The sequence below is a fragment of the Pseudomonas sp. YL2 genome (assembly GCF_023063025.1).
Lineage (GTDB): Bacteria > Pseudomonadota > Gammaproteobacteria > Pseudomonadales > Pseudomonadaceae > Aquipseudomonas > Aquipseudomonas putida_A.
The window spans coordinates 123,803-174,233 of sequence record NZ_JAJSLU010000013.1; the positions used below are offsets into that span (position 1 = coordinate 123,803).

Below are 50,431 nucleotides of genomic sequence, written 5' to 3' on the forward strand. Positions count from 1 at the left end.
TGCGGCGCCCCGGCACGAACCGAATGGGCGACGACCACTTTCCTGCTCGACATCGGGGTCATGCGTCCCCCTTCAAGCCACTTGATGAATGTAATGAGAGAAGTGCAGAGATCAAGCCAATCGCCTGGGGCCAGGAATACCCTATGAATCAATCGCTTGGACCTAGGGTGGTGGCATCAGGCCTGTTTCAATCTGCACGACTGCCAGCGAATCCGCGGCAATTTGCACGAAACGGGTCGCCAGCTACTGCTGACTGACTTCCTTCCAGATGGTATCGAACATGACACAACGTTTGAGCATAGCCTGACGCCCGGTTTGAATCGCAAGCCGCTTGGCCTCAGGAGTCTGGTGAGTCAGTCGCTGCAGAATTCCCAACATGGTAATCGCATGATCCTCATCCTCTTCGATATGCAGGCGAAAGAACTCCAGGCCTTCCTCACTGACATTCAGTCCCTCCAGTGCCAGCAGAATCGGTTTGTAAATCAGCGGCACAATGGCTTCGGCTCCCAGGCAGAGTGCTGCGAGGCCCTCGACAGGATTTTCACTGCGGCAAAGCTGCATGATGCATTGGGTGAAATCCACGGTCTGAGGTAAAGGCGATTCAGCCAAGGGATGGGTGCCCAAGATCCGCAGCGACCTTTGAAACAGCTCGGAATGCGTGAGCTTGTTGTCACCATCTATGCCCATTTCCTCTTGCATGTTTTCCAATAGCAATTTTATGTCGCCAAGGGACTCGAGGCGATTGAGGATCGCGCACAGAAAGCGGGTAAAGTTTCGCGAGTAGTAATGATGCTGGATCAGAAAGTAACGCATCCCCTTCAGGGAAACATGACCGTTTTGCATTGCGAGCAACAGTTCATGATTAACCAATCCATCTAACGCATCAGCGTCCAGCCATTCGTCCCATAATGTGCCTCCGGTTATGAATTTAATGACCTTCACCCTATCGCCGCCATTCAACTCTTTGTTTTCATCCAACTTTAAATTCCTTTTAATTCTTTATCAGCCATCCAACTGATCGAAACTTTCCAGTTATTCCGAAACCCCGAAAAACTTACAAAACCGTATTCATTGTGCGTCGCTGTAAATGACCGGGCGCTCAAACCTGGCCAGAAAGTAAGCACATAGAGAGGCGAAAATGATGCACAGACCGCCTGACGCAAGAATCACAGCGCTGCTTGAGAAATGCAGTAACAGCCATCCACTCAGCAGGCTCGCCGGCGGAATCGCGAGGTAAGCAATGAGCCGTGTAACTCCTACCGTTCGCCCAAGAATGGTTTGCGGAACCACTTGCTGGCGATAGGTGAAAAAAGCGATGACCACCACGGATTGGCAACCGGTAGAAAGCGCCCATAGTGCCGAAAGTGACCACGGATCGTTGGCCATCGCCCCCATCAGCGTGAACACCCCGGCCAGCAAACAGCTTCGACGGATAAGAATGCCGGCCGGATATCTCTTCACCAGAAACGCCCCCATAGCTGATCCGCCGACGGCACCTGCACCAATGAGCCCGTAGTAATAGCCGACATCACTCAATGGCACGGCCAGTAGCGTGGTGTAGACATAAACAAGGCTGGCACCGATCAATGCAAAACCGAAATTGCAGAAAAAGAACAGCATGACAAACGAACACAGTTCTCGCTGCTGGATGACATACAGCAGTCCGGCTTTGATTTCCGTGAATACCCGCGTGGTGGCAGGCGCAGGCTTACCCTGCTCTTTCAGCAAGAAGCAAAGCGGCAGGGATAGCGCAAATCCGACAATGCTGCCAATCAGCAACTGCTCCTTGGTACTGAAGGCCAGCAAGGCTGCAACGCTGATTGGTGCAACGATGCGAATGATGTTGTCACTGGCATTGACGATCGCATTGAACCGGTGGAGTTTGGGCCCTTCGATCAGTGCGGGCGCAATACTCTGGAAGACCGGGTGGTGAGTGGCACCGACGCTTGCCAACAGAAAGCTCAGCAGTAACAGAGTAATACTCAAGTTGCTCCCGGACAGCGTACTCACGGCAGCATATATGAGGCAGCCGGTGACGATGTTGATCAGATCACCACCGATCAGAAAACGCCGTTTGCTGTAGCGATCACTCCACACACCGGCGAAGGGCGTGACCAGTATGTAGGGCGCCATCGCGGCGAAAAAAGCCAGCGACGTCCAGACTGGGGAGCCGGTCTGCTCATAAACATAAAGCGGGATCAGAAACGCGATGGCCCATGAACAGATGGACGTGATGGCATAGGAAGCCAGGAGTTTGAACATCTAGACAGTCTCCGCCTGCCGCGTCCGTTGCGCGTCCGCGAGATGTCCACACACCGTGCAGTCCGGATTCTGTTGCCAGACTTCGGCGACGCTGACGTCCAGGTCGTCGAATGTGAATTCCTTGAGCTTGTTGGTCAATTGTGGCGGTTGGCAGCCGGTGATGATCTTGACCGTTTCGCTGACCATCATCCCGGCGGTGACAGCCACCAAAGTCACAAGAGCCGGGCCGGGATGCTCATAAGTGATGTCGTGCTGCTTGGCCATGGTCGAAACGCTGTTCACCAGGCTGCTCTTGTTACGCGCCGACGTCAGCCAGCAAGCACCGCAGCCCGAGGAGCCAGGCACCACCGAATAAAACACCGAGCGGCGTACATCAAGCCCGCCTGAAATGAAGGGCACGCCCTGTTCAACGCAGGCCTCATTCAGCCAGTCGGCCATGTAGTTCGCGGGTTTATCAGCGACACAAATCACAATATCGTGGCCGCGTACGATGCCGGCGACGTCTTGCGCCGACTGGAGGCGGGTTTCGTGAGCAGTAATGTCGAGGTGACTGTTGAATTCAAGCAACCTGCGCCTGGCCGTTGCAACCTTCGGCATGCCAACGTCGGTTTCCTTGTAAAGGATCTGCCGGTTCAAATTGCTCAACTCGATCGTGTCAAAATCGAGGATCGTCAGGTGGTGGACACCCAGCGCCACCAAGTCGAACAGGATATGGGTGCCCAGACCGCCGCAGCCCAGTACGCAGACCCTGGCCGCGCGCAGTTTTTCCTGATGGCTGAACTTGTTCTCGCCCACAGCCGCCATCGACCCGAAAAAGTCGATATTGCGGGAAAATCTGATGCGATCATGATCCGAAAGAGAAGTAGTCTGAAAGGCATCCGGACTCTCGACCAGCCGGTATTTGATCAGATCTTGCGCGACGCTTCGGATTTCGTCCTGATCCACCGCGGGATAACGGACTGCCACTTGGGTAATCAACTCCTCATAGGGTGTACGGCCATCAAGTGCCTTGACGAACTCCCAGACAGCGCCGTGGGTGTCGGGGATTTTTGCGTATTGACCGTTAAAACGCAGGACTACCTGACCATCAAGTTTGAACGGAATAATCGTCGGCTTAAGACTAAGTTTCATATTCGAGCCTCAATCGCTATTAAAACAACTTGATAAAGAACCAGGGCCATTAAGGCCCTGTTTCTTACTGACCAGATCAGCCGATCTGAGAATCGCCAGCCGAAGATGCTTTTTCGAAAGTCATAATGATTTCCTCAAAAGTTGAAGGGCCGGTGGTGAAGCTGTTTCCACCGGGGTGAAGGTGTGCACACCCCAAAACTAGAATAAGTTTTCAGTGGTTGCGAACCGACCTTGTTTCTTAATATTACTCACAAAGAACAACTTCCTACGCTCTTACGAAGGGCCGCTATTATTTCTTACGGAAACATGCAAAAACAATGTAGGAATTATCTTCAATATTTAAACAATAAAAAATCACAGCGAGAGAATTGAGAAACAAACTCGCCTTCCAGACAATAAACATCAGTGATAAATCAGAAACACACTCTCCACCCGGGACAACGCTTGCGACCCACCACCTCATCAGCGATGTCGACATGCCGAAAAAATCTCACGCGTGAGCCATTGATGGCATTTTGAATTGGTTGTAGTGTGGCTCACGCGTGAGATGTTCATAACGGAGTCATTGCCATGAAAAGCCGCTCCCCCACCGTTGCATCAGAGAGCCCACAGGGAGAGCGCTCGAAACCGTCCGCGAAAAAGCCGTCGAGCTTCTACATGAAGCAGATGCGCGCGGGCCTGGCTGCCGCCGGTTATGTGAAACACGAAACTTGGGTACTTCCGGAAAACCGAAGCTTGCTCAAGCAGATGGAGCAACAGCTACGCCAACCGATTCTGGCTGGCTCATTCATGTCGGAGAATTACATGAGCGCAGGCAACAACTGGAACATCGATAGCCTCTTCAACGCCCTCAAGGCACTGGACGAGGTGGCTTCGCAGGAGATCACGCTGTCTCTGATCCAGAGCTCCGAACCCAGCATCAGGCTGGAAATGAACGAATTCGGCGGTCTGCCGATTCACATTGCCGTGGCCGGTCAGCAGATCATCGTCGACACCGTGCTGGTGGACATCGATTCGATCACTGACGTGCGCGCCTTCAACGACGCCGTGCTGCGCAGCCGGGAAATGTTCCCGCTGTCGTCGATCGGCATCGAGTCGATGCCCAACGGTCAGACCGTCTACAACATGTTTGGCGCCCTCAGCGCCGACTCGAGCCTGACCAACGTCGTCACCGAGGTGAAAACCCTGGTCGACAACGTGCAGCGCGCGAGCGAAGCCTTCGAGCACTTCTTCAAGTAATCAACAGGGAATATCCAATGACTCAGTCCATCTGGAGCAAGTTGTTCACCGCGCTGCGCGGCGGCGCCAATGAAGTCGGCGAAGCGATCGTCGACCAACAGGCCCTGCGCATCCTCGACCAGGAAATCCGCGACGCCGATACCGCGCTGTCGAATGCCCGCCGTGAGCTGGTCACCATCATGGCCAAGCACAAGCTGGCCGCTGATCGCGTGAGCGAGTACGACGCCAAGATCAAGGATCTGGAAGCCAAGGCTGTCTCCGCGCTGAACGCCGGTCGCGAAGACCTGGCCATGGAAGTGGCCGAAGCGATTTCGACCCTGACCAACGACTTGGCCGCCGAGAAAGCCCAGAGCGACGAATTCGGCACCTACGCCGAAAACATGCGCAAGGACATCAGCAAGGCCGAGTCGCGGATCAAGAGCCTGCGCCAGCAAGTGGACATGGCCAAGGCCCGTGAAAGCGTGCAAAAGGCGCAGGTCAGCGCGTCCATCGCCAGCGGCGGTGCCAACGGCAAGCTGGAAACCGCCGTCGGCACGCTGAACCGTCTGCAGGCCAAGCAGCAGCAACGCGCTGCCGAGCTGAGTGCCGCCGATGAACTGGCTGACGCTTCGACCGGCAATGACCTGGAACGCAAACTGCGCGACGCCGGCATCACGCCAAACGAAGGCAGCGCCAATGCGATTCTCGAGCGTCTGAAGCAGAAGTCCGCTCAGTAAGCGTTTGCACAAAAACCTGGGGGAGCGGGCTTGCTCGCGAAAGCGATTTGTCAGTCATTACTTTAGCTGCCTGACACTCCGCCTTCGCGAGCAAGCCCGCTCCCACATGGTTTACGGCGTGTCGTTCGTCGCCCGGCCCGGTACACTGGCGGCGTTTTTTACGACGAACACCTCCACCCGCCTCAAGGAATGTACCCATGGGATGGTTCAAAGACTTGCTGGGCACCAGCAACTGGCAGACCGCTGCGCCAACGCCAACCGTTGCCAGTGGCCTACTCGGGATGGCACAAGGCAAAGGCGTGCGATTCGATTCGACCCTGGCCTTGCTGCTTGATGGCAGCACCTCGGTACAGGTTCCGGCTGCAGAGGCAATCTGGAGCGCCGGCTGGATCGACCTCGGCCAATCCAACAAGCTGCATCGCTACTATCTCAACAACGAAGACTTCTGGCTGCAGATCCACGTCACCGGTGACGACCAGATCGAGTCGGTCACCCTGTTCAACTACCTCAGCTACGTGACCGTCAACAGTGACGCCGAGCTGCAGCGCCTGGCCGGCCCCGCAAGCCCGATCGGCCTGCCGATCTACACCCACGACGGCGTCCAGTACAGCCGCGAATGGGGCACCGAACAAGGCCAGACCGAACTCGTACCGATGACCGAACATGTGGTCAACCCGGACGAGAGCTACACCATCGAACACCACTCTATGCTTTACGCGCGCGAGACCGGCCTGACCGATCGCCGCGAATTGCTGCTGTTCTCCGTCGAACAGGACGAGGAAGGCACCGTCAGCCTGAGCACCTCGCTGGGCATTTCGCTGTACACGACTGATTTGAGCACCATTTAAATAAGGAAGTTTTCCATGCTGGAAGTGCTGGCCGTTTCCCTGAACAAGACCGCACTGGTCGGTTTCGTCGTCTACCTGATCGGCGCCGTGCTGCTGTTCATGCTGTTCCAGTTCGTCTACACCCGTATCACGCCACACAAAGAGTTCGAGCTGATTCGCTCCGGCAACATCGCTGCCGCCATCGCTCTGGCGGGCGCGATCATCGGCTTCGCGATTCCGGCCAGCAATGTGATCGCGTTTTCGGTCAACGTCCTCGATTTTGTGCTGTGGGCGGTGATTGCTGCCGTGGTGCAATTGTTGGCATTCCTCGCCACAAGCCTGGTGCTCAAGGGCACGTCGCAGCGTATCGCCAACGGTGAAATCGCTTCGGGCATCTATGTGGCCGCAGTGGCCATCAGCGTCGGCATGCTCAACGCCGCGTGCATGACCCCGTCCAACTGATCGGCAGGAAGCCTTCGATGAAACGCAGCAAGTACGTTCAACTGTCCCTCGCCGCTTCGGTGGCGCTGGCGATTTCCGGCGAGGTTACCGCGCAGGAGCAGCAACGCTTCCAATCTGTCGAGGAGTGCGTCGGCGCCGAGGTGGCCGCCGATGTCTGCTCCAACGCCTATGTCGCGGCATTGACCGAACACCGACGCATTGCCCCGGCCTACGATGACAAGGCCAAGTGCGACGCCGACTTTGCCGCCGACTGGTGCCAGAAAAACTCCGATGGCCGCTTCGTGCCGAAGCTCGGCGGTTTCAAGGTGCCGCAGAACGGCGAGGCGCCACAGGACCTGAATGCGCTTGCCAATGCGCAGATGCCTGCCGGTGAAGCCTCCGCCGCGCAGAACGCACAAAGTACATCTCACTCGTCCGGCGGCGGCAACGGTTGGCTGACGGGCTGGCTGATCGGCAATGCGATGAGCAACAACGCCAATCGCACAGTCTATCGCGATCGCGATACGCGCCAGACCTACAACACCTCGACGCAGTACCGCAAAATCGAATCGGCACCGGCTACCCGCACCGACACCCGCTACGACAGCACCCGGAGCAAACCGGTCAACGTCGCTTCGTCGACGTCCCGCGGCGGCTTCGGCAGCCAGTCTTCCGCGCGCAGCGGTTGGGGCGGCTGGGGCAGTTCGAGCAGCTGACCATGAAGAAGATCCACTGCGCCGAGCGCCCCGACTGGAAACAGACTGCCGAAAGCCTCGGCTTTCTGTTCCACACCATCGACGACGAGCCGTACTGGGACGAAAGCGCCTACTACCAGTTCACGCTCGCGCAGATTGAAAACGATCTGGAGGATCCGACCACCGAACTGCACGAGATGTGCATGGACCTGGTCGACCGCGTGGTGCACAGCGAAGAGCTGCTGGATCGCCTGAGCATCCCGGCGCCGTACTACGACATGATCCGCACGTCCTGGCTGGAAGGTCATCCGCATCTGTATGGGCGTATGGACTTTTCCTACAACGGCAACGGCCCGGCCAAGCTGTTGGAGCTCAACTACGACACGCCGACCAGCCTCTATGAGGCGGCGGCGTTTCAGTGGGGTTGGCTGGAGCAGTGCATCGAGCGCGGGATGCTGCCGCGCCATGCCGACCAGTTCAACAGCATCGATACCAAGCTGCACCAGGCGTTTGCCGAGTTGCAGCTCAAGCGGCCGTTCTACTTTGCGTCGATGAAAGACTCGGTCGAAGACAAGGGGACCACCGACTACTTGCGCCTGATCGCGGAAAAGGTCGGCATCGAATCCCGGCACATCGACATCGAAGACATCGGCCTGACCGCCGAGGGTCGCTTCGTCGACCTTGAGGATCGCTGGATCCCGCACCTGTTCAAGCTACATGCCTGGGAATTTATTTTCCACGAGCCATTCGGTGCAGCAATCTCCGAAAGCGATACGCAGTTCTTCGAACCGGCGTGGAAGTCGATCCTGTCGAACAAAGGCGCGCTGCCTTTGCTGTGGGAGCTGCACAAGGGGCATCCGAATCTGCTGGCGGCGCATCTTGATCCGAATCCGGCCAGTGCAGTGCCCAAGGGTTGGGTGCGCAAACCGTACTTCTCCCGCGAAGGCGCGAATATCGAGCTGCAAACGGCAGAAGGTCTGATCGTCAAAGAAGACGGCCCCTACACCGATGCGCCATTCATCCTGCAGGAATTTGCGCCATTGCCGAAGTTCGACGACAGCTACACGCTGATCGGCTCGTGGGTGATTGGTGATCAGGCGGCGGGGATCGGCGTGCGCGAAGACAACAGTCTGATCACCAAGGATTCAAGCCGGTTTCTGCCGCACCTGATCCTCGACTGAAACACACACCCGCATTTGTGGGAGCGGGCTTGCTCGCGAAAGCGGACTGCCATTCAACAAATGCTTTGACTGACCCGAAGCCTTCGCGAGCAAGCCCGCTCCCACAGGAGATCAGTGGTAATCGCGGACCTTGCGCCACAAAAAAGGCCCGTCGTGTTGGACGACGGGCCTTTTTATTCAGCGCGGAAGCAGCAGCGAATCAGAACGGGATATCGTCATCGAGGCTGGCGAAATCCGGAGCCGGTTGCGGTGCAGCCTGCTGTGGAGCCGGGGCTGGACGCTGTTGCGGAGCCGACTGCTGCGGACGCGGAGCCTGTTGGCGTGGCGCCTGCTGCTGGTAGTTGTTGCCACCGCCTTGTTGGTCGCCCTGTTGTGGACGGCCGCCGAGCAGTTGCATGGTGCCTTGCATGTCGACCACGATTTCTGTGGTGTAACGCTTGATACCGTCTTTTTCCCACTCGCGGGTCTGCAGCTTGCCTTCGATGTACACCTGCGAACCTTTACGCAGGTACTCGCCGGCGATTTCCGCAACCTTGCCGAACATCGAAACACGGTGCCATTCGGTCTTCTCGACCTTTTGACCGGTTTGCTTGTCGGTCCACTGTTCGCTGGTTGCCAGACTCAGGTTGGTCACGGCGTTACCGTTAGGCAGGTAGCGAACTTCGGGATCCTGGCCGCAAGTGCCGACCAATATGACTTTGTTAACCCCACGGGCCATAACGTTCTCCTAGGCTTCGCAAGCAGCCCCGGCCGGGTTGTTCACCAGGCGTTCGAGGGTGTCGCGATCCACTAATTCTTTGTCCAGTTTGATGTAAACAGCCGCTTCATCAGCAACTATCACTGCATCTGTTACCCCTACGAGGGCCTTGAGGCGCTCGACCAGACCCGCTTCGCGGATCGCCTCGGGCGACAACGGCAAGCGCAGGCTCGTCACGTAGGGAGGTTCGCGCATGGTAACAGCAAAGGCCAGCCAGATGGCAGCCAGACCCGCACATCCAAGGAACACAACCGACAGACCGCCATGCTGAAACAGCCAGCCGCCAAGTATCCCGCCGAGCGCCGAACCGAGGAACTGGCTGGTGGAATACACGCCCATGGCCGTGCCCTTCCCGCCTGCCGGTGAAACCTTGCTGATCAGCGACGGCAACGAAGCTTCCAGCAGATTGAACGCGGTGAAGAACACCACCGTACCGATCACCAGAGCCCGCAAACTGTCACCGAACTGCCAGAAGAATAGCTCAGTGAGCATCAGCGTCAGGACGGCGCCGAGCAAAATTCGTTTCATTTTGCGTTTCTTCTCGCCGTAGATGATGAACGGGATCATGGCGAAGAAAGAGATCAGTAGCGCAGTCAGATAAACCCACCAGTGCTGCTCCTTGGGCAGCCCGGCCTTTTCCACCAGCGCCAGCGGCAGGGCGACGAAGCTCGACATCAGCATCGCGTGCAACACAAAAATGCCCAAGTCCAGGCGCAGCAGATCCGGATGTTTGAGCGTCGGCATCAAGGCCTGACGCGCCACTCCGGATTCACGATGGCTCAGCGGCCCGGTGGATTTCGGCACCATGAACATCACGATGACGATGCCGAACAGGGCCATGCCGCCAGTGGCGAGGAACAGACCGGACAGGCCGAACGCGCGGGTCAGCAACGGCCCGACCACCATGGCCACGGCGAACGACAGACCGATGGTCATACCGATCATGGCCATGGCTTTGGTACGGTGTTGTTCACGGGTCAGGTCGGAAAGCAGTGCCATGACCGCAGCGGAAATCGCCCCGGCGCCCTGCAGGATGCGTCCGGCAATCACGCCCCAGATCGAATCGGCCTGAGCCGCCAGCACACTGCCAAGGGCGAAGACCACCAGCCCGAGGAAAATCACCGGCCGCCGGCCGATACGGTCGGAAATGATCCCGAACGGAATCTGGAAAATCGCCTGGGTCAGGCCGTAAGCGCCAATCGCCAGCCCGATCAGGGCCGGGGTCGCTCCCGCCAGGTCCATGCCGTAGGTCGCCAGTACCGGCAACACCATGAACATGCCAAGCATACGGAAGGCGAACACCAGGGCCAGACCGCTCGCTGCGCGGGTCTCGCTGCCACTCATGCGTTCGCTGTGGGGATCGTGCATGGAAAAACCTCGTGTGAACCGGCGGCGATTCTACCAGTCCCATCGAAAGACGGGGTATATCGCGACGCTATGACGCGTATAGATGAAACTCTCTTCATGCAAGGTAAAAAACCCTTCGTTTGATAGTGTGCATCCATCCAGTATTTGCCCGTATACTCCTACGTTTTCGACGCCCGCCGAGCGAGGCCACTTTGGACAAGATCCTGATACGTGGGGCCCGTACCCACAACCTGAAGAACATCGACCTGACCCTGCCACGGGACAAACTGATCGTCATCACCGGCCTGTCCGGATCCGGCAAGTCGTCCCTGGCCTTCGACACGCTGTACGCCGAAGGTCAGCGCCGCTATGTCGAATCCCTGTCGGCCTACGCCCGACAGTTCCTGTCGATGATGGAAAAACCCGACGTCGACACCATTGAAGGTTTGTCGCCGGCGATCTCCATCGAACAGAAGTCGACCTCGCACAACCCGCGTTCCACGGTCGGCACCATCACCGAAATCTATGATTACCTGCGCCTGCTGTATGCACGCGTCGGTACGCCGCGCTGCCCGGATCACGATATTCCACTGGAGGCGCAGACCGTCAGCCAGATGGTCGATCTGGTGCTGGCACAACCGGAAGGCAGCAAACTGATGTTGCTGGCGCCGGTTATTCGCGAACGCAAAGGTGAACACCTTTCGGTTTTCGAAGAGCTGCGTGCCCAAGGCTTCGTCCGCGCCCGGGTCAACGGCCGCATTTGCGAACTCGATGAACTGCCGAAACTGGATAAACAGAAGAAGCACTCGATCGATGTGATCGTCGACCGTTTCAAGGTCCGCGCCGACCTGCAGCAGCGTCTGGCCGAGTCGTTCGAAACCGCACTGAAGCTGGCGGACGGCATTGCCCTGGTGGCGCCGATGGACGACGAGCCGGGTGAAGAGATGATCTTCTCCGCGCGCTTCGCCTGCCCGATCTGCGGCCACGCGATCAGCGAACTGGAACCGAAGCTGTTCTCCTTCAACAACCCGGCCGGCGCCTGCCCGACCTGCGATGGGCTGGGCGTGAAGCAGTTCTTCGACATCAAGCGCCTGGTCAATGGTGAACTGACCCTGGCCGAGGGCGCGATCCGTGGCTGGGACCGGCGTAACGTCTATTACTTCCAGATGCTCGGCTCACTGGCCTCGCACTACAAGTTCAGTCTTGAGAAGCCGTTCAACGAGCTGACCGCCGAACAGCAGAAGCAAATCCTGCATGGCAGCGGCTCACAGAATGTCGACTTCAAATACCTCAACGACCGCGGCGACATCGTCAAACGTTCGCACCCGTTCGAAGGCATCGTGCCGAACCTTGAACGTCGCTACCGCGAAACCGAATCGGCCAGCGTGCGTGAAGAGCTGGCCAAGTTCCTCAGCACCCAGGCTTGCCCGGATTGCCGCGGCACCCGTCTGCGTCGTGAAGCGCGGCACGTCTGGGTGGGCGAGAAAACCCTGCCGGCGGTGACCAACCTGCCGATCGGCGATGCCTGCGAGTACTTCGGCGAGCTGAAGATGACCGGCCGTCGCGGCGAAATCGCCGACAAGATCCTTAAGGAAATCCGCGAGCGTCTGCAGTTCCTGGTCAACGTCGGCCTCGACTATCTATCGCTGGATCGCAGCGCCGACACCCTGTCCGGTGGCGAGGCGCAACGCATTCGTCTGGCGAGCCAGATCGGCGCCGGTCTGGTCGGGGTGCTGTATATCCTCGACGAACCGTCCATCGGCCTGCATCAGCGCGATAACGACCGGTTGCTCGGCACCCTCAAGCACCTGCGCGACATCGGCAACACGGTGATCGTGGTCGAACACGACGAAGACGCGATTCGTCTGGCCGACTATGTGGTGGATATCGGGCCGGGCGCCGGGGTGCACGGCGGGCAGATCGTGGCTGAAGGTACGCCGGCCGAAGTCATGGCGCACCCGGATTCCCTGACCGGTAAATACCTGTCGGGGCGGGTGAAGATCGAAGTGCCGGCCAAACGCACGCCGCGTAACAAGAAGCTGACGCTGTCGCTCAAGGGCGCGCGCGGCAACAACCTGCGCAACGTCGATCTGGAAATCCCGATCGGTCTGCTGACCTGCGTGACCGGCGTTTCCGGCTCGGGCAAATCGACGTTGATCAACAACACGCTGTTCCCGTTGAGCGCTACTGCACTCAATGGTGCGACCACGCTGGAAGCGGCCGCGCACGACAGCATCAAAGGCCTGGAACATCTCGACAAAGTCGTCGATATCGACCAGAGCCCGATCGGCCGTACGCCACGTTCCAACCCGGCGACCTACACCGGGCTGTTCACACCGATCCGCGAACTGTTTGCCGGCGTGCCTGAGTCGCGCTCCCGTGGTTACGGCCCGGGGCGCTTCTCGTTCAACGTCAAGGGCGGGCGCTGTGAGGCGTGTCAGGGCGACGGTCTGATCAAAGTGGAAATGCACTTCCTGCCGGACATCTACGTGCCGTGCGATGTGTGCAAGAGCAAGCGCTACAACCGCGAAACCCTTGAGATCAAATACAAGGGCAAGAGCATCCACGAAACCCTCGAGATGACCATCGAGGAAGCCCGGGAGTTCTTCGACGCGGTACCGGCGCTTGCACGCAAGCTACAGACGTTGATGGATGTGGGCCTGTCGTACATCAAGCTCGGGCAGTCGGCAACCACGCTGTCCGGTGGTGAAGCGCAGCGGGTCAAGCTGTCACGCGAGCTGTCCAAGCGCGACACCGGCAAAACTCTGTATATCCTCGATGAGCCGACCACCGGCCTGCACTTTGCGGATATCCAGCAATTGCTCGACGTGCTGCATCGCTTGCGCGACCACGGCAATACCGTAGTGGTGATCGAGCACAATCTGGACGTGATCAAGACCGCCGACTGGCTGGTGGATCTGGGGCCAGAGGGCGGCTCCAAGGGTGGTCAGATCATCGCCACCGGTACGCCGGAGGAAGTGGCCGAGATGAAGCAGTCTCACACCGGTCATTACCTCAAGCCATTGCTGATTCGCGATCGGGCCTGATCTCCGGGCATGAAAAAGCCCCTGTCACTTCAACCGTGACAGGGGCTTTTTTGTATCTGGCAATCAGGTGTGGGATTGCAGGTAATTCTCGAGACCGATGAGTTTGATCAGTCCCAACTGCTTTTCCAGCCAGTAGGTGTGATCTTCTTCAGTGTCGTTGAGCTGAACACGCAGGATTTCGCGACTGACATAATCCTTGTGCTGCTCGCACAACTCAATGCCTTTGCACAGAGCGGCGCGGACTTTGTACTCGAGACGCAGATCGGCTTCGAGCATCTCCGGGACGGTGGTGCCGACGTCGAGATCGTCCGGGCGCATGCGCGGTGTACCTTCGAGCATCAGGATCCGGCGCATCAGTGCGTCGGCGTGACCGGCCTCTTCTTCCATCTCGTGGTTGATTCGTTCGTAGAGCTTGGTGAAACCCCAGTCCTCATACATCCGCGAGTGAACAAAATATTGGTCACGTGCGGCCAGTTCGCCGGTCAGCAACGTGTTGAGGTAATCGATTACGTCTGGGTGGCCTTGCATCGCCCTACATCTCCCTGCTTGAAAGTTTGTAGTTTGAACCAAGCTGACCGGAAGGTCACCCCGTTTCGCGCAATAAAAGCGAAGATATTCTGAGAAAACCAGCCTAAATAACGCAAAAACCGCCCCAATGAGGGCGGTTCTGCTTCTCGTTTAGACTTCGTTAAGCTGTACGTCGAGCAGCTTTGCGATTGCTTCTCCATACGCCGGATCGGCCTTATAGAAATGCTGCAACTGACGATCAACCACATCAGGTGAAACACCGCTCATGGCGCCGGCGATATTGCTGACCAGCAAGGCTTTCTGCTCGTCGCTCATCAGACGGAACAGCGCACCGGCGTGGCTGTAGTAATCGGTGTCTTCGCGATGATCGTAACGGTCAGCAGCACCGCTCAATGCCAGTGCAGGCTCGGCGTAGTGCGGAGCTTGCTTCGGTGATTCAATGTAGCTGTTCGGTTCGTAGTTAGGTGCTGCACCACCATTGCTGCCGAAGGCCATCGAGCCGTCGCGCTGGTAGGTATTCACCGGGCTGCGCGGCGCATTCACCGGTAATTGTTGGTGGTTTGTGCCCACGCGATAGCGATGTGCATCGGCGTAGGCGAATACGCGGCCTTGCAGCATGCGATCCGGCGACAGACCGACACCTGGCACCATGTTGCTCGGACCGAATGCGGCTTGCTCGACCTCGGCAAAGTAGTTCAGCGGGTTGCGGTTCAGCTCCAGTTCGCCGACTTCGATCAGCGGAAACTCCTTTTGCGACCAGGTCTTGGTCACGTCGAACGGGTTCTCGTAGTGCGCTGCAGCCTGAGCCTCGGTCATGATCTGAATGCATACGCGCCATTTCGGGAAATCGCCACGCTCGATGGCTTCGAACAGATCACGCTGAGCGTAATCCGGATCGGTACCCGCCAGGCGCGCAGCATCGGCCGGTGCCAGGTTCTTGATGCCCTGCTTGGTTTTGTAGTGCCACTTCACCCAGTGACGCTCACCTTTGGCATTGATCAGGCTGTAGGTGTGGCTGCCGAAGCCGTGCATATGGCGATAGCCGTCGGGAATGCCACGATCCGAGAACAGAATGGTCACTTGATGCAGTGCTTCCGGCGAATGCGACCAGAAGTCCCACATCATCTGGGCGCTTTTCAGGTTGCTCTGCGGCAGACGTTTCTGCGTGTGGATAAAGTCGGGAAACTTCAGTGGATCACGAATGAAGAAAACAGGGGTGTTGTTGCCAACGATGTCCCAGTTGCCCTCTTCGGTGTAGAACTTGAGGGCGAACCCACGTGGATCACGTTCAGTGTCAGCCGAGCCACGTTCGCCGCCTACAGTGGAGAAGCGCAAGAACGTTGGCGTTTGCTTGCCCACGGCCTCAAACAGTCTGGCGCTGGTGTATTCGGTGATATCACGGGTTACGGTGAACGTACCGTAAGCACCCGAGCCCTTGGCGTGCACGCGGCGCTCAGGAATGTTTTCACGGTTGAAATGGGCAAGCTTCTCGATCAGATGAAAATCGTCGAGCAGCAGCGGGCCACGGGGGCCGGCGGAGCGAGAATTCTGGTTATCGGCGACAGGTGCGCCACTGGCGGTCGTAAGCGTTTTGATCTGGCTCATACGGTCTTCTTCCTCTGTCAGTCTTGAAACTGCCGGCTAATCGGCTTGCTGGGAAGTATTGATCATCGATGAGACACCTACAAATTCATTAACTTGCAGTCATCGATAGATAATTACTAATTATGTTTCCCTGCACATAGTGGCAACACAACAATGTCAGAAGCTTGTACGAACAGCGCATTTCTTGCGGGCACAAAAAACCGGGCACTAGGCCCGGTTTTTCGTTTCAGACTGACGTCTTACTCGGCGGATACAGCTTCGCCAGCAGTAGCACGATCAACCAACTCGACGTACGCCATAGGCGCGTTGTCGCCAGCGCGGAAGCCGCACTTGAGGATGCGCAGGTAGCCACCCTCACGGGTAGCGTAACGCTTGCCCAGGTCGTTGAAGAGCTTACCAACGATAGCTTTCGAACGAGTACGGTCGAAAGCCAGACGGCGGTTAGCCAGGCTGTCTGTCTTGGCCAGAGTGATCAGCGGCTCGGCAACGCGGCGCAGTTCTTTGGCTTTTGGCAGAGTAGTCTTGATCAGCTCGTGCTCGAACAACGACACCGCCATGTTCTGGAACATGGCCTTGCGGTGCGAGCTGGTGCGGCTCAGGTGACGCCCACTTTTACGATGACGCATGGTTCATTCCTTACCAAACACTACGTTCGGTGATTACGACGATCAGGCAGTCGCCTTGTCGTCCTTCTTAAGACTTGCAGGCGGCCAGTTGTCGAGGCGCATGCCGAGGGACAGACCGCGGGAGGCCAGAACGTCCTTGATTTCAGTCAAGGATTTCTTGCCCAGGTTCGGAGTCTTCAACAGCTCTACTTCGGTACGCTGAATCAGGTCGCCGATGTAGTAGATGTTTTCCGCCTTAAGGCAGTTAGCCGAACGTACAGTCAGTTCCAGATCGTCAACCGGGCGAAGCAGGATCGGATCGATCTCGTCTTCCTGCTCGACAACCACTGGCTCACTGTCACCTTTGAGGTCGACGAACGCAGCCAACTGCTGTTGCAGGATGGTTGCAGCGCGGCGGATAGCCTCTTCAGGATCCAGAGTACCGTTGGTTTCCAGATCAATAACCAGCTTGTCCAGGTTGGTACGCTGCTCGACACGGGCGTTTTCCACCACGTATGCGATACGGCGAACCGGGCTGAACGAAGAGTCGAGCTGCAAGCGACCAATGCTGCGGCTTTCGTCTTCATCGCTCTGACGCGAGTCGGCTGGCTCATAACCACGACCACGAGCTACGGTGAGCTTCATGTTCAGGGCGCCGTTAGACGCCAGGTTAGCGATTACGTGATCGGGGTTAACGATCTCGACATCATGATCCAGCTGAATATCGGCAGCGGTAACCACCCCCGAACCCTTCTTCGACAAGGTCAGCGTAACTTCGTCACGACCGTGCAGCTTGATGGCCAGACCTTTAAGGTTCAACAGGATTTCAATTACGTCTTCCTGTACACCTTCGATGGCGCTGTACTCGTGGAGCACACCGTCAATCTCGGCCTCGACTACTGCGCAGCCGGGCATTGAGGACAACAGGATGCGGCGCAGCGCGTTGCCCAGGGTGTGGCCAAAACCACGCTCGAGAGGCTCGAGAGTGATCTTGGCGCGGGTTGGACTGACAACCTGCACATCAATGTGGCGGGGTGTCAGGAACTCATTTACCGAAATCTGCATGGATGCACCTATTTTCTAGCCCTTACTTGGAGTAGAGCTCGACAATCAGGCTTTCGTTGATGTCGGCGGACAGATCACTGCGAGCAGGAACGTTCTTGAAAACGCCCGACTTCTTCTCAGTGTCTACTTCTACCCATTCTACGCGGCCACGTTGGGCACACAGATCGAGAGCTTGGACAATGCGAAGTTGGTTTTTTGCTTTCTCGCGAACTGCGACCACGTCACCAGCACGAACCTGATACGACGGAACGTTTACGGTCTGACCGTTAACGCTGATCGACTTGTGCGATACCAGCTGACGGGATTCGGCACGAGTCGAACCAAAGCCCATACGGTATACAACGTTGTCCAGACGGCATTCGAGCAGTTGCAGCAGGTTTTCACCGGTTGCACCTTTCTTGCCAGCAGCTTCTTTGTAGTAGCCGCTGAACTGACGCTCGAGAACGCCGTAGATACGACGGACCTTCTGCTTTTCACGCAGCTGGGTGCCGTAGTCGGACTGGCGACCGCGGCGTTGGCCGTGGATACCAGGTGCTGCTTCAATGTTGCACTTCGATTCGATCGCGCGCACGCCGCTCTTCAGGAAGAGATCGGTGCCTTCGCGACGAGCGAGTTTGCATTTTGGACCAATGTAACGAGCCATTCTTTACAATCTCCTGGATTACACGCGGCGCTTCTTCGGCGGACGGCACCCGTTGTGCGGGATTGGCGTCACGTCGGTGATGCTGGCGATCTTGTAGCCACAGCCGTTCAAAGCGCGGACTGCGGATTCACGACCTGGACCTGGACCCTTGACGTTAACGTCGAGGTTTTTCAGGCCGTATTCCAGCGCAGCTTGACCAGCACGCTCAGCAGCTACTTGAGCAGCGAACGGGGTGGACTTGCGGGAACCGCGGAAACCCGAACCACCGGAGGTAGCCCAGGAAAGAGCGTTACCTTGACGGTCGGTAATGGTCACGATGGTGTTGTTAAAAGAAGCATGGATGTGGGCGATGCCATCAACCACTGTCTTTTTAACTTTTTTACGAGGACGAGCAGCAGGTTTTGCCATGATTAAATTCCTGTCGATTCGCTGGGGCGATTACTTGCGGATCGGCTTACGCGGACCTTTACGGGTACGCGCGTTGGTCTTGGTACGCTGACCGCGTACTGGAAGACCGCGACGATGACGCAGACCGCGATAGCAACCGAGGTCCATCAAGCGCTTGATTTTCATGTTGATTTCGCGACGCAGGTCACCTTCAGTGGTGAACTTCGCCACTTCGCCACGCAGCTGTTCAATTTGCTCGTCGCTCAGATCTTTGATCTTTGCTGCTGGGTTTACCCCAGTGTCTGCACAGATTTTCTGCGCAGTAGTGCGACCGACACCATAGATGTAGGTCAGCGAGATAACAGTATGCTTGTTATCTGGAATGTTAACGCCTGCAATACGGGCCATTCAGTGGGACTCCAATTGACAGCTACCTACGCCCCGGAAGCCAAGAAATAGGGCGCGAGATAATATCGCTGTAATAACAAATAATCAACCCGGCAGCGCACTAGCTGCCGGGCTTGAAGCACAATCACACTCAGCCTTGGCGCTGTTTGTGACGCGGTTCCGCGCTGCAAATTACTCGAACAACACCTTCGCGGCGAATAATCTTGCAGTTACGGCACAGCTTTTTCACCGATGCACGAACTTTCATCACCAACTCCTCGAACCTTATGGGTACTCAGCGCAACATGCCGCTGCCGTAACCCTTCAGGTTGGCTTTCTTCATCAGGGATTCGTACTGGTGCGAAACGAGGTGCGATTGTACTTGGGACATGAAGTCCATCACAACCACGACCACGATCAGCAACGAGGTCCCGCCAAGGTAGAACGGAACGTTTGCTGCAACCACCAGGAATTGGGGCAACAGGCACACGGCCGTCATGTAAAGAGCACCGAACATGGTCAAGCGAGTCAGAACGCCATCAATATAGCGTGCAGACTGCTCACCTGGACGGATGCCCGGAATAAAGGCACCGGACTTCTTCAGGTTTTCCGCTACGTCTTTCGGATTGAACATCAACGCCGTATAGAAGAAGCAGAAGAAAATAATCCCTGCACTAAACAGCAGAATATTCAACGGCTGACCAGGAGCGATCGACTGCGAGATGTCCTGCAACCAGCCCATACCTTCAGACTGACCAAACCAGGCACCCAACGAAGCCGGGAACAGCAAAATGCTGCTCGCGAAAATAGCCGGAATAACACCGGCCATGTTCACCTTCAGCGGCAAGTGGCTTGTCTGCGCAGCAAAAACCTTGCGGCCCTGCTGACGCTTGGCGTAGTGAACAGCGATACGACGCTGGCCACGCTCAATGAACACCACGAAACCGATAATCGCTACTGCCAGCAAACCGATGGCAACCAAGGCGAAGATATTGATATCACCCTGACGCGCAGACTCGAAAGACTGCCCGATTGCTCTCGGAAGACCGGCGACGATACCCGAAAAAATCAACATCGAGATACCGTTGCCTACACCACGCTCAGTAATCTGCTCACCCAGCCACATCATGAACATCGCACCAGCCACAAAAGTGGATACCGCGACGAAATGGAAGCCAAAGTCACCAGTGAACGCAACGCCCTGCCCCGCCAGACCAATGGACATGCCAATAGCCTGAACGAGAGCGAGGACGACGGTGCCGTAGCGGGTGTACTGGCTGATCTTGCGACGGCCAGCTTCACCTTCCTTCTTCAACTGCTCCAGCTGCGGGCTGACGGCGGTCATCAGTTGCATGATGATCGATGCCGAAATGTACGGCATGATCCCCAGTGCAAAGATGCTCATCCGTTCCAGCGCGCCGCCGGAGAACATGTTGAACAAGCTAAGAATGGTCCCCTCATTCTGTCGAAACAGGTCTGCGAGTCGGTCCGGGTTGATACCTGGAACCGGGATGTGTGCGCCTATTCGGTAGACGATAATCGCCAGGAACAGAAAACGCAGACGAGCCCAGAGTTCAGACATACCGCCTTTGCCGAGCGCAGAGAGAGCACCTTGCTTAGCCATTTATTCCTCGAACTTGCCGCCAGCTGCTTCGATAGCCGCACGCGCACCTTTGGTGGCGCCGATTCCCTTGCCGATAGTGACAGCGCGAGTCACTTCACCGGACAGCATGATTTTCACACGCTGTACGTTGACATTGATCACGTTGGCATCTTTCAGGGACTGCACGGTGACGATGTCGCCTTCCACTTTGGCCAGCTCGGACAGACGCACTTCTGCGCGGTCCATGGCTTTCAGGGAAACGAAACCGAACTTCGGCAGGCGACGATGCAGCGGCTGTTGACCGCCTTCAAAGCCTGGAGCAATAGTGCCACCGGAGCGGGAGGTTTGACCTTTGTGGCCACGGCCACCAGTCTTACCCAAACCGCTACCGATACCACGGCCCGGACGATGCTTTTCGCGACGGGAACCCGGCGCTGGACTCAGATCATTGAGTTTCATCGATTAACCCTCGACACGCAGCATGTAGTAAGCCTTGTTGATCATCCCGCGATTCTCGGGAGTATCCTGGACTTCTACAGTGTGACCGATGCGACGCAGACCCAGACCCTTAACGCACAGTTTGTGGTTAGGGATGCGGCCGGTCATGCTTTTGATCAGCGTAACTTTAACGGTAGCCATGATCAGAAGATCTCCTTGACAGTCAGGCCACGCTTGGCAGCGATGGACTCAGGAGATTGCATGGCTTTCAGACCTTTGAAAGTGGCGTGAACCACGTTTACCGGGTTAGTCGAGCCGTAGCACTTGGCCAGAACGTTCTGAACGCCAGCAACTTCGAGGACAGCACGCATAGCGCCGCCAGCGATGATACCGGTACCTTCAGAAGCAGGCTGCATGTACACCTTCGAAGCGCCGTGAGCGGACTTCATTGCGTACTGCAGGGTAGTGCCGTTCAGGTCAACTTGAATCATGTTGCGGCGAGCAGCTTCCATTGCCTTCTGGATCGCAGCAGGCACTTCACGCGACTTGCCACGGCCGAAGCCAACACGCCCTTTACCATCACCAACCACGGTCAACGCGGTGAAAGTGAAGATACGGCCGCCTTTAACGGTTTTGGCTACGCGGTTAACTTGAACCAGCTTCTCAATGTAGCCTTCGTCGCGCTTTTGGTCGTTATTTGACATAACTTAGAACTCCAGCCCAGCTTCACGAGCAGCATCAGCCAGCGCTTTAACGCGGCCATGGTACTTGAAGCCAGAGCGGTCGAAAGCCACTTGCGAGACGCCAGCGGCCTTAGCACGCGTAGCGACCAGCTGGCCAACCTTTGTGGCCGCGTCGATGTTGCCAGTGGCGCCATCACGCAGTTCTTTATCCAAAGTCGAGGCGCTTGCCAGGACTTTGTTGCCGTCGGCCGAGATGACCTGGGCGTAGATGTGCTGCGACGAGCGGAACACGCAGAGACGCACGACTTCGAGTTCGTGCATTTTCAGGCGTGCTTTGCGAGCGCGACGCAGTCGAGTAACTTTTTTGTCGGTCATTTGCTATGCCCTACTTCTTCTTGGCTTCTTTACGACGGACGACTTCGTCCGCGTAGCGCACACCTTTGCCTTTGTACGGCTCTGGTGGACGGAAGTCGCGGATCTCAGCGGCCACTTGACCTACCAGCTGTTTATCGATGCCCTTGATCAGGATATCGGTCTGGCTAGGAGTCTCAGCGGTGATGCCTTGCGGCAGTTCGTAATCCACTGGGTGCGAGAAGCCAAGAGCCAGGTTCAGCACCTGACCTTTTGCTTGCGCTTTGTAACCAACACCGACCAGCTGGAGCTTGCGCTCGAAGCCTTGGCTTACGCCTTGGACCATGTTGTTTACCAACGCACGCGTGGTACCGGCCATTGCGCGAGTCTGTTGATCGCCATTGCGAGCAGCGAAACGCAGCTCACCAGCTTCTTCAACGATCTCAACGGACGAATGGATGTTCAGTTCAAGAGTACCCTTGGCACCCTTCACCGAAAGCTGTTGGCCTGCGAATTTTACTTCGACACCGGCTGGCAGCTTAACGGGGTTCTTAGCGACGCGAGACATGCTTATCCCCCCTTAGAACACAGTGCAAAGAACTTCGCCGCCGACACCGGCAGCGCGCGCAGCACGATCCGTCATCACACCTTTGTTGGTGGAGACGATAGACACGCCAAGACCGCCACGAACTTTCGGCAGATCTTCAACGGACTTGTACTGACGCAGGCCTGGACGACTAACGCGCTTCACTTCCTCGATGACCGGACGGCCTTCGAAGTATTTCAGCGAGATGGACAACGACGGCTTAGCGTCGGTGGTGATCTGAAAATCCGCGATGTAACCTTCGTCCTTCAGGACTTTTGCTACAGCCACCTTCAACGTGGAAGACGGCATGCTTACGACAGACTTTTCAGCCATCTGGGCATTACGGATTCGAGTTAGCATGTCCGCTAACGGGTCCTGCATACTCATGGGCTAGACGCTCCTAATACAGAAAAATTAGCCTTGCGGCTACTACATGTCGCCGAGAAACTCCGGGCATGAAAAACACGGGCTCAGGCGAGCCGGTCATTCTAGACACACCCCAGAAATGAATCAAGCCCCAAAAGGGGCTTGATTCAGATTCAAGGCCACCGATGGTCAGGTTCTTGCGACCCTGACCATCAAGGCTTTGACAGCGATTACCAGCTGGCTTTAACCAGACCTGGAACGTCACCACGCATTGCCGCTTCACGCAGTTTGTTACGGCCCAGGCCGAACTTGCGGTAAACGCCGTGCGGACGACCAGTCAGGCGGCAACGGTTACGCATGCGCGAAGCGCTTGCGTCACGTGGTTGCTTCTGCAGAGCTACGGTAGCTTCCCAACGCGCTTCTGGACTTGCGTTCAGATCAACGATGATAGCTTTCAGCGCTGCACGCTTGGTGGCGTACTTGGCAACAGTGAGCTGACGCTTCAGCTCACGGTTTTTCATGCTCTTCTTGGCCATTTTCCTACTCCAATCAGTTGCGGAACGGGAATTTGAAAGCACGCAGCAGAGCGCGGCCTTCATCATCGTTCTTGGCAGTGGTGGTCAGGGTAATGTCCAGACCGCGGAGAGCATCGATCTTGTCGTAGTCGATTTCCGGGAAAATGATCTGCTCTTTCACGCCCATGCTGTAGTTGCCACGACCATCAAAGGACTTGGCATTCAGGCCGCGGAAGTCGCGAACCCGAGGCAGGGAGATCGACAGCAGACGATCCAGGAACTCGTACATACGCTCACGGCGCAGAGTCACTTTGACGCCGATCGGCCATCCTTCACGGACTTTAAAGCCAGCGATGGATTTACGAGCGTAGGTCACAACGACTTTTTGGCCGGTGATCTTTTCCAGGTCAGCAACAGCGTGCTCGATGACTTTTTTGTCGCCGATCGCTTCGCCCAGACCCATGTTCAGGGTGATTTTGGTAACGCGCGGAACTTCCATCACGTTCGAAAGCTTAAGTTCTTCCTTAAGTTTCGGAGCGATTTCCTTCCGGTAAATCTCTTTTAGTCGTGCCATGGTCTTCTACCTAGCAGTGTTCAAGCATCAACCGCTTTTTGGGTCGACTTGAAGACACGAATTTTCTTACCGTCTTCTACTTTGAAACCAACGCGGTCAGCCTTGTTGGTTTCGCCGTTGAAGATGGCGACGTTGGAAGCGTGCAGTGGCGCTTCTTTCTCGACGATACCGCCCTGTACGCCCGACATCGGGTTAGGCTTGGTATGACGCTTGACCAGGTTCAGACCACCAACAACCAGACGGTTGTCAGCAAGAACCTTCAGCACCTTACCGCGCTTACCTTTGTCTTTGCCGGCGATCACGATGATCTCGTCGTCACGACGAATCTTTTGCATGTCGGATCTCCTTACAGCACTTCTGGGGCGAGCGAGACGATCTTCATGAACTTCTCAGTACGAAGTTCACGGGTCACTGGCCCAAAGATACGGGTGCCGATCGGCTCTTGCTTGTTGTTCAGAAGAACAGCAGCGTTGCCATCAAAGCGGATAATGGAGCCATCAGCACGACGTACGCCGTGACGAGTGCGGACTACAACAGCAGTCATCACTTGGCCTTTTTTCACTTTACCGCGAGGAATTGCTTCCTTGACGGTAACTTTGATGATGTCACCGATACCAGCGTAACGACGATGGGAGCCACCCAGCACCTTGATGCACATAACGCGGCGAGCGCCGCTGTTATCGGCCACATCGAGCATGGATTGAGTCTGAATCATATAATTTCTCCGACCCCTAGCCCTTAGACTTCCACAGCGCGTTCGAGAACATCAACCAGCGCCCAAGACTTGGTCTTGGCCATCGGACGAGTTTCACGAATAGTGACTTTGTCGCCGATGTGGCACTGATTGGTTTCGTCGTGCGCGTGCAGCTTAGTCGAACGCTTAACGTATTTACCGTAGATCGGGTGCTTAACGCGACGCTCGATCAGAACGGTGATGGTTTTGTCCATCTTGTCGCTGACAACACGGCCAGTCAGCGTACGGACAGTTTTTTCGGCTTCAGCCATGATCACTTACCTGCCTGCTGGTTGAGCACAGTCTTCACGCGAGCGATGTCACGCTTAACTTGCGAGAGCAGATGAGACTGCCCCAACTGGCCAGTTGCTTTCTGCATACGCAGATTGAACTGGTCGCGCAGCAAGCCGAGCAGTTGCTCGTTCAGCTGCTGTGCGGATTTTTCACGAAGTTCATTCGCTTTCATCACATCACCGTCCGTTTAACAAAGGAGGTGGCGAGCGGCAGCTTTGCAGCAGCCAGGGCGAAAGCCTCACGCGCCAGCTCTTCAGAAACACCCTCGATTTCATACAGGACTTTGCCTGGCTGAATCTGGGCAACCCAGTACTCCACGTTACCCTTACCTTTACCCATACGAACCTCGAGAGGTTTCTTGGAGATCGGCTTGTCCGGGAATACACGGATCCAGATCTTGCCACCACGTTTTACGTGACGGGTCAGAGCACGACGCGCTGACTCGATCTGACGAGCGGTGAGACGACCACGAGCAACAGACTTCAGCGCGAACTCGCCGAAGCTGACTTTGCTACCGCGCAGTGCCAGACCACGGTTGTGGCCGGTCATCTGCTTGCGGAACTTCGTACGCTTTGGTTGCAACATTTGGCGTACCCCTTACTTAGCAGCTTTTTTACGAGGCGCTGGTGCTTGTGGTTTCAGCTCTTCTTGGCGACCACCAATTACTTCGCCTTTGAAGATCCAAACCTTTACACCGATCACACCGTAGGTGGTGTGAGCTTCGTAGTTGGCATAGTCGATGTCGGCACGCAGGGTGTGCAGTGGCACACGACCTTCGCGATACCATTCAGTACGTGCGATTTCAGCACCGCCGAGACGACCGCTCACTTGGATTTTGATGCCTTTGGCACCAATGCGCATGGCGTTCTGTACTGCGCGCTTCATAGCGCGACGGAACATTACACGACGCTCCAGCTGCTGAGCTACGCTCTGCGCAACCAGCATACCGTCGAGCTCCGGCTTGCGGATCTCTTCGATATTGATGTGCACAGGCACACCCATTTGCTTGGTCAGGTCCTGACGCAGTTTCTCAACATCTTCACCTTTCTTCCCGATAACAATACCTGGACGAGCGGTGTGGATGGTGATGCGTGCAGTTTGGGCCGGACGATGGATATCGATACGGCTTACGGACGCGCTTTTTAGTTTGTCTTGGAGATACTCACGCACTTTCAGATCTGCGAACAAGTAGTCCGCATAAGTCCGACCGTCTGCGTACCAGACGGAGGTGTGCTCCTTGACGATTCCCAGGCGAATGCCAATGGGATGTACTTTCTGACCCATCTCTTCGACTCCGTTACTTGTCAGCAACCTTGACAGTGATATGGCAAGACCGCTTGACGATGCGATCAGCACGGCCTTTGGCACGTGGCATGATGCGCTTCAGCGAACGCCCTTCGTTGACGAAAACGGTGCTGACCTTCAGGTCATCAACGTCTGCGCCTTCGTTATGCTCGGCGTTGGCTACGGCCGACTCCAGCACTTTCTTCATGATCTCGGCGGCTTTCTTACTGCTGAAAGCCAACAGGTTGAGCGCTTCGCCCACCTTCTTCCCGCGGATCTGGTCGGCGACCAAGCGGGCTTTCTGGGCGGAGATTCGAGCGCCCGACAACTTAGCGGCTACTTCCATTTCCTTACCCCTTAACGCTTGGCTTTCTTGTCAGCCACGTGCCCACGATAAGTGCGGGTACCGGCGAACTCGCCCAGTTTATGGCCAACCATGTCTTCGTTCACGAGAACTGGGACGTGCTGACGGCCGTTGTGTACTGCGATGGTCAGACCGACCATTTGTGGCAGGATCATCGAACGACGCGACCAAGTCTTAATTGGTTTGCGATCGTTCTTTTCCGCCGCCACTTCGATCTTCTTCAGTAGGTGAAGATCAATAAAAGGACCTTTTTTCAGAGAACGTGGCACTGTCGTATCCCTCTATTTACTTGCGACGACGGACGATCATTTTGTCGGTACGCTTATTACCACGAGTCTTCGCGCCCTTAGTCGGGAAGCCCCATGGCGATACCGGATGACGACCACCAGAGGTACGACCTTCACCACCACCATGTGGGTGGTCAACCGGGTTCATGGCAACACCACGAACGGTTGGGCGAACGCCACGCCAGCGTTTGGCACCAGCTTTACCCAGCGAACGCAGGCTGTGCTCGGAGTTCGAGACTTCGCCCAGGGTCGCACGGCATTCAGCCAGGACTTTACGCATTTCACCGGAACGCAGACGCAGGGTAACGTACACGCCTTCACGAGCGATCAGCTGAGCCGAAGCACCAGCGGAACGAGCGATCTGCGCGCCTTTACCTGGCTTCAGTTCGATGCCGTGTACGGTAGAACCGACTGGAATGTTGCGCAGTTGCAGAGCGTTGCCTGGCTTGATTGGAGCCAGAGCGCCTGCGATCAGCTGGTCGCCAGCACTCACGCCTTTAGGGGCGATGATGTAGCGACGCTCGCCGTCTGCGTAGCAGAGCAGTGCGATGTGAGCAGTACGGTTTGGATCGTATTCGATACGCTCGACAGTGGCGACGATGCCATCTTTGTCGTTGCGACGGAAATCGACCATACGGTAATGCTGCTTATGACCACCACCGATGTGACGAGTGGTAATACGGCCATTGTTGTTACGACCACCAGTCTTCGATTTTTTCTCGAGCAGCGGTGCGTGAGGAGCGCCTTTATGCAGCTCCTGGTTGACCACCTTGACCACAAAACGGCGGCCAGGGGAAGTCGGTTTGCATTTAACGATTGCCATGATGCACCCCTTCCTTACTCAGCACTGCTGCTGAAATCGAGATCTTGGCCTGGCTGAAGGGAGATAACTGCCTTCTTCCAGTCATTACGCTTGCCCAGACCGCGAGCAGTGCGCTTGCTCTTACCCAGAACGTTCAGGGTAGTGACGCGCTCTACTTTCACGCTGAACAGGCTTTCGACGGCCTTCTTGATTTCCAGCTTGGTTGCATCAGTAGCAACCTTGAAAACGAACTGGCCTTTCTTGTCTGCCAGAACCGTAGCCTTCTCGGAAACGTGCGGGCCAAGCAGAACTTTAAATACGCGTTCCTGGTTCATCCCAGCAGCTCCTCGAATTTCTTCACGGCCGACACGGTGATCAACACCTTGTCGTATGCGATCAGACTAACTGGATCGGAACCTTGCACGTCACGTACATCTACGTGTGGCAGGTTACGAGCAGCCAGGTACAGGTTCTGATCAACAGCGTCCGACACGATGAGAACATCGGTCAGGCTCATGTTGTTCAGCTTGCCCAGCAGATCTTTGGTTTTCGGAGTTTCAACAGCGAAATCCTGAACCACGACCAGACGATCAGTACGCACCAGCTCAGCAAGGATGGAACGCATTGCTGCGCGATACATCTTCTTGTTCAGCTTCTGGGAGTGATCCTGTGGACGAGCTGCGAAAGTGGTACCGCCGCCACGCCAGATTGGGCTACGGATAGTACCGGCACGAGCACGGCCAGTACCTTTCTGACGCCATGGGCGCTTACCGCCACCACGAACGTCGGAACGGGTCTTTTGCTGCTTGCTACCTTGACGGCCGCCGGCCATGTAGGCCACGACTGCTTGGTGAACCAGCGTCTCGTTGAACTCGCCGCCAAATGTCAGTTCGGAAACTTCGATCGCTTGAGCGTCATTTACATTTAATTGCATGTCAGCTTCCCCTTAACCGCGAGCCTTGGCTGCTGGACGTACAACCAGGTTGCCGCCAGTAGCGCCAGGAACAGCGCCCTTGACCAACAACAGATTGCGTTCAGCGTCCACGCGCACTACTTCCAGGGACTGCACGGTCACGCGCTCAGCGCCCATATGACCGGACATTTTTTTGCCCTTGAATACACGACCAGGAGTCTGGCACTGGCCGATAGAGCCTGGGACGCGGTGGGATACGGAGTTACCGTGGGTGTTATCTTGCCCGCGGAAATTCCAACGCTTGATCGTACCCTGGAAGCCTTTACCCTTGGACTGACCGGTTACATCAACCAGTTGACCAGCGGCGAAGATTTCAGCGTTGATCAGATCGCCAGCCTGGTACTCGCCTTCTTCAAGACGGAATTCCATGGTGGTGCGACCAGCGGCAACGTTCGCTTTAGCGAAGTGACCAGCTTGAGCTGCTGTTACACGCGAAGCACGACGCTCGCCGACAGTGACTTGCACTGCACGATAGCCATCGGTCTCTTCAGTTTTGAACTGGGTGACGCGATTCGGCTCGATCTCAATGACCGTGACCGGAATGGAGACACCTTCTTCGGTGAAAATACGGGTCATACCGCATTTACGACCGACTACACCAATAGTCATGTTGTAAACCTCATGAGTGTACGGGGCTTTCACCCGCTATGGCCGCCCATTTCAGAGCGTTACACGACCAAGACCGAGTCTTAGCCGAGGCTGATCTGCACTTCCACACCGGCCGCAAGATCAAGCTTCATAAGAGCATCAACGGTTTTATCCGTTGGCTGGACGATGTCCAGAACGCGCTTATGAGTGCGGATTTCGTACTGGTCACGCGCGTCTTTGTTGACGTGCGGGGAAACCAGAACGGTGAACCGCTCTTTACGGGTAGGCAGTGGAATTGGACCACGCACTTGAGCACCAGTACGTTTCGCGGTTTCCACGATTTCCTGGGTTGATTGGTCGATCAGGCGATGGTCGAAAGCCTTCAACCTGATACGGATTTGCTGATTTTGCATTGGATTTCAGACTCCGGCTGCTATTCCCACCGGGCGCAATACGCCCGTTAAAAGGAGGCGCAATTCTATAGACGCCCCAGATAGGTGTCAACCCAATAAAAAAGCCCCCGCTGAGCGGGGGCTTTTTCAATTCATCAAGCAGACTCTATAAAAGAGAATTACTCGATGATTTTGGCTACGACGCCAGCGCCGACGGTACGACCGCCTTCACGGATAGCGAAACGCAGACCATCTTCCATCGCGATGGTTTTGATCAGGGTAACAGTCATCTGAATGTTGTCACCTGGCATTACCATTTCAACGCCTTCTGGCAGCTCGCAGTTACCAGTCACGTCAGTAGTACGGAAGTAGAACTGTGGACGGTAGCCTTTGAAGAACGGAGTGTGACGACCGCCTTCTTCCTTGCTCAGAACGTAAACTTCTGCGGTGAACTTGGTGTGCGGCTTAACCGAACCCGGCTTAACCAGAACCTGACCACGTTCAACGTCGTCACGCTTGGTACCACGCAGCAGAACGCCGCAGTTCTCGCCAGCACGACCTTCGTCGAGCAGCTTGCGGAACATCTCAACACCGGTGCAGGTGGTGGTGGTAGTGTCACGCAGACCAACGATTTCCAGTGCATCTTGAACGCGAACGATACCGCGCTCGATACGACCAGTCACAACAGTACCGCGACCCGAGATCGAGAATACGTCTTCGATTGGCATCAGGAATGGCTTGTCGATCATACGAACTGGTTCTGGGATGTAGGTATCCAGAGTTTCAACCAGTTTACGAACGGCAGTGGTGCCCATTTCGTTGTCGTCTTTGCCTTCCAGCGCCATACGAGCCGAACCGATGATGATCGGAGTGTCGTCGCCTGGGAAGTCATAAGTGGACAGCAGGTCGCGAACTTCCATCTCAACCAGTTCCAGCAGCTCAGCGTCGTCTACCAGGTCAGCCTTGTTCAGGAAAACCACGATGTACGGAACGCCTACCTGACGGGACAGCAGGATGTGCTCACGGGTTTGTGGCATCGGACCATCAGCGGCCGAGCAAACCAGGATCGCGCCGTCCATCTGGGCAGCACCGGTGATCATGTTCTTCACGTAGTCAGCGTGACCTGGGCAGTCAACGTGAGCGTAGTGACGAATAGTCGAGTTGTACTCAACGTGAGCGGTGTTGATGGTGATACCGCGAGCTTTTTCTTCTGGAGCGCTGTCGATCTTGTCGAATTCAACTACGGCCGAACCGAAAACTTCGGAGCAGACGCGAGTCAGAGCAGCGGTCAGAGTGGTTTTACCGTGGTCAACGTGACCGATGGTGCCAACGTTGACGTGCGGTAGGGAACGATCAAATTTTTCTTTAGCCACGACAATTAACTCCTAGCCTAAAGGGGCTGAATCAGCCTTGTTTTTTGGTTACGGATTCGACGATGTGCGACGGAGCCGTATCGTATTTTTTGAATTCCATAGAGTAGCTTGCGCGACCCTGGGACATGGAGCGAACGTCGGTCGCATAACCGAACATCTCACCCAGTGGAACCTCGGCACGGATAACCTTGCCGGACACTGTGTCTTCCATACCCTGGATCATGCCGCGACGACGGTTAAGGTCGCCCATTACATCACCCATATAGTCTTCAGGCGTAACAACCTCTACCGCCATGATCGGCTCGAGCAACTCACCACCACCCTTCTGGGCCAGTTGCTTGGTCGCCATGGAAGCAGCCACTTTAAACGCCATCTCGTTGGAGTCGACGTCGTGGTAAGAACCATCGAACACGGTTGCCTTCAGGCCGATCAGCGGATAGCCGGCAACAACGCCGTTCTTCATCTGCTCTTCGATACCCTTCTGGATAGCCGGGATGTATTCCTTAGGAACCACACCACCTACAACTTCGTTCACGAATTGCAGACCTTCCTGACCTTCATCAGCAGGAGCAAAACGGATCCAGCAGTGACCGAACTGGCCGCGACCACCGGACTGACGAACGAACTTGCCTTCGATTTCACAGTTCTTCGTGATGCGCTCACGATACGAAACCTGAGGCTTGCCGATGTTGGCTTCGACGTTGAACTCACGGCGCATCCGGTCAACCAGGATGTCCAGGTGCAGCTCGCCCATGCCGGAGATGATCGTTTGACCAGTCTCTTCATCAGTTTTAACGCGGAAAGACGGGTCTTCCTGAGCCAGCTTGCCCAGTGCGATACCCATTTTTTCCTGGTCATCCTTGGTCTTAGGCTCTACGGCAACCGAAATAACCGGCTCCGGGAAGTCCATGCGAACCAGGATGATTGGCTTGTCAGCGTTGCAGAGGGTTTCACCAGTGGTGACGTCCTTCATGCCGATCAGGGCCGCGATGTCGCCAGCGCGTACTTCCTTGATCTCTTCACGGGCGTTTGCGTGCATTTGCACCATACGACCCACGCGCTCTTTCTTGCCTTTAACCGAGTTGATCACGCCGTCGCCGGAGTTCAACACGCCCGAGTAAACACGGACGAAGGTCAAGGTACCCACGAATGGGTCGGTAGCGATTTTGAACGCCAGTGCCGCGAACGGCTCGTCGTCACTTGCGTGACGCTCCATTTCCTCTTCCTCGTTATCAGGGTTCGAGCCCTTGATAGCTGGAATGTCGGTTGGAGCAGGCAGGAAGTCGATAACGGCGTCGAGAACCAGGGGAACGCCCTTGTTCTTGAACGACGAACCGCACACAGCCAGAACGATTTCGCCAGCGATAGTGCGCTGACGCAGAGCGGCCTTGATCTCTTCGATCGACAGCTCTTCGCCTTCCAGGTACTTGTTCATCAGCTCTTCACTGGCTTCGGCCGCAGCCTCAACCATGTTGCTGCGCCACTCAGTAGCCAGCTCGAGCATGTCCGCAGGGATTTCCTTGCGAACAGGAACCATACCCTTGTCAGAGTCGTTCCAGTAAACAGCCTGCATGTTGATCAGGTCGATCTGGCCCTGGAAGTTGTCTTCCGAACCGATAGCCAGCTGAATCGGCACCGGAGTGTGACCCAGACGCTGTTTGATCTGACCGATCACGCGCAGGAAGTTGGCACCGGCACGGTCCATCTTGTTTACGTAAACAAGACGTGGAACGCCGTATTTGTTGGCTTGACGCCATACGGTTTCCGACTGCGGCTCAACACCCGAAGTACCGCAGAATACAACGACAGCGCCGTCGAGTACGCGCAGGGAACGTTCAACTTCAATGGTGAAGTCTACGTGGCCCGGGGTATCGATGACGTTGAAACGGTGCTCGTGTGGGTACTGCTTCTCGGAACCTTTCCAGAAGGCGGTAATGGCAGCAGAAGTAATGGTAATACCACGCTCCTGCTCCTGAACCATCCAGTCTGTGGTCGCGGCGCCGTCATGCACCTCGCCCATTTTGTGACTTTTGCCAGTGTAAAAAAGGACGCGCTCGGTGGTGGTGGTTTTACCAGCATCCACGTGAGCGACGATACCGATGTTACGGTAGCGACTAATCGGAGTAGTACGAGCCATAAAGCCCTCGCAAAATTAGTGAAGCTAAAATTAGAAGCGGTAGTGCGAGAAAGCTTTGTTGGCTTCGGCCATACGGTGCACGTCTTCACGCTTCTTAACAGCAGCACCTTTACCTTCAGCAGCATCCAGCAGTTCGCCAGCCAAGCGCAGAGCCATAGACTTCTCGCCACGCTTACGGGCGAAGTCTACCAACCAGCGCATTGCCAGAGCGTTACGGCGGGAAGGACGAACCTCGACCGGAACCTGGTAAGTAGCACCACCAACGCGGCGCGACTTCACTTCGACCAGCGGAGCGATGGCGTCGAGTGCTTTTTCGAAGAGTTCCAGGGGATCGGTGCCGGCCTTACGAGCCTTCACGGTTTCCAGGGCACCATAAACGATACGTTCGGCAACGGCTTTCTTGCCGCTTTCCATAACGTGGTTCATGAATTTGGCGAGGATCTGGCTTCCGTATTTCGGATCGTCCAGAATCTCACGCTTTGCTGCTACGCGACGTCTTGGCATGATAAGCCCTCAAGCGGTCTTCAGGTTAGTTCGGGACAGATCCATTGGATGCAAGCCCGACCTTACTCTTATCGACTCAATAAAATGAAAATCTGCAAAACGACCGATTACTTCGGACGCTTGGTACCGTACTTCGAACGACCCTGGTTACGGCCTTTAACGCCGGAAGTATCCAAGGAGCCGCGAACGGTGTGGTAACGAACACCTGGCAAGTCTTTTACACGACCGCCGCGGATCAGTACCACGCTGTGCTCTTGCAGGTTGTGGCCTTCACCACCGATGTACGAGGAAACCTCGAAACCGTTGGTCAGACGCACACGGCATACTTTACGCAGTGCCGAGTTAGGTTTTTTCGGCGTAGTGGTGTACACACGGGTGCACACGCCACGACGTTGCGGGCAGTTCTGCAGCGCAGGCACGTCGGATTTCTCGACGATACGCTTACGCGGCTGACGTACCAGCTGGTTGATAGTTGCCATCTACTAGCTCCACTGTTGTCTTGCGACGCTATTGTCTTGCAAGAAAAGCAAAATGACAGGAACGGATTCCCGCCAAATTTAGGGGATCAAGAGTCTAAAGAGGATCTTGTCCCCAGTCAAGGCAAGGCCCCGACCTCCCCGCCCGTCGAACCTTGACAATTTGTCTCGATTCGACGAACGGAGCGATCAGGGCCTCAGCTTAGTTACCGCAGAACTCAGTTACCGCTCGAGTTCAGCGCTTCGGTCAGTGCAGCTTCCACTTCACTGGCGCTTACGCGCAACGGCTTGTCTGCATCACGACGACGCTTGCGCTCGCTGTGATATGCCAGACCGGTACCGGCCGGGATCAGACGACCCACGACCACGTTTTCTTTCAGGCCGCGCAGGTAGTCGCGCTTGCCAGTGACTGCCGCTTCGGTCAGTACGCGGGTGGTTTCCTGGAAGGAAGCCGCCGAGATGAACGATTCGGTGGACAACGACGCCTTGGTGATACCCAGCAGAACGCGAGTGAACTTGGAGACAAACTTGTCTTCCGCGCTCAGACGTTCGTTCTCTACCAGTACGTGAGTCAGCTCCATCTGGTCGCCCTTGATGAAACTGGAATCGCCGGACTCGGAGATCTCAACTTTACGCAGCATCTGACGCAGGATGGTCTCGATATGCTTGTCGTTGATCTTCACGCCTTGCAGACGGTAAACGTCCTGGATCTCGTTCACGATGTACTTGGCCAGCGCGCTCACACCCAGCAGACGCAGGATGTCGTGCGGATCGCTTGGACCATCGGAGATAACTTCGCCGCGGTTTACCTGTTCACCTTCGAACACGTTCAGGTGACGCCACTTCGGAATCAGCTCTTCGTACGGATCGCTACCGTCGTTCGGGGTAATGACCAGACGGCGCTTGCCTTTGGTCTCTTTACCGAACGCGATGGTGCCGCTGACTTCAGCCAGAATCGACGCTTCCTTCGGACGACGAGCTTCGAACAGGTCGGCAACACGCGGCAGACCACCGGTGATGTCGCGAGTTTTCGAAGTTTCTTGCGGGATACGAGCGATAACGTCACCGATCGCGATCTTCGCACCGTCCGCAACACCGACCAAGGCGTTGGCTGGCAGGAAGTACTGAGCGATAACGTCAGTGCCTGGCAGCAACAGATCCTTGCCGTTGTCGTCGACCATCTTCACTGCTGGACGGATTTCTTTGCCCGCAGCTGGACGATCTTTCGCGTCGAGTACTTCAATGTTGGTCATACCGGTCAATTCGTCAGTCTGACGCTTGATCGTGATGCCTTCTTCCATGCCCACGTAGGTCACGGTACCTTTCATTTCGGTAACGATCGGGTGAGTGTGCGGATCCCACTTGGCCACGATTGCGCCAGCGTCGACCTTGTCACCTTCTTTAACCGAAATCACAGCACCGTACGGAAGCTTGTAACGCTCACGCTCACGACCGAAGTCATCAGCGATTGCCAGCTCACCGGAACGGGACACGGCAACCAAGTGGCCATCCACTCGCTCAACGTGTTTCAGGTTGTGCAGACGGACAGTACCGCCATTCTTCACCTGAACGCTGTCGGCTGCGGAAGTACGGCTTGCCGCACCACCGATGTGGAACGTACGCATCGTCAGCTGGGTACCCGGCTCACCGATGGACTGGGCAGCAATAACGCCGACCGCTTCACCGATGTTCACCTGGTGACCACGAGCCAGATCACGGCCGTAGCACTTGGCGCAAATGCCATAGCGGGTTTCGCAGCTGATCGGCGAACGCACGATCACTTCGTCGATGCTGTTCAGCTCGATGAACTCGACCCACTTCTCGTCTACCAGGGTACCGGCAGGAACGATAACGTCCTCGGTGCCTGGCTTGAATACGTCACGGGCGATAACACGACCCAATACGCGCTCACCCAACGGCTCTACAACGTCACCGCCTTCAATGTGCGGAGTCATCAACAGACCGTGTTCGGTGCCGCAATCGATCTCGGTTACAACCAGATCCTGCGCCACGTCTACCAGACGACGAGTCAGGTAACCGGAGTTCGCAGTTTTCAACGCGGTATCCGCCAGACCTTTACGAGCACCGTGAGTCGAGATGAAGTACTGAAGTACGCTCAGACCTTCACGGAAGTTCGCAGTAATCGGCGTTTCAATGATGGAACCGTCCGGCTTGGCCATCAGACCACGCATACCGGCCAGCTGACGAATCTGTGCTGCGGAACCCCGCGCACCCGAGTCGGCCATCATGTACATCGAGTTGAAGGACTCTTGGTCGACTTCGTCGCCATGACGGTCGATGACTTTCTCTTTCGAGAGGTTGGCCATCATCGCCTTGGAAACTTCGTCGTTCGCCTTCGACCAAAGGTCGATCACTTTGTTGTACTTCTCGCCCTGGGTTACCAGGCCGGAGGCGTACTGGCTCTCGATCTCTTTCACTTCGTCGGTGGCTGCACCGATGATGCGGGCTTTTTCGTCCGGGATAACGAAGTCGTTAACACCGATGGAAACGCCGGAGATGGTCGAGTAAGCGAAACCGGTGTACATCAACTGGTCAGCGAAGATCACGGTCTCTTTCAGACCAACCACGCGGTAGCACTGGTTGATCAGCTTGGAGATCGCCTTTTTCTTCATCGGCAGGTTGACGACATCGTACGACAGACCTTTTGGCACAACCTGGAACAGCAGCGCACGGCCGACAGTGGTGTCGACGATACGAGTGTTGCTCACGCTGTTGCCGTCACGGTCGTTGACGGTTTCGTTGATACGAACCTTGACCTTGGCGTGCAGTGCGGCTTCGCCGGCACGGAACACACGGTCAACTTCCTGCAGATCCGCGAACACACGACCTTCGCCCTTGGCGTTGATCGCTTCACGAGTCATGTAGTACAGACCCAATACAACGTCCTGCGACGGAACGATGATTGGCTCACCGTTGGCTGGCGACAGAATGTTGTTGGTCGACATCATCAACGCACGCGCTTCGAGCTGGGCTTCCAGCGTCAGCGGTACGTGCACGGCCATTTGGTCGCCGTCGAAGTCGGCGTTGTACGCGGCGCAGACCAGCGGGTGCAGCTGGATAGCCTTACCTTCGATCAGGACCGGTTCAAACGCCTGGATACCCAGACGGTGAAGGGTCGGTGCACGGTTGAGAAGAACCGGGTGTTCGCGAATCACTTCAGCGAGAACGTCCCAAACCTCTGGCAGTTCGCGCTCGACCATTTTCTTGGCCGCTTTGATGGTGGTCGCGAGACCACGCATTTCCAGCTTGCCGAAAATGAATGGTTTGAACAGCTCGAGAGCCATCTTCTTCGGCAGACCGCACTGGTGCAGACGCAGGGTCGGACCTACGGTAATTACCGAACGACCGGAGTAGTCAACACGCTTACCGAGCAAGTTCTGACGGAAACGACCCTGCTTACCCTTGATCATGTCAGCCAGGGATTTCAGAGGACGCTTGTTCGAACCGGTGATAGCGCGGCCACGACGACCGTTGTCGAGCAGTGCATCGACAGCTTCCTGCAACATACGCTTTTCGTTGCGCACGATGATGTCCGGAGCGGACAGATCCAGCAGGCGCTTCAAACGGTTGTTACGGTTGATCACTCGACGATACAGATCGTTGAGGTCGGAAGTCGCGAAACGACCGCCATCCAGCGGGACCAGTGGACGCAGATCTGGCGGCAGAACCGGCAGAACGGTCAGCACCATCCACTCTGGCAGGTTGCCGGAACCCTGGAAGGCTTCCATCAACTTCAGACGCTTGGACAGCTTCTTGATCTTGGTTTCCGAGTTGGTTTGCGGAATTTCTTCGCGCAGACGGCCAATCTCGTGCTCCAGGTCGATAGCGTGCAGCAGTTCACGGACAGCTTCTGCACCCATGCGGGCGTCGAAGTCATCACCAAACTCTTCCAGCGCTTCGAAGTACTGCTCGTCGTTCAGCAGCTGACCCTTTTCAAGGGTGGTCATGCCTGGATCGATAACGACGTAGCTCTCGAAGTAGAGAACGCGTTCGATATCACGCAGGGTCATGTCCATCAGCAGGCCGATACGGGACGGCAGCGATTTCAGGAACCAGATGTGGGCAACCGGCGAAGCCAGTTCGATGTGCGCCATGCGCTCACGACGAACCTTGGCCAGTGCAACTTCAACGCCGCACTTCTCGCAGATCACACCACGGTGCTTCAAGCGCTTGTACTTACCGCACAGGCACTCGTAATCCTTTACCGGGCCAAAGATCTTGGCGCAGAACAGACCGTCACGCTCAGGTTTGAACGTACGGTAGTTGATGGTTTCCGGCTTTTTAACTTCGCCGAACGACCACGAGCGGATCATCTCAGGCGAGGCCAATCCGATACGGATGGCGTCGAACTCTTCGACTTGACCCTGGTTTTTCAGCAAATTCAGTAGGTCTTTCAAGGCCTTTCCTCCTGGCGGAGCAGAGAGCGGGCAGTCCTGCCCCGCTCTCGATCGCGTCACGTGTTATTCGGTTTCCAGATCGATATCGATGCCGAGGGAACGAATTTCCTTGATCAACACGTTGAAGGACTCGGGCATGCCCGGCTCCATACGGTGATCGCCATCCACGATGTTTTTGTACATCTTGGTACGGCCGTTCACATCGTCCGACTTCACTGTGAGCATTTCTTGCAGAGTGTAAGCGGCACCGTATGCTTCCAGTGCCCAGACCTCCATCTCCCCGAAACGCTGACCACCGAACTGTGCCTTACCACCCAGCGGCTGCTGGGTAACCAGGCTGTACGAACCGGTAGAACGCGCGTGCATCTTGTCGTCTACCAAGTGGTTCAGCTTCAGCATGTACATGTAGCCAACGGTAACTGGACGCTCGAACTTGTTGCCGGTACGGCCGTCAGTCAGCTGCATCTGGCCGCTTTCCGGCAGGTCTGCCAGTTTCAGCATGGCCTTGATTTCGCTTTCCTTGGCGCCGTCGAACACTGGAGTGGCCATTGGAACGCCGCCACGCAGGTTCTTCGCCAGATCCAGGATTTCCTGATCGGAGAAGCTGTCCAGATCTTCGTTACGACCGCCGATCTGGTTGTAGATCTCGTCCAGGAAGGTACGCAGTTCAGCGACTTTACGCTGCTCTTCGACCATCCGGTTGATCTTCTCGCCCAGACCTTTGGCCGCGAGGCCCAGGTGGGTTTCAAGGATCTGACCAACGTTCATACGCGAAGGTACGCCCAACGGGTTGAGGACGACGTCGACCGGGGTGCCATTGGCATCGTGCGGCATGTCTTCAACCGGCATGATCACGGAGACCACACCTTTGTTACCGTGACGACCGGCCATCTTGTCGCCCGGCTGGATGCGACGACGGATTGCCAGGTAAACCTTGACGATTTTCAGCACGCCTGGAGCCAGGTCATCGCCCTGCTGCAGTTTGCGCTTCTTGTCTTCGAACTTGTCGTCCAGCAGACGGCGACGATCAACGATGTAGGCCTGAGCCTTCTCGAGCTGCTCGTTCAGAGCATCTTCAGCCATGCGCAGTTTGAACCACTGACCATGCTCAAGACCGTCGAGAACTTCGTCGGTGATGTCCTGACCTTTCTTCAGACCGGCGCCGCCTTCAGCCTTGTGGCCTACCAGAGCGGAGCGCAGACGTTCGAAGGTCGCGCCTTCTACGATACGGAACTCTTCGTTCAAATCCTTGCGGATCTCGTCCAGCTGGGACTTCTCGATCGACAGAGCACGAGCATCACGCTCAACGCCGTCGCGGGTGAAGACCTGTACGTCGATGACAGTACCTTTGGTACCGGTAGGTACACGCAGGGAGGTGTCTTTAACGTCGCTGGCTTTTTCACCGAAGATCGCACGCAGCAGTTTTTCTTCCGGAGTCAGTTGGGTCTCGCCTTTCGGAGTGACCTTGCCCACCAGGATGTCGCCTGCGCCTACTTCAGCACCTACATAAACGATACCGGCTTCGTCCAGCTTGTTCAGTGCAGCTTCACCCACGTTCGGGATGTCCGCAGTGATTTCCTCTGGGCCAAGCTTGGTGTCACGGGCCACACAGGTCAGTTCCTGAATGTGGATCGTGGTGAAGCGGTCTTCCTGAACCACACGCTCGGACAGGCAGATGGAGTCTTCGAAGTTGAAGCCGTTCCATGCCATGAACGCGATGCGCATGTTCTGACCCAGTGCCAGCTCACCCATGTCGGTGGACGGGCCGTCGGCCATGATGTCGCTACGCTGAACGCGATCACCCTTGCTCACCAGCGGACGCTGGTTGATGCAGGTGTTCTGGTTCGAGCGGGTGTATTTGGTCAGGTTGTAGATGTCGACACCGGCTTCACCGGTTTCAACTTCGTCATCAGCAACACGAACCACGATACGGCTGGCATCAACGGAGTCGATCACGCCGCCACGACGAGCCACGACGCAAACGCCGGAGTCGCGAGCCACGTTACGCTCCATGCCCGTACCTACCAGCGGCTTGTCAGCGCGCAGGGTTGGTACAGCTTGACGCTGCATGTTCGAACCCATCAACGCACGGTTGGCGTCGTCGTGCTCGAGGAACGGAATCAGCGACGCTGCAACCGAAACTACCTGCTTCGGCGAAACGTCCATCAGGGTGACGTCTTCCGGCGCCTTGACGGTGAATTCGTTCAGGTGACGTACGGCTACCAGTTCGTCAATCAGGACTTTCTGCTCGTTCATGGTCGCCGAAGCCTGCGCGATCACATGATCGGCTTCTTCAATGGCGGACAGGAACACGATCTCGTCGGTGACTACACCCTCTTTCACCACACGGTACGGGCTTTCCAGGAAGCCGTACTGGTTGGTGCGGGCATAAGCAGCCAGGGAGTTGATCAGACCGATGTTCGGACCTTCCGGCGTTTCAATCGGGCAGACACGACCGTAGTGAGTCGGGTGTACGTCACGGACTTCAAAGCCTGCGCGCTCACGAGTCAGACCGCCAGGGCCGAGTGCAGAGACACGACGCTTGTGGGTGATCTCGGACAGCGGGTTGTTCTGGTCCATGAACTGCGAGAGCTGGCTGGAACCGAAGAACTCCTTCACCGCCGCAGCCACTGGCTTGGCGTTGATCAGGTCTTGCGGCATCAGGCCTTCGCTTTCAGCCATCGACAGACGCTCTTTGACCGCACGCTCAACACGTACCAGGCCAACGCGGAACTGGTTCTCGGCCATTTCGCCTACGCAGCGAACACGACGGTTACCCAGGTGGTCGATGTCATCGACGATGCCTTTACCGTTACGGATGTCGACCAGAGTCTTCAGGACCGCGACGATGTCTTCCTTGCACAACACGCCCGAACCTTCGATCTCGGTACGACCGATACGACGGTTGAACTTCATCCGGCCGACCGCAGACAGGTCATAGCGCTCAGGGCTGAAGAACAGGTTGTTGAACAGGGTCTCGGCAGCGTCTTTGGTCGGCGGCTCGCCTGGACGCATCATGCGATAGATCTCGACCAGCGCTTCCAATTGGTTGCTGGTGGAGTCGATCTTCAGCGTGTCGGAGATGAACGGACCGCAGTCGATGTCGTTGGTGTACAGAGTTTCGATGCGAACAACGCCGGCCTTGGCGATTTTCGCCAGGACTTCGGTCGACAGCTCGGTGTTGCACTCTGCCAGGATTTCGCCGGTAGCTGGATGCACGATGACCTTGGCGGTGGTACGACCCAGGACGTAGTCCAGAGGCACGTCCAGCTCTTTGATCCCGGCCTTTTCCAGCTGGTTGATGTGGCGGGCAGTAATACGACGGCCCTGCTCGACAATAACCTTGCCTTTATCGTCCTGGATATCGAGAACAGCCACTTCACCGCGCAGACGCTGAGGCACCAGTTCCAGGCTCAGGCCTTCGCCTTTAACGTGGAATACGTTGGTGGTGTAGAAAGCGTCCAGCACTTCTTCGGTGGTGTAGCCGAGCGCGCGCAGCAGCACCGAGGCCGGCAGCTTGCGACGACGGTCGATACGCACAAATACGCAGTCTTTCGGGTCGAACTCGAAGTCCAGCCACGAACCGCGGTAAGGGATGATGCGCGCGGAGTACAGCAGTTTACCGGAACTGTGCGTCTTGCCGCGGTCGTGGTCGAAGAACACGCCCGGGGAACGGTGCAGCTGGGAAACGATAACACGCTCGGTACCGTTGATTACGAAGGTACCGTTCTCAGTCATCAATGGGATTTCGCCCATGTAGACTTCTTGCTCTTTGATGTCCTTGATCGCTTTGTTCGACGATTCTTTGTCGAAAATGATCAGGCGCACTTTTACCCGCAAAGGTACGGCGAAAGTTACACCGCGCAATACGCATTCTTTGACATCAAATGCCGGTTCGCCCAGGCGATAACCGACGTACTCCAGCGCAGCATTGCCGGAGTAGCTGATGATCGGGAAAACGGATTTGAAGGCCGCATGCAGGCCCACGTCGCGGAACTGATCTTTAGTCGCTCCCGCTTGCAAGAATTCACGATACGAATCCAGCTGGATGGCCAGGAGGTACGGCACATCCATGACGTCCGGCAACTTGCTAAAGTCCTTGCGGATACGTTTTTTCTCAGTATATGAGTAAGCCATCAGCGTTCCCCAGCTTGGTCACCTGCTTGTTTGGCCCCTCCCGACGGGAGCAGCCAGAAAATCGTGCAAACCCCATGGTTTGCGCCACCGCATCGGGTGGTTACAGCGCCTTTATCAGCACCGACCCAGTCGGCTGCCAATAACGGAAAAAGGCCGGTGGCAAGAGCCACCAGCCATCAGCCTGTCGCTTGACGCTCGGGCTGGAGGAGCAAAGTCGATACTTATTTCAGCTCGACTTTAGCGCCTGCTTCTTCCAGCTTCTTCTTGGCGTCTTCAGCAGCTTCTTTCGAAACGCCTTCAGCTACAACCTGAGGAGCGCCGTCTACTTTCTCTTTGGCTTCTTTCAGGCCCAGACCGGTCAGTTCACGAACTGCCTTGATCACGTTAACCTTCTTCTCGCCAGCTTCCAGCAGAACAACGTTGAACTCGGTTTGCTCTTCAACAGCAGCAGCAGCTACAGCTGGGCCAGCCGAAGCAGCAGCAGCGGTAACACCGAAGGTTTCTTCCATCGCTTTGATCAGCTCAACGATTTCCACTACGGATTTCTGGCCGATTGCTTCGATGATTTGTTCGTTAGTCAGAGACATGACTCAATTCCTGAATTGGGGGACGGCCTACGCGACCATCGAAATAAACAAAAAACGCGAGAAGTTGACGAGCCTTAGGCTGCGGCAGCTTCTTTCTGGTCGCGAATTGCCGCCAGAGTACGAGCCAACTTGCTGGTAGCGCCTTGAATCACGCTCATCAGCTGAGAAATTGCTTCGTCACGGGTCGGCAGAGTTGCCAGTACGTCGATCTGATTAGCTGCGAGGAACTTGCCCTCGAACGCAGCTGCCTTGATCTCGAACTTGTCCTGACCCTTGGCAAACTCTTTGAAGATACGAGCAGCAGCGCCCGGATGTTCGTTCGAGAATGCAATCAGGGTCGGGCCGGTGAACACGTCGTTGAGGACACTGTATTCAGTGTCAGCAACTGCGCGCTTGAGCAGGGTGTTACGTACAACACGTACGTAAACGCCAGCTTCACGAGCCTCTTTACGGAGTCCGGTCATTGCGCCTACTGTTACGCCACGGGCATCAACCACGACAGCGGACAGAGCGACTTTGGCAGCCTCGTTGACTTCAGCGACGATGGCCTTCTTGTCTTCGAGATTAATTGCCACGGGTTTAACTCCTGCTTGTTACCGTTTCACTCGGTCGAAACCGAATGTCGTTTTGGTGTCTGATTCGGTAAGGAACCGGGAGCACCATCTGCGTAGGCTTGTGGTTTAAGGCTTGCGCCGCCTACGGTCTTGGATAGCCCCCGCCAGGCAGGGACCCCAATCTTTCAATTGGCGCGAATAATCGCGCCAACCTTTGTCTTACGCGTCCAGCGAGCTCTGGTCGATAACCAGACCTGGGCCCATAGTGGTGCTCAGGGTAACGCGCTTGACGTAAATACCTTTCGAGGAAGCTGGCTTGATACGCTTCAGATCAGCGATCAGGGCCTCAACGTTTTCCTTCAGCTTGACGGCATCGAAACCGATCTTGCCAACGGAGGTGTGGATGATGCCGTTTTTGTCGGTGCGGTAACGAACCTGACCAGCCTTGGCGTTTTTAACCGCGGTAGCTACGTCTGGAGTTACGGTGCCGACTTTCGGGTTAGGCATCAGGCCACGTGGACCGAGGATCTGACCCAGTTGACCTACAACGCGCATGGCATCCGGGGATGCGATCACTACGTCGTAGTTCAGGTCGCCGCCTTTCATTTCGGCAGCCAGGTCGTCCATACCTACACGGTCAGCGCCGGCAGCCAGAGCGGCCTCAGCAGCTGGACCCTGGGTGAACACGGCAACGCGAACGGTCTTGCCAGTGCCGTGTGGCAGCACAGTAGCGCTACGAACAACCTGGTCGGATTTACGCGGGTCTACACCCAGGTTTACAGCAACGTCGAACGACTCGCTGAACTTGACAGTCGACAGCTCAGCCAGCAGAGCAGCAGCGTCTACAATGTTGTAGGCCTTGCCTGCTTCGATTTTGCCGGCGATAGCCTTTTGACGCTTGGTCAGCTTAGCCATTACACACCCTCCACGTTAAGGCCCATGCTACGAGCAGAACCGGCGATAGTACGCACGGCTGCATCCATATCAGCTGCAGTCAGATCCGCGTTTTTGGTTTTCGCGATTTCTTCCAGCTGAGCACGGGTAACAGTGCCAACCTTAACGGTGTTCGGACGAGCGGAACCGCTGGTCAGACCGGCCGCCTTCTTCAGCAGAACCGAAGCAGGGGTGGATTTGGTTTCGAAAGTGAAGCTACGGTCGCTGTAAACAGTGATGATCACTGGAGTCGGCAGACCTGCTTCAAGACCCTGAGTACGGGCGTTGAAAGCCTTGCAGAATTCCATGATGTTCACGCCGTGCTGACCCAGAGCAGGACCAACAGGTGGGCTTGGGTTAGCCTGAGCGGCCTTCACTTGCAGCTTGATGTAAGCGGTAATCTTCTTGGCCATGAGGCACTCCAATTACGGGTTCGAACGCCTCGAAAGGCTCCCCGGTTACTTGCGCGTTTATCCCAGTGACGACAAAACCCCACAGCCTAGGGCTGCGGGGTTGGGATGCTTGTTCAGCTAGACCTTTTCGACCTGACTGAACTCCAACTCTACCGGAGTAGAGCGACCGAAAATAAGCACCGCCACCTGGACACGGCTCTTTTCGTAGTTAACTTCTTCGACGGTGCCGTTAAAGTCAGCGAATGGACCGTCAGTAACGCGAACTACCTCACCCGGCTCAAACAGAGTCTTCGGCTTCGGCTTATCGCTACCATCAGCCACGCGACGCAGAATGGCTTCCGCCTCTTTATCGGTGATTGGAGCAGGCTTGTCGGCGGTACCGCCAATGAAGCCCATCACCCGAGGAGTATCCTTGACCAAGTGCCAAGTACCCTCATTCATATCCATCTGTACCAGCACATAGCCTGGGAAGAACTTGCGTTCGCTTTTGCGCTTCTGGCCATTACGCATTTCAACCACTTCTTCAGTGGGAACCAGAATTTCGCCGAAGCCATCTTCCATGCCAGCCAGCTTAACGCGCTCAATCAGCGAGCGCATGACATGCTTCTCGTAACCCGAGTAAGCATGCACAACGTACCAACGCTTAGCCACGGGACACCCTTAGCCGACAATCAAGGAAACAAGCCAACCGAGCAGGGAATCAACACCCCACAACAGCAACGCCATAACGATAACCACAGCAACAACGATCAACGTAGTCTGCGTGGTTTCCTGGCGAGTTGGCCATACGACTTTACGAATCTCGGTGCGCGCTTCCTTAACCAGTACAAAGAACGACTTGCCCTTTGCAGTCTGCAGGCCTACAAAGGCAGCTACAGCAGCAATTACAAGCAAAGCGAGTACACGGTACAGGATCGGCGAAGCAGCGTAATACTGATTGCCAACTACACCCACAACCACCAAAGCAGCTACCACAAGCCACTTGAGCAGATCGAAGCGAGAGCCTTGAGCTTCAGCCTTAGGAGTCATCTATGAAGATCCTGTGAAAAGAAAGCCAGACACACCAAGTGAATCTGGCAGGTCAGGAGGGAATCGAACCCCCAACCTACGGTTTTGGAGACCGTCGCTCTGCCAATTGAGCTACTGACCTAAAACAAAATCAGGCCGACCATTATGCCGGCCCGAAAAATACATTACAACCGCTTATTCGATGATTTTAGCTACGACGCCAGCGCCGACGGTACGACCGCCTTCACGGATAGCGAAACGCAGACCATCTTCCATCGCGATGGTTTTGATCAGGGTAACAGTCATCTGAATGTTGTCACCTGGCATTACCATTTCAACGCCTTCTGGCAGCTCGCAGTTACCAGTCACGTCAGTAGTACGGAAGTAGAACTGTGGACGGTAGCCTTTGAAGAACGGAGTGTGACGACCGCCTTCTTCCTTGCTCAGAACGTAAACTTCTGCGGTGAACTTGGTGTGCGGCTTAACCGAACCCGGCTTAACCAGAACCTGACCACGTTCAACGTCGTCACGCTTGGTACCACGCAGCAGAACGCCGCAGTTCTCGCCAGCACGACCTTCGTCGAGCAGCTTGCGGAACATCTCAACACCGGTGCAGGTGGTGGTGGTAGTGTCACGCAGACCAACGATTTCCAGTGCATCTTGAACGCGAACGATACCGCGCTCGATACGACCAGTCACAACAGTACCGCGACCCGAGATCGAGAATACGTCTTCGATTGGCATCAGGAATGGCTTGTCGATCATACGAACTGGTTCTGGGATGTAGGTATCCAGAGTTTCAACCAGTTTACGAACGGCAGTGGTGCCCATTTCGTTGTCGTCTTTGCCTTCCAGCGCCATACGAGCCGAACCGATGATGATCGGAGTGTCGTCGCCTGGGAAGTCATAAGTGGACAGCAGGTCGCGAACTTCCATCTCAACCAGTTCCAGCAGCTCAGCGTCGTCTACCAGGTCAGCCTTGTTCAGGAAAACCACGATGTACGGAACGCCTACCTGACGGGACAGCAGGATGTGCTCACGGGTTTGTGGCATCGGACCATCAGCGGCCGAGCAAACCAGGATCGCGCCGTCCATCTGGGCAGCACCGGTGATCATGTTCTTCACGTAGTCAGCGTGACCTGGGCAGTCAACGTGAGCGTAGTGACGAATAGTCGAGTTGTACTCAACGTGAGCGGTGTTGATGGTGATACCGCGAGCTTTTTCTTCTGGAGCGCTGTCGATCTTGTCGAATTCAACTACGGCCGAACCGAAAACTTCGGAGCAGACGCGAGTCAGAGCAGCGGTCAGAGTGGTTTTACCGTGGTCAACGTGACCAATGGTCCCTACGTTGACGTGGGGCAGGGAACGATCAAATTTTTCCTTAGCCATCGATAACACCCTCAACAGAAGAATTAGACGAACGATATCTACCATTAAAACAAAGGCAGATATTTTCATATCTGCCTTGTTATATGGAGCTCTTGAGCGGATTTGAACCGCTGACCTCACCCTTACCAAGGGTGTGCTCTACCAACTGAGCTACAAGAGCGTAACACTTTGCACAACCTGCAAACTTGGAGCGGGTAGCGGGAATCGAACCCGCATCATCAGCTTGGAAGGCTGAGGTTCTACCACTAAACTATACCCGCGGAGCTTGCAGCTCACGCTAAAAATGGTGGAGGGGGAAGGATTCGAACCTTCGAAGTCGTAGACGTCAGATTTACAGTCTGATCCCTTTGGCCGCTCGGGAACCCCTCCTAAGCGAGCCGGCATTCTATACTATGCCGACCCTCTGTCAAGCATTTTCTCATTAAAAACCTGAGGTTAGCTGCGTTGACACCGCTCCGCTTTGACAACCTGTTTAGGTGTTCGCTGTGGAGCGGGCGCCATTCTATGCAAACTATTCCAGCGGTGCAACCCCCTCACACAGCATTATTTTATGTTTTAACTCATTGAATTCCTTGGAAAGGTTCTGCAACTGCACATCCCCCAATAAACGCTGGCTCTCGGGCGCAATGCGCAACCAATATCCAGGCTCGGGAAGATCCTTTTGCGATGCCTGAACCTTCACACTCATGCCCGCTAGACGCATCTGTAGCGCGGAAAGGCTGCTTTCTTGAGTCAAACCACCCAAAAACAGACACTCCTGTCCGGCATGGCGCGCGCCTTGCACTCCCGCCGAGTCACCAGTCGCCTCACTCAATAAGCGAATATCTTGCTGGGACCCGCGGTACATGCTGAGAGGAGTGACATCTTTTGCACGGAAGGGCGCCTCCTGCTGATGCCAGACGCAATAGAACACATTGAGAACAACGAGCAGCAGGAACAACCAACGCATACAAACCTCAAGTTAAAGGACACGCCATCGCCAACCCTACAAATACCAGGTCAGGGACGATCCGAGCATCAGGCACGACGTCCGCCACCAATCCAGCATCGCCACCGGTAATAAAGACAGCAAAGCGCCCCCCCCAATAGGATCGAGCCATTTCCATCTGGGTCAGAACGAAACCTCTCAACATTAATGAGCACCCTCGCTCCACCGCCTCGACGGTACTGCGCCCCGGAGCATGGCTCGTCAACGCTTTTTCGGCAGCCAAGTCCCCATAACGGATTTTCCGGGTATGCGTACGTAACTGGTTACGCATCAAGGGCATCCCTGGGCAAATGAATCCCCCCAGGTGCTCACCTTCGGCATTAATAAAGTCAGCCGTCACAGCAGTGCCAAAATCCAGAATCAGACAGGCGCCGGCAGCCAGATGAAAGCCACCGAGCATCGCCAACCAGCGATCCAGTCCCAAGCGTTCATAGTCGTCATAGCCATTCCTGACACCAGACATTTCACTGGCCGACTTTGCGCAAACGACCGAGATGCCGAACGTCTGCTCGAGAATTCGGGTGAGCGCAGCAGTTTCTTCGCTGGTTCTTACGCTGACCAACCGACATTTGCGCAACGACAGGCTCTCAAATGCAAACAAGCTATCCACCAGAGCTTGATCCGAGTCGACAACACCTTCCGCGAAAAGACCGCCAGCAGCCGTATTCAATACGCGCCACTTGATAAAGCTATTCCCACAGTCGAGCTCAAGAATCATCACGCAACCTCAGACTGAGCTCACCACCACTAAATACTTTTTCCACGCCGTCCACCTTCAAGCGCAGCGCACCCTGGCTATCAATACCAAGCACTACGCCTTCTATATGACTAACGCCCGCAACCAAAGAAACCGGGCGACCTTGCCACATGTGATCCTTTTCCCATTCCTCCTGGAACGCAGAGAAACCATGGACCTGATGACGCTGGATATAATCGTGCAGTTGGTCGCTCAGCTCAGCCACCAAGACGTTGCGATCGCAGGTTTGACCCGTCTCGAGTCGAATTGACGTCCATTGCTGGTCAACTTCCTCAGCAACCTGCATGTTCACATTAATGCCTATACCCAGCACCACATGGCAAACATCTGCCGGATCCCCTACTAGCTCAAGAAGAATACCGGCGATTTTCTTGTTCCCGACCAGCACATCGTTGGGCCACTTCAATCCTGCGCCCGCCACCCCCAGCTTTCGCAGGGCATGCATAACAGCCAAACCGACCACCAGACTCAAGCCCTCAAGCTGGCGCATGCCACCTTCAATGCGCAGGACCAGGCTGTAGTAGAGATTTTCAGCAAAAGGGCTTACCCATTTGCGGCCTCTGCGACCGCGACCGGAAATCTGTCGTTCGGCCAATACCAGAAACGGCGCCGCTCGACCCTGATTGATCGCGCGAAGCGCCTCTGCGTTAGTGGAATCGATGGAATCAAAGACTGTAATCGGCCAAACCGCTGCTAAGGCACTAATCTTCAGGGGGTCGAGGAGCGTCAAGGGTGCAGCCAGTTGATAGCCTCTGCCCCGGACTTTGTTTATGGACAACCCGAGCTCAGCCTCAAGATGCTGAAGCTGCTTCCACACCGCACTTCGACTGATTCCCAGGGTAACCCCCAGAGCCTCGCCGGAATGGAATCGACCATCCTTTAATAGATTCAACAACGTCAGCATGCAGGTCTCGCCTCACAATGAGGTCCGAATAATAGCCATGAGCCGGGCGATTGCATAGAAATCAAGCGCACCACTTTCCTGCGGGCAAAACAAAACCCCAACTGCTTTCGCAATTGGGGTTTCGGAATTTAATCTTGACGATGACCTACTCTCACAT

General features: G+C 55.9%; 59 protein-coding genes and 4 tRNA genes (1 of these 63 only partly in view). 7 read left to right on the plus strand and 56 right to left on the minus strand.

The window, feature by feature from the left end; all coding sequences use genetic code 11:
* The 4 genes from LVD08_RS18995 to LVD08_RS19010 all read right to left on the minus strand — a co-directional run.
* Window positions 1–62, minus strand: partial view of a DUF3182 family protein gene (locus LVD08_RS18995; RefSeq protein ID WP_027614240.1) — the start only. The gene continues 1,048 nt to the left of window position 1, outside the view; only the first 62 of its 1,110 coding nucleotides appear in the window; it begins with the start codon at window positions 60–62; its stop codon lies beyond the left edge, outside the window.
* A gap of 181 nt (window positions 63–243) precedes the next feature.
* Entirely contained in the window at window positions 244–978 is a 735-nt protein-coding gene (locus LVD08_RS19000) for a TenA family transcriptional regulator (RefSeq protein WP_247268928.1), read from the minus strand.
* A 90-nt stretch (window positions 979–1,068) separates the two neighbouring features.
* Entirely contained in the window at window positions 1,069–2,262 is a 1,194-nt protein-coding gene (locus LVD08_RS19005) for an MFS transporter (RefSeq protein ID WP_247268929.1), read from the minus strand.
* On the minus strand, window positions 2,263–3,393 hold the full coding sequence (locus LVD08_RS19010; protein WP_247268930.1) for a HesA/MoeB/ThiF family protein: 1,131 nt from the start codon (window positions 3,391–3,393) through the stop codon (window positions 2,263–2,265). It abuts the gene before it with no gap.
* Between the two features lie 570 nt (window positions 3,394–3,963).
* On the opposite strand from LVD08_RS19010, the gene LVD08_RS19015 reads away from it, so the two are divergent.
* From LVD08_RS19015 to LVD08_RS19040, 6 genes are all read left to right on the plus strand, one after another.
* Window positions 3,964–4,632, plus strand: coding sequence for a YjfI family protein (locus tag LVD08_RS19015; RefSeq protein ID WP_431061446.1), 669 nt, complete (start codon window positions 3,964–3,966; stop codon window positions 4,630–4,632).
* A gap of 17 nt (window positions 4,633–4,649) precedes the next feature.
* Window positions 4,650–5,348, plus strand: a complete 699-nt coding sequence (locus LVD08_RS19020) for a PspA/IM30 family protein (RefSeq protein ID WP_115988786.1) — start codon at window positions 4,650–4,652, stop codon at window positions 5,346–5,348.
* 197 nt (window positions 5,349–5,545) lie between these two features.
* Window positions 5,546–6,196 carry a DUF2491 family protein gene (locus tag LVD08_RS19025; protein ID WP_247268932.1) on the plus strand — a complete coding sequence of 217 codons (651 nt, stop codon included), beginning with the start codon at window positions 5,546–5,548 and terminating at the stop codon, window positions 6,194–6,196.
* A gap of 15 nt (window positions 6,197–6,211) precedes the next feature.
* A complete protein-coding gene (locus LVD08_RS19030) occupies window positions 6,212–6,637 on the plus strand; it encodes a DUF350 domain-containing protein (RefSeq protein WP_095139066.1) in 426 nt (141 codons plus the stop codon).
* Window positions 6,638–6,654: 17 nt separating this feature from the next.
* On the plus strand, window positions 6,655–7,332 hold the full coding sequence (locus LVD08_RS19035; RefSeq protein WP_095139064.1) for a DUF1190 domain-containing protein: 678 nt from the start codon (window positions 6,655–6,657) through the stop codon (window positions 7,330–7,332).
* Between the two features lie 2 nt (window positions 7,333–7,334).
* Window positions 7,335–8,492: a glutathionylspermidine synthase family protein gene (locus tag LVD08_RS19040; protein WP_247268933.1), complete on the plus strand. Its 1,158-nt coding sequence runs from the start codon at window positions 7,335–7,337 to the stop codon at window positions 8,490–8,492.
* Between the two features lie 199 nt (window positions 8,493–8,691).
* Here LVD08_RS19040 and LVD08_RS19045 read toward each other — a convergent pair whose 3' ends face one another.
* Window positions 8,692–9,210, minus strand: a complete 519-nt coding sequence (locus LVD08_RS19045; RefSeq protein ID WP_247268934.1) for a single-stranded DNA-binding protein — start codon at window positions 9,208–9,210, stop codon at window positions 8,692–8,694.
* A gap of 9 nt (window positions 9,211–9,219) precedes the next feature.
* On the minus strand, window positions 9,220–10,617 hold the full coding sequence (locus LVD08_RS19050) for an MFS transporter (RefSeq protein ID WP_027614250.1): 1,398 nt from the start codon (window positions 10,615–10,617) through the stop codon (window positions 9,220–9,222).
* Between the two features lie 191 nt (window positions 10,618–10,808).
* Between LVD08_RS19050 and uvrA the strand changes: the two genes are divergently transcribed.
* Complete coding sequence (gene uvrA, locus LVD08_RS19055) at window positions 10,809–13,643, plus strand: excinuclease ABC subunit UvrA (protein WP_027614251.1); 2,835 nt, start codon at window positions 10,809–10,811, stop codon at window positions 13,641–13,643.
* A gap of 63 nt (window positions 13,644–13,706) precedes the next feature.
* Here uvrA and bfr read toward each other — a convergent pair whose 3' ends face one another.
* The 50 genes from bfr to birA form a co-directional block, all read right to left on the minus strand.
* Window positions 13,707–14,171: a bacterioferritin gene (bfr, locus tag LVD08_RS19060; protein ID WP_003228714.1), complete on the minus strand. Its 465-nt coding sequence runs from the start codon at window positions 14,169–14,171 to the stop codon at window positions 13,707–13,709.
* A 150-nt stretch (window positions 14,172–14,321) separates the two neighbouring features.
* Window positions 14,322–15,776, minus strand: coding sequence for a catalase (locus LVD08_RS19065; protein WP_247268935.1), 1,455 nt, complete (start codon window positions 15,774–15,776; stop codon window positions 14,322–14,324).
* A gap of 239 nt (window positions 15,777–16,015) precedes the next feature.
* Window positions 16,016–16,402 (minus strand): 50S ribosomal protein L17, encoded by a 387-nt coding sequence (gene rplQ, locus LVD08_RS19070; protein WP_003176402.1) that lies wholly within the window; start codon window positions 16,400–16,402, stop codon window positions 16,016–16,018.
* 42 nt (window positions 16,403–16,444) lie between these two features.
* A complete protein-coding gene (locus LVD08_RS19075) occupies window positions 16,445–17,446 on the minus strand; it encodes a DNA-directed RNA polymerase subunit alpha (RefSeq protein ID WP_003186012.1) in 1,002 nt (333 codons plus the stop codon).
* A 22-nt stretch (window positions 17,447–17,468) separates the two neighbouring features.
* Entirely contained in the window at window positions 17,469–18,089 is a 621-nt protein-coding gene (gene rpsD, locus LVD08_RS19080; protein ID WP_003176404.1) for a 30S ribosomal protein S4, read from the minus strand.
* Window positions 18,090–18,107: 18 nt separating this feature from the next.
* Entirely contained in the window at window positions 18,108–18,497 is a 390-nt protein-coding gene (rpsK, locus tag LVD08_RS19085; protein ID WP_002555466.1) for a 30S ribosomal protein S11, read from the minus strand.
* Window positions 18,498–18,527: 30 nt separating this feature from the next.
* A complete protein-coding gene (gene rpsM, locus LVD08_RS19090) occupies window positions 18,528–18,884 on the minus strand; it encodes a 30S ribosomal protein S13 (protein WP_008374135.1) in 357 nt (118 codons plus the stop codon).
* Between the two features lie 130 nt (window positions 18,885–19,014).
* A complete protein-coding gene (gene rpmJ, locus LVD08_RS19095) occupies window positions 19,015–19,131 on the minus strand; it encodes a 50S ribosomal protein L36 (protein WP_002555468.1) in 117 nt (38 codons plus the stop codon).
* Window positions 19,132–19,158: 27 nt separating this feature from the next.
* Window positions 19,159–20,487: a preprotein translocase subunit SecY gene (gene secY, locus LVD08_RS19100; protein ID WP_003228718.1), complete on the minus strand. Its 1,329-nt coding sequence runs from the start codon at window positions 20,485–20,487 to the stop codon at window positions 19,159–19,161.
* Window positions 20,488–20,925: a 50S ribosomal protein L15 gene (rplO, locus tag LVD08_RS19105; RefSeq protein ID WP_003228720.1), complete on the minus strand. Its 438-nt coding sequence runs from the start codon at window positions 20,923–20,925 to the stop codon at window positions 20,488–20,490.
* A 3-nt stretch (window positions 20,926–20,928) separates the two neighbouring features.
* Window positions 20,929–21,105: a 50S ribosomal protein L30 gene (rpmD, locus tag LVD08_RS19110; RefSeq protein ID WP_003176408.1), complete on the minus strand. Its 177-nt coding sequence runs from the start codon at window positions 21,103–21,105 to the stop codon at window positions 20,929–20,931.
* Between the two features lie 2 nt (window positions 21,106–21,107).
* Window positions 21,108–21,608, minus strand: a complete 501-nt coding sequence (gene rpsE / locus LVD08_RS19115; RefSeq protein WP_003176409.1) for a 30S ribosomal protein S5 — start codon at window positions 21,606–21,608, stop codon at window positions 21,108–21,110.
* A gap of 3 nt (window positions 21,609–21,611) precedes the next feature.
* The gene (gene rplR, locus LVD08_RS19120) at window positions 21,612–21,962 is read right to left on the minus strand and encodes a 50S ribosomal protein L18 (RefSeq protein WP_003186037.1); all 351 of its coding nucleotides are present in this window, start codon (window positions 21,960–21,962) and stop codon (window positions 21,612–21,614) included.
* A gap of 10 nt (window positions 21,963–21,972) precedes the next feature.
* Window positions 21,973–22,506 (minus strand): 50S ribosomal protein L6, encoded by a 534-nt coding sequence (rplF, locus tag LVD08_RS19125; protein WP_007966176.1) that lies wholly within the window; start codon window positions 22,504–22,506, stop codon window positions 21,973–21,975.
* Window positions 22,507–22,518: 12 nt separating this feature from the next.
* Window positions 22,519–22,911: a 30S ribosomal protein S8 gene (gene rpsH, locus LVD08_RS19130; protein WP_007966178.1), complete on the minus strand. Its 393-nt coding sequence runs from the start codon at window positions 22,909–22,911 to the stop codon at window positions 22,519–22,521.
* Between the two features lie 209 nt (window positions 22,912–23,120).
* Entirely contained in the window at window positions 23,121–23,426 is a 306-nt protein-coding gene (gene rpsN, locus LVD08_RS19135; protein WP_003228726.1) for a 30S ribosomal protein S14, read from the minus strand.
* Between the two features lie 13 nt (window positions 23,427–23,439).
* A complete protein-coding gene (gene rplE, locus LVD08_RS19140; protein WP_003210069.1) occupies window positions 23,440–23,979 on the minus strand; it encodes a 50S ribosomal protein L5 in 540 nt (179 codons plus the stop codon).
* A 20-nt stretch (window positions 23,980–23,999) separates the two neighbouring features.
* A complete protein-coding gene (rplX, locus tag LVD08_RS19145) occupies window positions 24,000–24,314 on the minus strand; it encodes a 50S ribosomal protein L24 (protein WP_003186046.1) in 315 nt (104 codons plus the stop codon).
* An 11-nt stretch (window positions 24,315–24,325) separates the two neighbouring features.
* Window positions 24,326–24,694, minus strand: coding sequence for a 50S ribosomal protein L14 (gene rplN / locus LVD08_RS19150; protein ID WP_002555479.1), 369 nt, complete (start codon window positions 24,692–24,694; stop codon window positions 24,326–24,328).
* A gap of 23 nt (window positions 24,695–24,717) precedes the next feature.
* Entirely contained in the window at window positions 24,718–24,984 is a 267-nt protein-coding gene (gene rpsQ, locus LVD08_RS19155; RefSeq protein WP_003194644.1) for a 30S ribosomal protein S17, read from the minus strand.
* Between the two features lie 2 nt (window positions 24,985–24,986).
* The gene (rpmC, locus tag LVD08_RS19160) at window positions 24,987–25,178 is read right to left on the minus strand and encodes a 50S ribosomal protein L29 (RefSeq protein ID WP_002555481.1); all 192 of its coding nucleotides are present in this window, start codon (window positions 25,176–25,178) and stop codon (window positions 24,987–24,989) included.
* Entirely contained in the window at window positions 25,178–25,591 is a 414-nt protein-coding gene (gene rplP, locus LVD08_RS19165; RefSeq protein WP_003228729.1) for a 50S ribosomal protein L16, read from the minus strand. The genes rpmC and rplP overlap by 1 nt, the downstream gene beginning before the upstream one ends.
* Before the next feature lie 12 nt (window positions 25,592–25,603).
* Window positions 25,604–26,290 carry a 30S ribosomal protein S3 gene (gene rpsC, locus LVD08_RS19170; RefSeq protein ID WP_003176422.1) on the minus strand — a complete coding sequence of 229 codons (687 nt, stop codon included), beginning with the start codon at window positions 26,288–26,290 and terminating at the stop codon, window positions 25,604–25,606.
* 13 nt (window positions 26,291–26,303) lie between these two features.
* Window positions 26,304–26,636 (minus strand): 50S ribosomal protein L22, encoded by a 333-nt coding sequence (gene rplV, locus LVD08_RS19175; RefSeq protein WP_003103908.1) that lies wholly within the window; start codon window positions 26,634–26,636, stop codon window positions 26,304–26,306.
* A gap of 11 nt (window positions 26,637–26,647) precedes the next feature.
* Window positions 26,648–26,923: a 30S ribosomal protein S19 gene (gene rpsS, locus LVD08_RS19180; RefSeq protein ID WP_003228731.1), complete on the minus strand. Its 276-nt coding sequence runs from the start codon at window positions 26,921–26,923 to the stop codon at window positions 26,648–26,650.
* A 16-nt stretch (window positions 26,924–26,939) separates the two neighbouring features.
* Window positions 26,940–27,764 carry a 50S ribosomal protein L2 gene (rplB, locus tag LVD08_RS19185; protein WP_003228734.1) on the minus strand — a complete coding sequence of 275 codons (825 nt, stop codon included), beginning with the start codon at window positions 27,762–27,764 and terminating at the stop codon, window positions 26,940–26,942.
* A gap of 14 nt (window positions 27,765–27,778) precedes the next feature.
* Window positions 27,779–28,078, minus strand: coding sequence for a 50S ribosomal protein L23 (rplW, locus tag LVD08_RS19190; protein WP_002555488.1), 300 nt, complete (start codon window positions 28,076–28,078; stop codon window positions 27,779–27,781).
* Window positions 28,075–28,677, minus strand: coding sequence for a 50S ribosomal protein L4 (rplD, locus tag LVD08_RS19195; protein ID WP_003228735.1), 603 nt, complete (start codon window positions 28,675–28,677; stop codon window positions 28,075–28,077). Before rplD ends, rplW begins: the two co-directional genes overlap by 4 nt.
* 12 nt (window positions 28,678–28,689) lie before the next feature.
* Window positions 28,690–29,325: a 50S ribosomal protein L3 gene (rplC, locus tag LVD08_RS19200; RefSeq protein ID WP_003228738.1), complete on the minus strand. Its 636-nt coding sequence runs from the start codon at window positions 29,323–29,325 to the stop codon at window positions 28,690–28,692.
* An 80-nt stretch (window positions 29,326–29,405) separates the two neighbouring features.
* Entirely contained in the window at window positions 29,406–29,717 is a 312-nt protein-coding gene (gene rpsJ, locus LVD08_RS19205) for a 30S ribosomal protein S10 (RefSeq protein ID WP_003186070.1), read from the minus strand.
* A gap of 158 nt (window positions 29,718–29,875) precedes the next feature.
* Window positions 29,876–31,069: an elongation factor Tu gene (gene tuf, locus LVD08_RS19210; RefSeq protein ID WP_024014521.1), complete on the minus strand. Its 1,194-nt coding sequence runs from the start codon at window positions 31,067–31,069 to the stop codon at window positions 29,876–29,878.
* A 31-nt stretch (window positions 31,070–31,100) separates the two neighbouring features.
* Complete coding sequence (fusA, locus tag LVD08_RS19215; RefSeq protein ID WP_007962223.1) at window positions 31,101–33,206, minus strand: elongation factor G; 2,106 nt, start codon at window positions 33,204–33,206, stop codon at window positions 31,101–31,103.
* Between the two features lie 30 nt (window positions 33,207–33,236).
* On the minus strand, window positions 33,237–33,710 hold the full coding sequence (rpsG, locus tag LVD08_RS19220; protein WP_003228745.1) for a 30S ribosomal protein S7: 474 nt from the start codon (window positions 33,708–33,710) through the stop codon (window positions 33,237–33,239).
* A 107-nt stretch (window positions 33,711–33,817) separates the two neighbouring features.
* The gene (gene rpsL / locus LVD08_RS19225; RefSeq protein WP_003186084.1) at window positions 33,818–34,189 is read right to left on the minus strand and encodes a 30S ribosomal protein S12; all 372 of its coding nucleotides are present in this window, start codon (window positions 34,187–34,189) and stop codon (window positions 33,818–33,820) included.
* Between the two features lie 215 nt (window positions 34,190–34,404).
* A complete protein-coding gene (gene rpoC / locus LVD08_RS19230; RefSeq protein WP_027614261.1) occupies window positions 34,405–38,604 on the minus strand; it encodes a DNA-directed RNA polymerase subunit beta' in 4,200 nt (1,399 codons plus the stop codon).
* Between the two features lie 63 nt (window positions 38,605–38,667).
* Window positions 38,668–42,741 carry a DNA-directed RNA polymerase subunit beta gene (gene rpoB / locus LVD08_RS19235; RefSeq protein ID WP_027614262.1) on the minus strand — a complete coding sequence of 1,358 codons (4,074 nt, stop codon included), beginning with the start codon at window positions 42,739–42,741 and terminating at the stop codon, window positions 38,668–38,670.
* Between the two features lie 221 nt (window positions 42,742–42,962).
* On the minus strand, window positions 42,963–43,328 hold the full coding sequence (gene rplL / locus LVD08_RS19240) for a 50S ribosomal protein L7/L12 (RefSeq protein WP_007962228.1): 366 nt from the start codon (window positions 43,326–43,328) through the stop codon (window positions 42,963–42,965).
* A 74-nt stretch (window positions 43,329–43,402) separates the two neighbouring features.
* Window positions 43,403–43,903: a 50S ribosomal protein L10 gene (rplJ, locus tag LVD08_RS19245; RefSeq protein ID WP_003228752.1), complete on the minus strand. Its 501-nt coding sequence runs from the start codon at window positions 43,901–43,903 to the stop codon at window positions 43,403–43,405.
* A gap of 198 nt (window positions 43,904–44,101) precedes the next feature.
* On the minus strand, window positions 44,102–44,797 hold the full coding sequence (rplA, locus tag LVD08_RS19250; RefSeq protein WP_003228754.1) for a 50S ribosomal protein L1: 696 nt from the start codon (window positions 44,795–44,797) through the stop codon (window positions 44,102–44,104).
* On the minus strand, window positions 44,797–45,228 hold the full coding sequence (gene rplK / locus LVD08_RS19255; RefSeq protein ID WP_003228756.1) for a 50S ribosomal protein L11: 432 nt from the start codon (window positions 45,226–45,228) through the stop codon (window positions 44,797–44,799). Before rplK ends, rplA begins: the two co-directional genes overlap by 1 nt.
* Before the next feature lie 117 nt (window positions 45,229–45,345).
* Window positions 45,346–45,879, minus strand: a complete 534-nt coding sequence (gene nusG, locus LVD08_RS19260; RefSeq protein WP_025113545.1) for a transcription termination/antitermination protein NusG — start codon at window positions 45,877–45,879, stop codon at window positions 45,346–45,348.
* Between the two features lie 9 nt (window positions 45,880–45,888).
* Complete coding sequence (secE, locus tag LVD08_RS19265; protein WP_041074957.1) at window positions 45,889–46,257, minus strand: preprotein translocase subunit SecE; 369 nt, start codon at window positions 46,255–46,257, stop codon at window positions 45,889–45,891.
* A gap of 45 nt (window positions 46,258–46,302) precedes the next feature.
* A tRNA-Trp gene (locus LVD08_RS19270) sits at window positions 46,303–46,378 on the minus strand.
* Between the two features lie 53 nt (window positions 46,379–46,431).
* Window positions 46,432–47,625: an elongation factor Tu gene (gene tuf / locus LVD08_RS19275; RefSeq protein WP_024014521.1), complete on the minus strand. Its 1,194-nt coding sequence runs from the start codon at window positions 47,623–47,625 to the stop codon at window positions 46,432–46,434.
* 84 nt (window positions 47,626–47,709) lie between these two features.
* Window positions 47,710–47,785: transfer RNA gene (locus tag LVD08_RS19280), tRNA-Thr, on the minus strand.
* A gap of 26 nt (window positions 47,786–47,811) precedes the next feature.
* Window positions 47,812–47,885, minus strand: a tRNA-Gly gene (locus LVD08_RS19285).
* 24 nt (window positions 47,886–47,909) lie between these two features.
* Window positions 47,910–47,994, minus strand: a tRNA-Tyr gene (locus LVD08_RS19290).
* Window positions 47,995–48,136: 142 nt separating this feature from the next.
* Window positions 48,137–48,574 (minus strand): hypothetical protein, encoded by a 438-nt coding sequence (locus LVD08_RS19295; protein ID WP_247268936.1) that lies wholly within the window; start codon window positions 48,572–48,574, stop codon window positions 48,137–48,139.
* A 7-nt stretch (window positions 48,575–48,581) separates the two neighbouring features.
* Window positions 48,582–49,331, minus strand: coding sequence for a pantothenate kinase (locus LVD08_RS19300; protein ID WP_247268937.1), 750 nt, complete (start codon window positions 49,329–49,331; stop codon window positions 48,582–48,584).
* Window positions 49,321–50,274 carry a bifunctional biotin--[acetyl-CoA-carboxylase] ligase/biotin operon repressor BirA gene (birA, locus tag LVD08_RS19305; protein WP_247268938.1) on the minus strand — a complete coding sequence of 318 codons (954 nt, stop codon included), beginning with the start codon at window positions 50,272–50,274 and terminating at the stop codon, window positions 49,321–49,323. Before birA ends, LVD08_RS19300 begins: the two co-directional genes overlap by 11 nt.
* Between the last annotated feature and the right edge of the window lie 157 nt (window positions 50,275–50,431).

Bases quoted from the DNA above. Each gene is read 5' to 3' on its own strand.
- LVD08_RS19045 (WP_247268934.1), bottom strand. From the start codon at position 9,210: ATGGCCCGTGGGGTTAACAAAGTCATATTGGTCGGCACTTGCGGCCAG.
- rplK (WP_003228756.1), bottom strand. From the start codon at position 45,228: ATGGCCAAGAAGATTACCGCTTACATCAAGCTGCAAGTGAAGGCCGCT.
- LVD08_RS19050 (WP_027614250.1), bottom strand. From the start codon at position 10,617: ATGCACGATCCCCACAGCGAACGCATGAGTGGCAGCGAGACCCGCGCA.
- rplN (WP_002555479.1), bottom strand. From the start codon at position 24,694: ATGATTCAGACTCAATCCATGCTCGATGTGGCCGATAACAGCGGCGCT.
- rpsE (WP_003176409.1), bottom strand. From the start codon at position 21,608: ATGTCAAATAACGACCAAAAGCGCGACGAAGGCTACATTGAGAAGCTG.
- LVD08_RS19015 (WP_431061446.1), top strand. From the start codon at position 3,964: ATGAAAAGCCGCTCCCCCACCGTTGCATCAGAGAGCCCACAGGGAGAG.
- LVD08_RS19030 (WP_095139066.1), top strand. From the start codon at position 6,212: ATGCTGGAAGTGCTGGCCGTTTCCCTGAACAAGACCGCACTGGTCGGT.
- LVD08_RS19075 (WP_003186012.1), bottom strand. From the start codon at position 17,446: ATGCAGATTTCGGTAAATGAGTTCCTGACACCCCGCCACATTGATGTG.
- rplV (WP_003103908.1), bottom strand. From the start codon at position 26,636: ATGGAAGTAGCCGCTAAGTTGTCGGGCGCTCGAATCTCCGCCCAGAAA.
- rplF (WP_007966176.1), bottom strand. From the start codon at position 22,506: ATGTCTCGCGTCGCTAAGAACCCCGTTAAGCTGCCAGCCGGTGTCGAA.
- rpoB (WP_027614262.1), bottom strand. From the start codon at position 42,741: ATGGCTTACTCATATACTGAGAAAAAACGTATCCGCAAGGACTTTAGC.
- LVD08_RS19005 (WP_247268929.1), bottom strand. From the start codon at position 2,262: ATGTTCAAACTCCTGGCTTCCTATGCCATCACGTCCATCTGTTCATGG.
- rplB (WP_003228734.1), bottom strand. From the start codon at position 27,764: ATGGCAATCGTTAAATGCAAACCGACTTCCCCTGGCCGCCGTTTTGTG.
- fusA (WP_007962223.1), bottom strand. From the start codon at position 33,206: ATGGCTCGTACTACTCCGATTAGTCGCTACCGTAACATCGGTATCGTC.
- rpsL (WP_003186084.1), bottom strand. From the start codon at position 34,189: ATGGCAACTATCAACCAGCTGGTACGTCAGCCGCGTAAGCGTATCGTC.
- rplX (WP_003186046.1), bottom strand. From the start codon at position 24,314: ATGCAAAAGATTCGTCGTGACGACGAGATCATCGTGATCGCCGGCAAA.
- rplE (WP_003210069.1), bottom strand. From the start codon at position 23,979: ATGGCACGACTAAAAGAGATTTACCGGAAGGAAATCGCTCCGAAACTT.
- rpsH (WP_007966178.1), bottom strand. From the start codon at position 22,911: ATGAGTATGCAGGACCCGTTAGCGGACATGCTAACTCGAATCCGTAAT.
- LVD08_RS19020 (WP_115988786.1), top strand. From the start codon at position 4,650: ATGACTCAGTCCATCTGGAGCAAGTTGTTCACCGCGCTGCGCGGCGGC.
- rpsN (WP_003228726.1), bottom strand. From the start codon at position 23,426: ATGGCCAAGAAGAGCATGAAAAACCGTGAGCTGAAGCGTCAGCTCACT.
- rpsC (WP_003176422.1), bottom strand. From the start codon at position 26,290: ATGGGTCAGAAAGTACATCCCATTGGCATTCGCCTGGGAATCGTCAAG.
- rpsG (WP_003228745.1), bottom strand. From the start codon at position 33,710: ATGCCAAGACGTCGCGTAGCAGCAAAGCGTGAGATTCTGGACGATCCG.
- LVD08_RS19010 (WP_247268930.1), bottom strand. From the start codon at position 3,393: ATGAAACTTAGTCTTAAGCCGACGATTATTCCGTTCAAACTTGATGGT.
- LVD08_RS19040 (WP_247268933.1), top strand. From the start codon at position 7,335: ATGAAGAAGATCCACTGCGCCGAGCGCCCCGACTGGAAACAGACTGCC.
- rpsD (WP_003176404.1), bottom strand. From the start codon at position 18,089: ATGGCTCGTTACATTGGTCCAAAATGCAAACTCGCTCGTCGCGAAGGC.
- rpsK (WP_002555466.1), bottom strand. From the start codon at position 18,497: ATGGCAAAACCTGCTGCTCGTCCTCGTAAAAAAGTTAAAAAGACAGTG.
- rpmJ (WP_002555468.1), bottom strand. From the start codon at position 19,131: ATGAAAGTTCGTGCATCGGTGAAAAAGCTGTGCCGTAACTGCAAGATT.
- LVD08_RS19065 (WP_247268935.1), bottom strand. From the start codon at position 15,776: ATGAGCCAGATCAAAACGCTTACGACCGCCAGTGGCGCACCTGTCGCC.
- secE (WP_041074957.1), bottom strand. From the start codon at position 46,257: ATGACTCCTAAGGCTGAAGCTCAAGGCTCTCGCTTCGATCTGCTCAAG.
- rplA (WP_003228754.1), bottom strand. From the start codon at position 44,797: ATGGCTAAGCTGACCAAGCGTCAAAAGGCTATCGCCGGCAAAATCGAA.
- rplR (WP_003186037.1), bottom strand. From the start codon at position 21,962: ATGACCGACAAAAAAGTTACTCGACTGCGTCGCGCTCGCAAAGCACGC.
- birA (WP_247268938.1), bottom strand. From the start codon at position 50,274: ATGCTGACGTTGTTGAATCTATTAAAGGATGGTCGATTCCATTCCGGC.
- rplL (WP_007962228.1), bottom strand. From the start codon at position 43,328: ATGTCTCTGACTAACGAACAAATCATCGAAGCAATCGGCCAGAAATCC.
- bfr (WP_003228714.1), bottom strand. From the start codon at position 14,171: ATGCAAGGCCACCCAGACGTAATCGATTACCTCAACACGTTGCTGACC.
- rplW (WP_002555488.1), bottom strand. From the start codon at position 28,078: ATGAACCAGGAACGCGTATTTAAAGTTCTGCTTGGCCCGCACGTTTCC.
- rpsM (WP_008374135.1), bottom strand. From the start codon at position 18,884: ATGGCCCGTATTGCAGGCGTTAACATTCCAGATAACAAGCATACTGTT.
- rplC (WP_003228738.1), bottom strand. From the start codon at position 29,325: ATGACTATTGGTGTAGTCGGTCGTAAATGCGGTATGACCCGTATTTTC.
- LVD08_RS19025 (WP_247268932.1), top strand. From the start codon at position 5,546: ATGGGATGGTTCAAAGACTTGCTGGGCACCAGCAACTGGCAGACCGCT.
- secY (WP_003228718.1), bottom strand. From the start codon at position 20,487: ATGGCTAAGCAAGGTGCTCTCTCTGCGCTCGGCAAAGGCGGTATGTCT.
- rplD (WP_003228735.1), bottom strand. From the start codon at position 28,677: ATGCAATTAAATGTAAATGACGCTCAAGCGATCGAAGTTTCCGAACTG.
- rpmC (WP_002555481.1), bottom strand. From the start codon at position 25,178: ATGAAAGCGAATGAACTTCGTGAAAAATCCGCACAGCAGCTGAACGAG.
- LVD08_RS19035 (WP_095139064.1), top strand. From the start codon at position 6,655: ATGAAACGCAGCAAGTACGTTCAACTGTCCCTCGCCGCTTCGGTGGCG.
- rpsJ (WP_003186070.1), bottom strand. From the start codon at position 29,717: ATGCAAAATCAGCAAATCCGTATCAGGTTGAAGGCTTTCGACCATCGC.
- rpmD (WP_003176408.1), bottom strand. From the start codon at position 21,105: ATGGCTACCGTTAAAGTTACGCTGATCAAAAGCATGACCGGCCGCATC.
- rplO (WP_003228720.1), bottom strand. From the start codon at position 20,925: ATGAAACTCAATGATCTGAGTCCAGCGCCGGGTTCCCGTCGCGAAAAG.
- LVD08_RS19295 (WP_247268936.1), bottom strand. From the start codon at position 48,574: ATGCGTTGGTTGTTCCTGCTGCTCGTTGTTCTCAATGTGTTCTATTGC.
- LVD08_RS19300 (WP_247268937.1), bottom strand. From the start codon at position 49,331: ATGATTCTTGAGCTCGACTGTGGGAATAGCTTTATCAAGTGGCGCGTA.
- rplQ (WP_003176402.1), bottom strand. From the start codon at position 16,402: ATGCGTCATCGTAAAAGTGGGCGTCACCTGAGCCGCACCAGCTCGCAC.
- tuf (WP_024014521.1), bottom strand. From the start codon at position 47,625: ATGGCTAAGGAAAAATTTGATCGTTCCCTGCCCCACGTCAACGTAGGG.
- rplP (WP_003228729.1), bottom strand. From the start codon at position 25,591: ATGTTGCAACCAAAGCGTACGAAGTTCCGCAAGCAGATGACCGGCCAC.
- rpsQ (WP_003194644.1), bottom strand. From the start codon at position 24,984: ATGGCTGAAGCCGAAAAAACTGTCCGTACGCTGACTGGCCGTGTTGTC.